The 56,533-nt window shown below is 72.0% G+C and carries 53 protein-coding genes, 1 tRNA gene and 1 pseudogene (2 of these 55 only partly in view); 40 read left to right on the top strand and 15 right to left on the bottom strand.

The features are described 5' to 3' along the window. The 3 genes in view from ACI2K4_RS25160 to ACI2K4_RS25150 are tightly spaced (at most 23 nt apart) and all read left to right on the top strand, a layout consistent with a single transcriptional unit that may run on beyond the window. A protein-coding gene (locus tag ACI2K4_RS25160; RefSeq protein ID WP_404514676.1) for a hypothetical protein crosses the window boundary here: on the top strand, positions 1-283 show its 3' portion. 194 nt of this gene lie to the left of the window's left edge; 283 of the gene's 477 nt are visible here — the last part of the coding sequence; the start codon falls outside the window, past its left edge; the stop codon is at positions 281-283. Beyond that, a complete protein-coding gene (locus ACI2K4_RS25155; protein ID WP_404514674.1) occupies positions 276-1,160 on the top strand; it encodes an alpha/beta fold hydrolase in 885 nt (294 codons plus the stop codon). Before ACI2K4_RS25160 ends, ACI2K4_RS25155 begins: the two co-directional genes overlap by 8 nt. A gap of 23 nt (positions 1,161-1,183) precedes the next feature. Further along, positions 1,184-1,963: a lysophospholipid acyltransferase family protein gene (locus ACI2K4_RS25150; protein WP_404514672.1), complete on the top strand. Its 780-nt coding sequence runs from the start codon at positions 1,184-1,186 to the stop codon at positions 1,961-1,963. A 76-nt stretch (positions 1,964-2,039) separates the two neighbouring features. Here ACI2K4_RS25150 and ACI2K4_RS25145 read toward each other — a convergent pair whose 3' ends face one another. Further along, entirely contained in the window at positions 2,040-2,462 is a 423-nt protein-coding gene (locus ACI2K4_RS25145) for a VOC family protein (RefSeq protein ID WP_404514670.1), read from the bottom strand. Between the two features lie 168 nt (positions 2,463-2,630). Between ACI2K4_RS25145 and ACI2K4_RS25140 the strand changes: the two genes are divergently transcribed. The 9 genes from ACI2K4_RS25140 to hpnH all read left to right on the top strand — a co-directional run bounded on the left by ACI2K4_RS25140 (position 2,631) and on the right by hpnH (position 13,758). After that, the gene (locus ACI2K4_RS25140; protein WP_404514668.1) at positions 2,631-4,007 is read left to right on the top strand and encodes a glycosyltransferase; all 1,377 of its coding nucleotides are present in this window, start codon (positions 2,631-2,633) and stop codon (positions 4,005-4,007) included. A gap of 30 nt (positions 4,008-4,037) precedes the next feature. After that, positions 4,038-4,880 carry a DMT family transporter gene (locus ACI2K4_RS25135; RefSeq protein WP_404514666.1) on the top strand — a complete coding sequence of 281 codons (843 nt, stop codon included), beginning with the start codon at positions 4,038-4,040 and terminating at the stop codon, positions 4,878-4,880. Between the two features lie 169 nt (positions 4,881-5,049). Continuing rightward, on the top strand, positions 5,050-6,291 hold the full coding sequence (locus ACI2K4_RS25130) for a squalene/phytoene synthase family protein (RefSeq protein ID WP_404514664.1): 1,242 nt from the start codon (positions 5,050-5,052) through the stop codon (positions 6,289-6,291). Then, positions 6,288-7,184 (top strand): phytoene/squalene synthase family protein, encoded by an 897-nt coding sequence (locus ACI2K4_RS25125; RefSeq protein ID WP_404514662.1) that lies wholly within the window; start codon positions 6,288-6,290, stop codon positions 7,182-7,184. The genes ACI2K4_RS25130 and ACI2K4_RS25125 overlap by 4 nt, the downstream gene beginning before the upstream one ends. Further along, positions 7,181-8,530: a hydroxysqualene dehydroxylase HpnE gene (hpnE, locus tag ACI2K4_RS25120; RefSeq protein ID WP_404514660.1), complete on the top strand. Its 1,350-nt coding sequence runs from the start codon at positions 7,181-7,183 to the stop codon at positions 8,528-8,530. The genes ACI2K4_RS25125 and hpnE overlap by 4 nt, the downstream gene beginning before the upstream one ends. Then, entirely contained in the window at positions 8,527-9,576 is a 1,050-nt protein-coding gene (locus ACI2K4_RS25115) for a polyprenyl synthetase family protein (RefSeq protein WP_404514658.1), read from the top strand. The genes hpnE and ACI2K4_RS25115 overlap by 4 nt, the downstream gene beginning before the upstream one ends. Continuing rightward, a complete protein-coding gene (gene shc / locus ACI2K4_RS25110) occupies positions 9,576-11,813 on the top strand; it encodes a squalene--hopene cyclase (RefSeq protein ID WP_404514656.1) in 2,238 nt (745 codons plus the stop codon). Before ACI2K4_RS25115 ends, shc begins: the two co-directional genes overlap by 1 nt. Continuing rightward, positions 11,810-12,754 (top strand): hypothetical protein, encoded by a 945-nt coding sequence (locus tag ACI2K4_RS25105; RefSeq protein ID WP_404514654.1) that lies wholly within the window; start codon positions 11,810-11,812, stop codon positions 12,752-12,754. The genes shc and ACI2K4_RS25105 overlap by 4 nt, the downstream gene beginning before the upstream one ends. After that, the gene (gene hpnH, locus ACI2K4_RS25100) at positions 12,751-13,758 is read left to right on the top strand and encodes an adenosyl-hopene transferase HpnH (RefSeq protein WP_404514652.1); all 1,008 of its coding nucleotides are present in this window, start codon (positions 12,751-12,753) and stop codon (positions 13,756-13,758) included. The genes ACI2K4_RS25105 and hpnH overlap by 4 nt, the downstream gene beginning before the upstream one ends. A gap of 8 nt (positions 13,759-13,766) precedes the next feature. Here the strand turns inward: hpnH and ACI2K4_RS25095 are convergent, their stop codons facing one another. Beyond that, a complete protein-coding gene (locus tag ACI2K4_RS25095; protein WP_404514650.1) occupies positions 13,767-14,528 on the bottom strand; it encodes an SDR family NAD(P)-dependent oxidoreductase in 762 nt (253 codons plus the stop codon). 262 nt (positions 14,529-14,790) lie between these two features. Here ACI2K4_RS25095 and ACI2K4_RS25090 point away from each other — a divergent pair, with 262 nt between their 5' ends. The 9 genes from ACI2K4_RS25090 (at position 14,791) to ACI2K4_RS25050 (ending at position 21,284) form a co-directional block, all read left to right on the top strand. Then, complete coding sequence (locus ACI2K4_RS25090) at positions 14,791-16,314, top strand: sensor histidine kinase (protein WP_404514647.1); 1,524 nt, start codon at positions 14,791-14,793, stop codon at positions 16,312-16,314. After that, positions 16,295-16,759, top strand: a complete 465-nt coding sequence (locus tag ACI2K4_RS25085) for a roadblock/LC7 domain-containing protein (RefSeq protein ID WP_404514645.1) — start codon at positions 16,295-16,297, stop codon at positions 16,757-16,759. The genes ACI2K4_RS25090 and ACI2K4_RS25085 overlap by 20 nt, the downstream gene beginning before the upstream one ends. Positions 16,760-16,863: 104 nt before the next feature. Continuing rightward, entirely contained in the window at positions 16,864-17,208 is a 345-nt protein-coding gene (locus ACI2K4_RS25080) for a DUF742 domain-containing protein (protein WP_404514643.1), read from the top strand. After that, positions 17,186-17,842 carry a GTP-binding protein gene (locus ACI2K4_RS25075; RefSeq protein ID WP_404514641.1) on the top strand — a complete coding sequence of 219 codons (657 nt, stop codon included), beginning with the start codon at positions 17,186-17,188 and terminating at the stop codon, positions 17,840-17,842. Before ACI2K4_RS25080 ends, ACI2K4_RS25075 begins: the two co-directional genes overlap by 23 nt. A 25-nt stretch (positions 17,843-17,867) precedes the next feature. After that, entirely contained in the window at positions 17,868-19,100 is a 1,233-nt protein-coding gene (locus ACI2K4_RS25070; protein WP_404514639.1) for a styrene monooxygenase/indole monooxygenase family protein, read from the top strand. Between the two features lie 67 nt (positions 19,101-19,167). Further along, positions 19,168-19,671, top strand: a complete 504-nt coding sequence (locus tag ACI2K4_RS25065; protein WP_404514637.1) for a DinB family protein — start codon at positions 19,168-19,170, stop codon at positions 19,669-19,671. A 75-nt stretch (positions 19,672-19,746) separates the two neighbouring features. Further along, a complete protein-coding gene (locus ACI2K4_RS25060) occupies positions 19,747-20,493 on the top strand; it encodes a DUF6817 domain-containing protein (protein ID WP_404514635.1) in 747 nt (248 codons plus the stop codon). Further along, positions 20,478-20,702, top strand: a complete 225-nt coding sequence (locus ACI2K4_RS25055; protein ID WP_404514633.1) for a hypothetical protein — start codon at positions 20,478-20,480, stop codon at positions 20,700-20,702. The genes ACI2K4_RS25060 and ACI2K4_RS25055 overlap by 16 nt, the downstream gene beginning before the upstream one ends. A 234-nt stretch (positions 20,703-20,936) precedes the next feature. Continuing rightward, a complete protein-coding gene (locus tag ACI2K4_RS25050) occupies positions 20,937-21,284 on the top strand; it encodes a hypothetical protein (RefSeq protein ID WP_404514631.1) in 348 nt (115 codons plus the stop codon). A gap of 139 nt (positions 21,285-21,423) precedes the next feature. On the opposite strand, the gene ACI2K4_RS25045 is transcribed toward ACI2K4_RS25050, so the two are convergent. After that, entirely contained in the window at positions 21,424-22,701 is a 1,278-nt protein-coding gene (locus ACI2K4_RS25045; protein ID WP_404514629.1) for an MFS transporter, read from the bottom strand. Between the two features lie 115 nt (positions 22,702-22,816). Here ACI2K4_RS25045 and ACI2K4_RS25040 point away from each other — a divergent pair, with 115 nt between their 5' ends. Together ACI2K4_RS25040 and ACI2K4_RS25035 are read left to right on the top strand one after the other, a co-directional pair. Next, positions 22,817-23,710: a LysR family transcriptional regulator gene (locus tag ACI2K4_RS25040; protein WP_404514627.1), complete on the top strand. Its 894-nt coding sequence runs from the start codon at positions 22,817-22,819 to the stop codon at positions 23,708-23,710. A 397-nt stretch (positions 23,711-24,107) separates the two neighbouring features. Beyond that, positions 24,108-24,737, top strand: coding sequence for a hypothetical protein (locus ACI2K4_RS25035; protein ID WP_404514784.1), 630 nt, complete (start codon positions 24,108-24,110; stop codon positions 24,735-24,737). Between the two features lie 95 nt (positions 24,738-24,832). Here ACI2K4_RS25035 and ACI2K4_RS25030 read toward each other — a convergent pair whose 3' ends face one another. After that, on the bottom strand, positions 24,833-25,525 hold the full coding sequence (locus ACI2K4_RS25030; protein ID WP_404514625.1) for an alpha/beta fold hydrolase: 693 nt from the start codon (positions 25,523-25,525) through the stop codon (positions 24,833-24,835). 55 nt (positions 25,526-25,580) lie between these two features. Beyond that, positions 25,581-26,246 carry a lysophospholipid acyltransferase family protein gene (locus ACI2K4_RS25025; protein WP_404514623.1) on the bottom strand — a complete coding sequence of 222 codons (666 nt, stop codon included), beginning with the start codon at positions 26,244-26,246 and terminating at the stop codon, positions 25,581-25,583. 101 nt (positions 26,247-26,347) lie between these two features. Between ACI2K4_RS25025 and ACI2K4_RS25020 the strand changes: the two genes are divergently transcribed. Further along, entirely contained in the window at positions 26,348-27,025 is a 678-nt protein-coding gene (locus ACI2K4_RS25020) for a TetR/AcrR family transcriptional regulator (RefSeq protein WP_404514621.1), read from the top strand. Between the two features lie 273 nt (positions 27,026-27,298). Next, positions 27,299-27,928, top strand: a complete 630-nt coding sequence (locus tag ACI2K4_RS25015) for a hypothetical protein (RefSeq protein WP_404514783.1) — start codon at positions 27,299-27,301, stop codon at positions 27,926-27,928. Between the two features lie 126 nt (positions 27,929-28,054). On the opposite strand, the gene treZ is transcribed toward ACI2K4_RS25015, so the two are convergent. The 5 genes from treZ to ACI2K4_RS24990 form a co-directional block, all read right to left on the bottom strand. Then, positions 28,055-29,806 carry a malto-oligosyltrehalose trehalohydrolase gene (gene treZ, locus ACI2K4_RS25010; RefSeq protein WP_404514619.1) on the bottom strand — a complete coding sequence of 584 codons (1,752 nt, stop codon included), beginning with the start codon at positions 29,804-29,806 and terminating at the stop codon, positions 28,055-28,057. Next, positions 29,803-32,169 (bottom strand): malto-oligosyltrehalose synthase, encoded by a 2,367-nt coding sequence (gene treY / locus ACI2K4_RS25005; RefSeq protein WP_404514617.1) that lies wholly within the window; start codon positions 32,167-32,169, stop codon positions 29,803-29,805. Before treY ends, treZ begins: the two co-directional genes overlap by 4 nt. Before the next feature lies 1 nt (position 32,170). Next, positions 32,171-34,288 carry a glycogen debranching protein GlgX gene (glgX, locus tag ACI2K4_RS25000; protein WP_404514615.1) on the bottom strand — a complete coding sequence of 706 codons (2,118 nt, stop codon included), beginning with the start codon at positions 34,286-34,288 and terminating at the stop codon, positions 32,171-32,173. A 144-nt stretch (positions 34,289-34,432) separates the two neighbouring features. Next, positions 34,433-35,671 carry an MFS transporter gene (locus tag ACI2K4_RS24995; protein ID WP_404514613.1) on the bottom strand — a complete coding sequence of 413 codons (1,239 nt, stop codon included), beginning with the start codon at positions 35,669-35,671 and terminating at the stop codon, positions 34,433-34,435. Positions 35,672-35,729: 58 nt separating this feature from the next. Next, positions 35,730-36,593 (bottom strand): hypothetical protein, encoded by an 864-nt coding sequence (locus ACI2K4_RS24990; protein WP_404514611.1) that lies wholly within the window; start codon positions 36,591-36,593, stop codon positions 35,730-35,732. A 354-nt stretch (positions 36,594-36,947) separates the two neighbouring features. Here ACI2K4_RS24990 and ACI2K4_RS24985 point away from each other — a divergent pair, with 354 nt between their 5' ends. From ACI2K4_RS24985 to ACI2K4_RS24960, 6 genes are all read left to right on the top strand, one after another. Then, the gene (locus ACI2K4_RS24985; RefSeq protein ID WP_404514609.1) at positions 36,948-38,996 is read left to right on the top strand and encodes a sigma-70 family RNA polymerase sigma factor; all 2,049 of its coding nucleotides are present in this window, start codon (positions 36,948-36,950) and stop codon (positions 38,994-38,996) included. Between the two features lie 75 nt (positions 38,997-39,071). Further along, positions 39,072-39,719 (top strand): DUF305 domain-containing protein, encoded by a 648-nt coding sequence (locus ACI2K4_RS24980; protein ID WP_404514607.1) that lies wholly within the window; start codon positions 39,072-39,074, stop codon positions 39,717-39,719. 129 nt (positions 39,720-39,848) lie between these two features. After that, complete coding sequence (locus tag ACI2K4_RS24975; protein WP_404514605.1) at positions 39,849-40,367, top strand: hypothetical protein; 519 nt, start codon at positions 39,849-39,851, stop codon at positions 40,365-40,367. A gap of 168 nt (positions 40,368-40,535) precedes the next feature. After that, positions 40,536-41,000, top strand: coding sequence for a MarR family winged helix-turn-helix transcriptional regulator (locus ACI2K4_RS24970; RefSeq protein ID WP_404514603.1), 465 nt, complete (start codon positions 40,536-40,538; stop codon positions 40,998-41,000). A gap of 138 nt (positions 41,001-41,138) precedes the next feature. After that, positions 41,139-41,411 (top strand): hypothetical protein, encoded by a 273-nt coding sequence (locus ACI2K4_RS24965; RefSeq protein ID WP_404514602.1) that lies wholly within the window; start codon positions 41,139-41,141, stop codon positions 41,409-41,411. A gap of 148 nt (positions 41,412-41,559) precedes the next feature. After that, complete coding sequence (locus tag ACI2K4_RS24960; RefSeq protein ID WP_404514600.1) at positions 41,560-42,390, top strand: FkbM family methyltransferase; 831 nt, start codon at positions 41,560-41,562, stop codon at positions 42,388-42,390. A gap of 52 nt (positions 42,391-42,442) precedes the next feature. Here the strand turns inward: ACI2K4_RS24960 and ACI2K4_RS24955 are convergent, their stop codons facing one another. Further along, on the bottom strand, positions 42,443-42,910 hold the full coding sequence (locus ACI2K4_RS24955; protein WP_404514598.1) for a MarR family winged helix-turn-helix transcriptional regulator: 468 nt from the start codon (positions 42,908-42,910) through the stop codon (positions 42,443-42,445). Between the two features lie 220 nt (positions 42,911-43,130). On the opposite strand from ACI2K4_RS24955, the gene ACI2K4_RS24950 reads away from it, so the two are divergent. Further along, positions 43,131-43,976 carry an NAD(P)H-binding protein gene (locus ACI2K4_RS24950; RefSeq protein WP_404514596.1) on the top strand — a complete coding sequence of 282 codons (846 nt, stop codon included), beginning with the start codon at positions 43,131-43,133 and terminating at the stop codon, positions 43,974-43,976. Positions 43,977-44,162: 186 nt separating this feature from the next. On the opposite strand, the gene ACI2K4_RS24945 is transcribed toward ACI2K4_RS24950, so the two are convergent. The 4 genes from ACI2K4_RS24945 to ACI2K4_RS24930 all read right to left on the bottom strand — a co-directional run bounded on the left by ACI2K4_RS24945 (position 44,163) and on the right by ACI2K4_RS24930 (position 46,940). Beyond that, positions 44,163-44,238: transfer RNA gene (locus ACI2K4_RS24945), tRNA-Arg, on the bottom strand. A gap of 91 nt (positions 44,239-44,329) precedes the next feature. Then, positions 44,330-44,797 (bottom strand): hypothetical protein, encoded by a 468-nt coding sequence (locus ACI2K4_RS24940; protein WP_404514594.1) that lies wholly within the window; start codon positions 44,795-44,797, stop codon positions 44,330-44,332. A 545-nt stretch (positions 44,798-45,342) separates the two neighbouring features. Beyond that, positions 45,343-45,594: a hypothetical protein gene (locus tag ACI2K4_RS24935; RefSeq protein WP_404514592.1), complete on the bottom strand. Its 252-nt coding sequence runs from the start codon at positions 45,592-45,594 to the stop codon at positions 45,343-45,345. A gap of 152 nt (positions 45,595-45,746) precedes the next feature. Further along, complete coding sequence (locus ACI2K4_RS24930; protein ID WP_404514590.1) at positions 45,747-46,940, bottom strand: alpha/beta hydrolase; 1,194 nt, start codon at positions 46,938-46,940, stop codon at positions 45,747-45,749. 173 nt (positions 46,941-47,113) lie between these two features. Between ACI2K4_RS24930 and ssb the strand changes: the two are divergent. The 8 genes and pseudogenes from ssb to ACI2K4_RS24890 all read left to right on the top strand — a co-directional run. After that, a pseudogene (gene ssb / locus ACI2K4_RS24925) lies at positions 47,114-47,552 on the top strand (single-stranded DNA-binding protein); the annotation flags it as partial. Between the two features lie 1,038 nt (positions 47,553-48,590). Further along, positions 48,591-49,601 (top strand): cobalamin biosynthesis protein, encoded by a 1,011-nt coding sequence (locus tag ACI2K4_RS24920; protein WP_404514782.1) that lies wholly within the window; start codon positions 48,591-48,593, stop codon positions 49,599-49,601. After that, the gene (locus tag ACI2K4_RS24915) at positions 49,598-51,301 is read left to right on the top strand and encodes a cobyric acid synthase (protein ID WP_404514588.1); all 1,704 of its coding nucleotides are present in this window, start codon (positions 49,598-49,600) and stop codon (positions 51,299-51,301) included. Before ACI2K4_RS24920 ends, ACI2K4_RS24915 begins: the two co-directional genes overlap by 4 nt. 87 nt (positions 51,302-51,388) lie before the next feature. Next, entirely contained in the window at positions 51,389-52,135 is a 747-nt protein-coding gene (locus tag ACI2K4_RS24910) for a uridine kinase (RefSeq protein WP_404514586.1), read from the top strand. 85 nt (positions 52,136-52,220) lie between these two features. Beyond that, positions 52,221-53,375 (top strand): M48 family metallopeptidase, encoded by a 1,155-nt coding sequence (locus tag ACI2K4_RS24905; RefSeq protein WP_404514584.1) that lies wholly within the window; start codon positions 52,221-52,223, stop codon positions 53,373-53,375. Between the two features lie 183 nt (positions 53,376-53,558). Then, positions 53,559-54,926 carry a dipeptidase gene (locus ACI2K4_RS24900; protein WP_404514582.1) on the top strand — a complete coding sequence of 456 codons (1,368 nt, stop codon included), beginning with the start codon at positions 53,559-53,561 and terminating at the stop codon, positions 54,924-54,926. A 165-nt stretch (positions 54,927-55,091) separates the two neighbouring features. Further along, on the top strand, positions 55,092-55,298 hold the full coding sequence (locus ACI2K4_RS24895) for a hypothetical protein (protein ID WP_404514580.1): 207 nt from the start codon (positions 55,092-55,094) through the stop codon (positions 55,296-55,298). Between the two features lie 42 nt (positions 55,299-55,340). Beyond that, positions 55,341-56,533, top strand: partial view of an ATP-dependent DNA ligase gene (locus ACI2K4_RS24890; RefSeq protein WP_404514578.1) — the 5' portion only. It continues 619 nt past the right edge of the window; 1,193 of the gene's 1,812 nt are visible here — the first part of the coding sequence; its start codon is at positions 55,341-55,343; its stop codon lies beyond the right edge, outside the window.

Here is a 56,533-nt window from a genome sequence, read left to right as displayed (position 1 = left end):
CATGAGGGTGGTCTCGACGCTCTACCCCGGAGACGGCCCGTTCGATCCGCCGCTCGACTGGTGGCGTGGCCCGCTCGGGCGGGCGGTGGCCTGGCGGGTCGGCCACCCCACCGCGCCCGCCGTGTCGTACGCGGTGGCCGGGGCGATGCTCGGCATCACCCGGCAGGGCGTACACGACCTGGTCAGTCGAGGTCGGCTGGCCCGCCACCCGGATGGCGGAGTGGTGCCCGGGTCGGTCCGCGACCGGCTGCACCAACTCGATCGGGAGGCCCGCCATGGGTGACCTGACGGTGGCCGGTGCCGGCGTCCCGATCGCGGTACGCGACCTCGGCGGCCCCGGCTCGCCGGTGAGCCCGGCACCAGCGGCGAGCCCGGCGCCGGTGCGGTCGGCGACAGCGGCGCCGGTGCTGCTGCTGCACGGCGCGGGCGGCGAACTCGCCCAGATGGAGGCGCTCGCCGAGGGACTGCGGCCGGATCACCGCGTGCTGAGCGTGGACCTGCGTGGCCACGGCCGTTCCGGCGACGGGCCGTGGACCATGGCGGCGGTCCTCGCCGACATCGACGCGGTGGTCGGCGAACTCGCCCTCGGGGCGCCCGCGATCGTCGGCTGGTCGCTCGGCGGGATGGTCGCGACCGAGTGGGCGCGGCGGCATCCCGAGTGTCCGGGCGCGGTGAGCCTGGACGGGGTGCCGGCACCCGTACGCCCGGAGCAGCTCGCCGGCATGGCGCCCGAGCGCGCGGACGCCGAGCTGACCCGGTTGCACGCCGCGTTCACCGCGATGACCGCGCCGGGTGCCGGTGGGCCAGCGCGTCCCGGCCCAGGGACGGTGGCGGACATTCGCCTGGCGATGAACTCGTTCGACCTGGCCCCGGCGCTGCGGGCGACCCGTTGCCCGCTGCTGCTGGTGCTGGCGACCGAGGACCTGCCGGTCCACGAGCCGTTCCGGGAGCTGTACGCGGCCTACCGGCTGGGCACCTCGGCGCGGGTCGCCGAGGCGGCCGGGGTCACCCCGTGGCTGCGGGTGGTCGAGCTGGCCGGAGCCGACCACGCCATGGTCGTCCGGCAACCGGCCCGGGTCGCGGCGCTGGTCAGGGCGTGGCTCGCCGACCCATCCGCCGAACGGCCGGGCGACCCGACCGGGCCGTGGGTTACCCGATGATGTGGTCCGGGTAACGTTTGACGATGCCAGAACTCGTGTACCCACCCGTCATCGCGACCGCCAAGACGCTGTTCCGCGTGCTCGACCTGCGGCTGCGGGTGGAGGGTGGGCACCATGTGCCCCGCTCCGGTGGCGCCGTGATGGCCAGCAACCACATCAGCTACCTGGATTTCATCTTCTGTGGATTCGGCGCCCAGCAGTCCCGCCGACTGGTCCGGTTCATGGCCAAGCAGGAGGTCTTCACCAACCGGTACGCCGGCCCGCTGATGCGCGGCATGCGGCACATCCCGGTCGACCGCCGCAACGGCGCCGGCTCGTACGCGACCGCGGTCAGCGCCCTGCGCGCGGGTGAGGTGGTCGGGGTGTTCCCGGAGGCGACGATCAGCCGCTCGTTCACCCTCAAGGGGACGAAGAGCGGGGTGGCCCGGATGGCCGACACGGCCGGCGTACCGGTGCTGCCGGTGGCGCTCTGGGGCACCCAGCGACTCTGGACCAAGGGCCGCCCGAAGACCCTGACCCGACGGCACACCCCGATCACCGTGCTGATCGGCGAGCCGCTGGCCCCGGCCGACTTCGGCACCTCGGGCGCGCTGATGGGGGAGCTGCGTCGACAGCTCACCACCCTGATCGACCGGGCCCAGCGGGAGTACCCGGACCAGCCGGACGGCCCGGAGGACACCTGGTGGCAGCCGGCCCACCTCGGCGGTTCGGCGCCCACCCCGGAGCAGGCGGCCGAACTCGACGGGGAGGCCCGCCCGGTCCGGCGGCCCAAGGCCGACCTGGTGGGCGAGGCCGAGCGCTGACCGCCGCCGAGGGGCACGGTGGGTCAGCAGGACGTGGCGCCGGTACGCGGCCGGGTCGGTCGGGCGCGGCTCCAGGTCAGTCCTGCGCGGCGGTACGCGGCTGGATCGCGGCGGTACGCGGCTCGATCAGGTCCCAGCGGTTGCCGTACAGGTCCTCGAAGACGGCGACGGAGCCGTACGGCTCGTGCCGGGGCGGCTCGACGAACCGTACCCCCGAGGCGGTCATCCGTCGGTGGTCCCGGTCGAAGTCGTCGGTGTTGAGGAAGAGTGCCACCCGCCCGCCGGTCTGGTCGCCCACCCGGGCGGCCTGTTCCGGGTTTCCGGCCCGGGCCAGCAGCAGCGCGGTCTCGGTCGATCCCGGTGGGGCGACCACCACCCAGCGGACGCCGCCGCCGCGTGGGGTGTCCTCGACCAGCGTGAAACCGACCCGGTCGACGTAGAAGGCGATCGCCTCGTCATAGTCGCGCACGACGAGGGTAACCAGTCCGAGATGGGGCATCCCACCATGATCGCCGCTGGTCCGACCGGCCCGGTCGCGGGGGCGGTCGGCTCCGGCCCGGCAGGCTCGGCGGCGGGGGCGACGGGCAGGTGACCCGCTCCGGGTGAGATATCCGGGCCGGATGCGGATTCCGAGGATTCTTCGTACCCGGACTGGGTAGATGGTCAAATGCGATTGATTCGCGGGTGGCGCGAGGCGCGCCCGGCGGCCAAGCCGCACGGCGGGGCGCCGAGGCCGGCGGCGTGGGACCCGTACGCGCGGGCGGGGATCCCGTCCGGGCGACGGCGGGTGGCGCCAGAGCGGCCGGCGCGAGTGTTGATCGTTTCGGCCAGTGCCGGCGCCGGGCACGAGGGGGCCAGTCGCGAGCTGGAGCAGCGGCTCCGGGCGCGGGGATTCCAGGTCGACTGCCGTGATTTGGCGGATATCTTCCCGTACGGGCTCGGCAAGCTGCTCCGTGGCACCTACCACGGGATGCTGAGCCGCTTTCCGTGGATCTACGGATCGTTGTTCGCCATCGGCTGTGGCTTCGCCGGTGCCGGTCCGATCACCCGGGCACTGCTGCGTCCGGTACGCCCGCAGGTCCGGAAGCTGGTCGGTCCGGAGACCCGGGCGGTCGTCTCGACCTACCCGATCGCCACCCAACTGCTCGGGCCGTTGCGGCGCAGGGGGCAGTTGGACGTACCCGTGATCACCTATCTGACCGACTTCGCGGTCAACCCGCTCTGGGTCTCGCCCGGCGTCGACGTCTACTGCGCGGCGCACCCGAGCACCCGGGCCCAGGCCGGCGCGCTCGGCGCGAGCGAGGTGCGGGTGGTCGGCCGGCTGGTCTCGGCGGGCTTCGGCCCCGGCACGGAGCAGGCTCGCCGGGACGCCCGGGAGCGTTTCGGCCTGCCGGCGCAGGGGCGGCTCGCGCTCCTGGTCGCCGGTTCCTGGGGGGTGGGCGAGGTGGCGAAGACCGCCGCCGAGATCGCCCGGACCGGGGTCGCCGTACCGGTGGTGGTCTGCGGGCACAACGAGGCGCTCTACCGCCGGCTGCGGCGCCAGCGCACGGCGTACGTCTTCGGCTGGGTCGACGACATGCCGGCGCTGCTGCGCGCCGCCGACGTACTGGTGGAGAACGCGGGCGGGCTGACCGCGCTGGAGGCGATGGCGAGCGGACTGCCGGTAGCCACCTACCGGCCGATCCCCGGCCACGGCCGGGCGAACGCGGTCACCATGGCGGAGGCCGGGATGGTCACCTGGGTACGTCACCCGGACGAACTGGGACCGGCCCTGCTGGCGCTGACCGAGGGCGTACGCGGGCGGCGCCAGCGCGAGGCGGGCCTGGCGCTGTTCCGCGCCGACCCGGCGGAGGTGATCGCCGACCTGGCCCGGGGTACGGGCGTGCGGCCGAATCCGGCGCCGAAGCCGTCGGCGCTGACCCAGGGTCGGCGAGGTCGCCGGGCCCGCCGGGCCGGCGTGCTGGTCTGCCTCGCGGTCGCCGCGCTCAACTGGTACGCACACCACCACGCCCAGCAGCCCACCCCGCCGGGACGGCGCCGGTGAGGCCGGGCCCGCGCCAAGCGGGCTGACCCGGTGCTGCTCCTCGCGGTCCTGTTGGGCCTCGCCTCGGCGCTGTTCTTCGCGTTCAGTTCCGCGCTCGAACAGCATGCCGCCAAGCAGGAGCAGCAGACCAGGGCCGGGGACCCGAGGTTACTGATCCGGCTGCTGCACCGGCCGCTCTGGCTCTTCGGCGGTATCCCGGACGCGATCGGCACCGGGTTGCAGGCGGTCGCCCTGCGCTTCGGGCCGCTGGCGCTGGTCGAACCGCTGCTGATGACCGGGCTGTTCATGGCGATCCCGCTGGAGGCGGCGCTGGAGAAGCGCCGGCCACACGCCAAGGACCTGATCCTCGCCGGGATCGCGATCATCGGACTGGCCGCCTTCCTGGTCGCCGCGAATCCACGGGCCGGCGTGGAGCAGCCGTCGACCCTGGCCTGGCTCGGCGTCGGCGCGGGGGCCGGTGGGCTGATCGCAATCTGCCTGCTCGCCGCCTGGCGGGCCCGGGACGCGCACCGGGGCACCCTGCTCGGCATCGCCACCGGGGTGCTGTACGCGGTCGCCGCGGCGCTGCTCAAGACCATCAGCGAGGACCTCACCAGTCGCCCCTGGACCCTGCTGGCCGACTGGCACCTGTACGCGCTGATCGTGGTCGGGGCGGCGGCGCTGGTTCTGAACCAGAACGCGTACCAGAGCGGGCCGATCGCCGCCCCGCTGACCGCGATCACGTTGCTCGACCCGTTCGGTGGAGTAGTCATCGGAGTAACCGCGTTCCACGAGACGCTCTCCACCGACGGCCCGCGCCTGCTGATCGAAATCGTCGGGGTGATTCTCATGATCGTCGGGATTTCGCTGGCCAGCACCACCCGGTCGAAGTAACCCGGCCCGCTCGGAACCTGAAACAGACTTCGCCGGCCTCACCGTCCAGGCGGGTGAAGTTGGGTACGCTCAGTCACGACTACTTAGCGCGAGTGATGGGTCACTGACATCTGGTGCGGCGGTCCGGCCGGCTCGCGTCGACAGGTGGACTCTGCGCGAGAGGCTGCATGTGCTCGAACTGACCGGCAACGTCTCCAGCCAGCCGCCCGGGGATCCAACCCAGCCGCCCGGGGATCCGACCCAGCCCTCCGGGGATCCGACCCAGGCGTCCGGGGACCCGGCCGCGCTGCGGCGGATTCCACAGACCGCGCTCTCCGGCGAGAACTTCCCGGTCGCCCTCCGGATCCTGCCCGGAGCCACCCGCCGACACCTGCTGGCGCTCTACGGTTACGCGCGCTACGTGGACGACCTGGGCGACGAGCCCGTCCAGCGCGCGCACCCCGGAACGGCCCCGGCCCCGGATGACGAGTCCGCCCAGCGCGCGCACCCCGGAACGGCCCCGGCCCTGCGCGACGGTCCTGGCCAGCCTCCCGCCGCTGAACCCGCGCTCGACCCGTTCAGCGAGCCCGCCACCGACCCGCCCGGCCGCCCACCGCGCGACCCGAGCAGCCAACCCGCGCTCGACCCGTTCGACGATCCCGCGACCGACCCGAGCAGCGACCCGGCCCGTGACCCGGGTAGCGCGCCGGCCCGCGACCCGGTCAACCCGGACCCCTTCGACGACCCACGGAGCCGGTCGGCGGTGCTGCGCCGGTTCGAGGACGAACTGCGGGCCGTCTACGACGGACGGCCGCCGACCCACCCGGTGCTGGTGGCGCTCGCCCCGACCATCGCCGACCGGCGGCTGCCGCTCGAGCCGCTGCGCCGGCTCATCGCGGCCAACCAGCGTGACCAGGTGGTGCACCGGTACGAGAGCTACGCCGACCTGGTCGACTACTGTCACCTCTCCGCCGACCCGGTCGGGGAACTGGTGCTGCACGTCTTCGAGGCCCAGTCGGCCCGGCGGATCGCCCTGTCCAACCACGTCTGTACCGCGCTCCAGGTGATCGAACACCTCCAGGACGTGGCCGAGGACTACTCCCGGGGCCGGATCTACCTACCCCGGGAGGACCTGGACCGGTACGGTGTCGCCCCGTCCGAACTGGCCGCGCCGTACGCGAGTCCGGGGTTGCGGGCGGTGATCCGGCTCCAGGCGGAACGGGCCGGCGCCGCCCTGGACGCCGGTGCGCCGCTGGTCGGCGACCTGCACGGCTGGGCCCGGCTGGCGGTCGCCGGATACCTCGCCGGTGGCCGGGCGGCGCTGGCCGCGCTCGCCCGGTCCGACCACGACCCGCTGGTCCGGGTGCCCCGACCGACTCGGGCCGGGACCGCGGGACAGTGGCTGCGGACCCTGATCGCGAGGCCGACATGACCGCCCAGGGCCGGTCCGCCGGGCTCTCCGAACTGGACCTGGCCTACCGGGAGTGCGAACGGATCACGCGTACCCAGGCGCGCAACTTCTCGTACGGCATCCGTCTGCTCCGGCCGGCGCGGCGCGGCGCGCTCTGCGCCGTCTACGCGGTCGCCCGGCGGATCGACGACATCGGCGACGGCGACCTGCCCGCCACGGCGAAGCTGGCCCGGCTGGACCAGGTACGGGCCGCGCTGCACCAACTCCCCGAGGCCGGTGGTGACCCGGTGCTGCTCGCCCTCGCCGACGCGGGTGGCCGGCTGCCGATCCCGATCGAGGCGCTGGACGAACTGGTCGACGGCTGCGTGGCCGACGTCCGGGGCAACAGCTACGACACCTTCGACGACCTGGTCGGCTACTGCCGGCAGGTGGCCGGCTCGATCGGTCGGCTCTCGCTCGGTGTCTTCGACCTCCGGCCTACCGTGCCGCGTACGGTCGCCAGCGATCTCGCCGACACGCTCGGCATCGGGCTCCAACTCACCAACATCCTGCGCGACATCGTCGAGGACCGGCAGGACGGCCGGGTCTACCTGCCCCGGGCCGACCTGGACCGGTTCGGCTGCACGCTCGACCCCGGTGTCGACGGCGGGCTCGCCGACCCGCCGGAGCGGCTCGCCGAACTCGTCCGGTGGCAGGCCCAGCGGGCCGAGCGCTACTACCGCACCGGGCTGCGGCTGCTGCCACTGCTGGACCGGCGCAGTGCCGCCTGCGTCGCCGCGATGGCCGGCATCTACCACCGGCTGCTGGCCCGGATCGTGGCCGACCCGCTGGCCGTCACCCGGCGCCGGGTCTCGCTGCCCGGCTGGCAGAAGGCGTACGTCGCGGCTCGGGCGATGACCCGGAGCAGTACGTGAACGGCGAGCGGGTCGTGGTCGTCGGGGGCGGCCTGGCCGGCATCACCGCCGCACTGCGCCTGGTCGACGCCGGGGTGGGGGTCACCCTGCTCGAAGCCCGGCCGGAGCTGGGTGGCGCCACCTACTCGTTCCGCCGGGGCGACCTGCTGGTCGACACCGGTCAGCACGTCTTCCTCCGCTGCTACCAGGAGTACCGGCAACTGCTCGACCGGCTCGGCACCACCGGAGACGCCCGGTTGCAGGACGTCTTCGCGGTGCCGATCCTGCGCGTCGGCGTACCGCCACACCTGCTCACCCGTACCCGGCGACTGCCGGCGCCGGCACACCTGCTGCCGGCCCTGATCAACTACCGGCCGCTGCGGGTCGGGCAGCGGATCGCCGCGATCCGGGGGGCGGCGGCGCTGCGCGGCGTCGACCCGGACGACCCGGCCAACGACGAGGTCAGCTTCGGTGACTGGCTGACCCGGCACGGGCAGGACGCGCCGACCGTACGCCGGTTGTGGGAGCTGATCTGCGTCGCGGCGCTGAACGCGCCCCCGCACCGGGCGTCGCTCGCGCTCGCCGCGCGGGTGTTCCGCACCGGCCTGCTGGACCGGGCCGACGCCGGTGACATCGGCCGTCCCACCGTGCCCCTGTCCGAACTGCACGGCGAGCCGGCGGCGGCGCTGTTGCGCCGCCACGGTGGCGAGGTCCGCACCGGGGTCAGGGTCCGTGGCATCACCCCGGACCGGGGCGGATTCCGGGTCGACACCGACCGGGTACGGATCACCGCCCCCGCCGTGGTGCTGGCCGTCCCGCACCCCCAGGCGACCCGGCTGGTGCCGGCCCAGGCGGCGCCGGACCGGGAGCGCTGGGCCGGGCTCGGCGCGGCACCCATCGTCAACGTGCACGTCCGCTACCGGCGGCGGGTCACCGACCTGGAGTTCGCCGCCGCCCTGGACAACCCGGTGCAGTGGGTCTTCGACCGGACCCCGGCCGGTGACACCGGCCAGTACCTGGTCACCTCGATCTCGGCGGCGGAACCGGTACTGCGGACGCCAGCCGCACAGTTGGGTCGCGACCAGCTCGCCGCGCTGGCCGATCTCTTCCCGGCGGCACGACGGACCCCGGTACGGGACGTCTTCGTGACCCGGGAGCCACGGGCGACCTTCCGGCAGGGGCCCGGCACCCGCCGGGACCGGCCCGCGTCGCGTACCCGGCTGCCCGGGTTGGCGCTGGCCGGCGCGTGGACCGACACCGGATGGCCGGACACGATGGAGGGCGCGGTACGCAGCGGCCGGCAGGCCGCCGACGTCGTGCTCGCCCATCTCGGGTCGAGATCGAGTACGACGGAGGCGCCGACATGACCATGACCTTGCCTGGCTTCCTGGCCGAGGTGGACACACTCGTGCAGCCCGAGATCCGGGCGGCGCTCGACCGGATCGACGAACGCACCCGGCTCACCGCCGGCTACCAGCTCGGCTACTGGGACGCCGACGGCCAGCCCACCACCCGGGGCGGTGGCAAGGGGCTGCGACCGGCCCTGGTGCTGCTCTCCGCGCGGGCCGCCGGCAAGACCGCCGAGGACGCGCTGCCCGGGGCGGTGGCGGTGGAACTCGTGCACAACTTCTCGCTGCTGCACGACGACGTGATCGACGGGGACGCGGAGCGGCGGCACCGGCCGACCGCGTGGGCGGCGTTCGGCGTCGGTCCGGCGATCCTGGCCGGTGACGCGATGCTCAGCCTCGCCGGGGACGTGCTCTCCGCGATGCCCGGCCACGGCGGCACCTGGGGGCTGCGCTACCTGAACGCGGCGGTCCGGCGGCTGATCGCCGGCCAGGCGGCCGACGTCGCCTTCGAGCACCGCGAGACGGTGACCCTGGACGAGTGCCTGACCATGGCCCGGGACAAGACCGCCGCGTTGCTCTCCTGCTCGGCCACCCTCGGCGCGGTGCTCTGCGGCGGCCCGCCGGCCCTCACCCTCGGCCTGGCCCTCTACGGCGACCGGCTCGGCCTCGCCTTCCAGCTCGTCGACGACCTGCTCGGCATCTGGGGCGAACCGGCGGTCACCGGCAAGCCGGTCCTGGCCGACCTGGTGGCGCGGAAGAAGTCGGTGCCGGTGGTCCGGGCGCTCACCGCCGGTGGCACCGCCAGCGAGCAGCTCCGCGAGCTGTACGCCACCCCGGGTGAACTCTCCGGCCCGGACCTGGCGCTGGCCGCCGCCCTGATCGAGGAGACCGGGGCCCGGGACTGGACCGAGAAGGAGGCCGACCGGCTGCTCACCGAGGCGCTCGCCGAGCTGGACCGGCTGACCGAGATCGGCGCGACCGGTGGCCCGGACGCGAACGCGCTGGCCACCGTACACCGGGAACTGGTGGAGATCGCCCGGTTCATGACCGGCCGGGACCATTGATGGCCACCGAGCCCGGGACCGGGCCGGCGGCCGGGTCACCGGCCGACCCGGTGGCCGATCCGTCGGTCGACCCGGTGGCTGGTTCGCGGCCGGACCGGGTGGCTGGTGCACGGCCGGACCCGGTGGCCGAGTCCCTGGTCGAGCCCGGCGTCGACGAGGTGGTCGAGCTCGGGGTGGCCCAGGCGGTCGACCTGGCGGTCGCGGAGGCGGTCGACTCGGCCGTGCTGCCGGACGCCACCGACCCCACCGACCTCGCCCCCGCACCGGCGACCGGCGACCGGCACCAGCGGGCGGTCGAGGCCCTGGACCGGGCCCGGCAGCACCTGCTCGCCAGCCAGCATCCCGGCGGCTGGTGGCAGGGTGAACTGGCCACGAACGTGACGATGGAGGCCGAGGACCTGCTGATGCGGCAGTTCCTCGGCATCCGTACCGAGGAGGAGACCGAGGCGACCGCCCGGTGGATCCGTGGCCAACAGCAGCCGGACGGGAGCTGGGCGAACTTCCACGGTGGACCCGGCGACCTCTCCACCACCATCGAGGCGTACGCGGCACTGCGGCTCGCCGGGGACCCGGTGGACGCCGAGCACCTGCGTACCGCCCGGGAGTTCGTGCTCGCCGGGGGTGGGATCGAGCAGAGCCGGGTCTTCACCCGGATCTGGCTGGCCCTGTTCGGGGAGTGGCCGTGGGACCGGGTGCCGGCGGTCCCGCCGGAGGTGGTGCTGCTCCCGTCCTGGATGCCGCTGAACATCTACGACTTCGCCTGCTGGGCCCGGCAGACCATCGTGCCGCTGTCGATCGTCCGCACCCTGCGTCCGGTACGCCCGCTCGGCTTCGCCCTGGACGAGCTGCGGACCGGCGTACGGCCGGTGCCGCCGACGTCGCTGCGCAGCCGGGCCGGCTGGTTCCACCGGCTGGACGGGGCGCTGCGCGGCTACGACCGGCACCCGCTGCGGGCGGTACGCCGCAACGCGTTGCGCCGGGCGGCCGAGTGGATCGTGGCCCGGCAGGAGGCGGACGGCTCCTGGGGCGGGATCCAACCGCCCTGGGTCTACTCGCTGATCGCGCTGCACCTGCTCGGTTACCCGCTCGACCACCCGGTGCTGAAGGCCGGGCTGGCCGGGCTGGACCGGTTCACCGTACGGGAGGAGAGCCCGGAGGGGGAGTTGCGCCGGTTGGAGGCGTGCCAGTCGCCGGTCTGGGACACCGCGCTGGCGGTGGTCGCCCTAGCCGACGCCGGCCTGCCGCCGGACCACCGGGCCCTGCGACGGGCGAACAGTTGGCTGCTCGACGAGGAGATCCGGGTCGGCGGCGACTGGCAGGTACGCCGTCCGGACCTGCCGCCGAGCGGCTGGGCGTTCGAGTTCGACAACGACGGTTACCCGGACACCGACGACACCGCCGAGGTGCTGCTGGCGTTGCGGCGCTCCGACGGCGACCCGCGTACGCCGGCCGCGCTGGAGCGGGGTGAGCAGTGGCTGCGTGGCATGCAGTCGCGGGACGGCGGCTGGGGCGCGTTCGACGCGGACAACACCCGTACGCTCGCCCGTGAGCTGCCGTTCTGCGACTTCGGCGAGGTGATCGACCCGCCCAGCGCGGACGTGACCGCACACGTGGTCGAGGCGCTCTGCGCGCGCGGTCCGTCCGACTCGGCCTCGGTCCGGCGCGGGGTGGCCTGGCTGCTGCGCGCCCAGGAGCGCGACGGTTCCTGGTTCGGCCGCTGGGGCGCCAACCACGTGTACGGCACCGGCGCCGTGGTGCCCGCGCTGGTCGCGGCGGGCCTGCCGACCGACGATCCGGTGCTGGTACGCGCGGTCGGTTGGCTGCACCGGGCCCAGAACCCGGACGGCGGCTGGGGCGAGGACATGCGCTCGTACCGGGACCGGTCCTGGCGCGGCCGGGGCGAGTCGACCGCGTCCCAGACCGCCTGGGCACTGCTGGCCCTGCACGCCACCGGCCACGGCGACGGTGAGCCGGCCCGGCGCGGCGTCGACTGGTTGGCCGCGACCCAGCGCGCGGACGGGAGCTGGGACGAGCCCCAGTACACCGGCACCGGGTTCCCGGGTGACTTCTACATCAACTACCACCTGTACCGGCTGGTCTTCCCGGTCACCGCACTCGGTCGAATCCTGACCGACACTCCCGACGGCACGAGCGCCGGTGCCGCTGCCGGTGCCGACGGCGACGTGGACGCGGGTGCGGATGTCGGCGTCGGCGCGGTCGCCGGGAGGCGCGGGTGACCGGACTCGGCGAACGGACCGAACCGGCCGGCGACTGGGTGCTCTTCGCCCCGATGCGGATGGAGGCCCGCGCACTGCGCCGTACCCTGCCGGCGGGCGTACCGCTGCGGCGTACCGGTCGCGGGTTGTCCCGGGCCACCCGGGCCGCCGCCGGCTACGGCGACACCTCCGCGCTCGCGGTCGCCGGCATCGCCGGTGGCCTGGACCCGGCGCTGCGTCCGGGCGACGTGGTGGTGGCCACCGAGGTACGCCGGGACGGCCGGACCGGTGACGAGCGGCTGCCCTGCCCGTCGGCGCCGATGCTCGCGGCGACGCTGCGTCGGCGGGGGCTCCGGGTCCACCTCGGGCCGGTGGTGAGCAGCGACCGGCTGGTCGACGGCGCCGACCGGGAACGGCTCGGCGCCACCGGCGCGCTCGCCGTCGACACCGAGTCGTCCGCGCTGCTCGCCGGTCCGGCGGAGCGGCCGACCGCGTGCGTACGGGTGATCGCCGACGTCTCGCCGGAACCGCTGTTCCGGGCCGCCACCCTGGGGCGGGTGGCCACCGCGCTGCGGGCCCTGGCCCGGGTCGGGCCGGGCCTCGCCGAGTGGGCCGAGGCGACCGCCGTGGAGCAGGTGGTGCTGGCCGCGCCCCGATCGTCGCGCGCCGACCTGGTGCTGGTGCTCGGCTCGGCCGACAGCTCCGACTCGATCCGGTTGGTCGAGGTGGCGCGGCGCGCCGGCACCCCGGCCCACCTGGTCGACGACGTCGGCGCGGTGGACCTGCGCTGGCTCGCCGGGGTCCGCGCGGTCGGTGTCACCGCGGGCACCTCGGCCCCACCGCACCTGGTGGAGCAGACGGTCGCGGCCCTCGTCGGACTGGGCGCGCGAGCCGTACGGGAACGCCCGACCAGTACGGAAGATGTGCACTTCACCCTGCCGAAGGAGATACGTCCGCGATGAGTATGCCGTTGCGTCAGAGCATCCGGGTCGGCCGCTACCTGATCGGTCAGAAGCTGCGCCGCAAGCAGTACTTCCCGCTGTTGGTGGAGTTGGAGCCACTGTTCGCCTGCAACCTCGCCTGCGCCGGCTGCGGCAAGATCCAGCACCCGGCCGACGTGCTCAAACGGCGGATGCCGGTGGAGCAGGCGGTCGGCGCGGTGGTGGAGTCCGGTGCGCCGATGGTCTCCATCGCCGGGGGCGAGCCGCTCATGCACCCACAGATCGACGTGATCGTCAACGAGTTGGTCAAGCGCCGCAAGTACGTCTTCCTCTGCACCAACGCGGCTCTGCTGATCAAGAAGCTGGACAAGTTCCGGCCGTCGCCGTACTTCTCGTTCGCGGTGCACATCGACGGGCTGAAGGATCGGCACGACGCCTCGGTCTGCAAGGAGGGCGTCTTCGACCAGGCGGTGGCGGCGGTGAAGGAGGCCAAGCGACGCGGCTTCCGGGTCACCAGCAACACCACGTTCTTCTCCACCGACACCCCGCAGACCGTGATCGAGGTGCTCGACTACCTCAACGACGACCTCGGGGTCGACCAGATGATGCTCTCCCCGGCGTACGCCTACGACAAGGCGCCGGACCAGGAGCACTTCCTCGGGGTGGAGGAGACCCGGTCGATGTTCCGCAAGGCGTTCGCGGACGGTCGGCGGCGCAGGTGGCGGCTGAACCACTCGCCGCTGTTCCTGGACTTCCTGGAGGGGAAGGTCGACTTCCCGTGCACCGCCTGGGCAATCCCGTCGTACTCGCTCTTCGGCTGGCAGCGCCCCTGCTACCTGATGAACGACGGTTACACCAAGACGTACAAGGAGCTGGTCGAGACCACCGACTGGTCGAGCTACGGTCGGGGCAAGGACCCCCGCTGCGCCAACTGCATGGCCCACTGCGGTTACGAGCCCACCGCCGTGCTGGCCACCATGAACTCCCTGACCCAGTCCATCCGGGCGCTGCGCTCGCAGAGCTGAGCGCCGGGTTAGCCCCAGCGGCCGGAGAGGTGGCGGTAGGTGCGGGGGAGGGTGGCGCGGATCGCCACCGGCAGGTAGAGCCAGCGGGGGAGGTACGCCTCGGGGCGGCCGGCGGACATCGCGGTGAGCAGCGCGGCCGAGGCTCGTTCGGCCGAGACCGGACGCGGTGAGCGACGGTCGTAGGGGCGACCCCGGCGTACGAAGAAGGGGGTGTCCACCACGGCCGGGACCAGTTCGGTGATGACGATCCCGCGACCGGCGGTCTCGTGTCGCAGACTGTCGGCGAACACGCTCAACCCCGCCTTGGTCGCCGAGTAGACGGCCTCGTCGCGTACGCCGAGCCGGCCGGCGATCGAGCCGACGAAGCCCAGGTGCCCCCGCCCACGCTCCAGCATCCCGGGCAGTACGGCCCGGGTGAGCAGGACGGGCGCGGTCAGGTTGAGCGCCACCATCCGGGCGATCTCGGGTTCGTCCATCCCGGTGAACGAGCCGGCCCAGCCCTGCCCCGCGTTGTTGACCAGTACGTCCACCCGCCCCGCCTCGGCCAGCACCCGTTCGGCCAACTCGGCGGCGCCGGCCGGCTCGGTGAGGTCGCCGATCACCGCCGTACCGCCGATCCGGTCGGCCAGTGCGGTGAGCTTGCCGGCGTCGCGTCCGCCCAGGAAGACGCGGGCGCCGGCACCGGCCAACTGGGCGGCCGCCGCCGCGCCGATGCCCGACGACCCACCGGTGACCAGCGCTGTCGCGCCGTCGAAGCGGAGAATTCCCATCCCGGTAGTGTCGCCGCTGCGGGCCGTGGAAGCCGGCAGACCGGACAAACTCGCCGGGCTGGTGTCGCCGATCGTCGATGGCCTGCCCCTAGGGGTATGCACCCCGGGTGGAGCGTCAACCCCTATTGCCGTGCCGGATCGGGGCTGATTAGCTACAGCGAGCTATGGCGAAATCCCCTCGAACCATAAATAAATGGTGTTCCCTGCGTGAGTTCATCACTGATCCGGAAGAACAGGATATGTGCTGCTCAAAGGCTTACCGATGAACCGGCCAGGTGGACTGCGACGTCGGGTGGCCCGCTGGGTGGACCCGACCGTGGACGCCACCTCCACCGCCGCCCAGGGCAACGGAGCCGTACCCTTCCGACCCGCCTCCGCCGGCCAGGCGCCGGCCCTGCCCGGCCCACCCGTCCAGCCCGGTCCCCCCGTCCTACCCGGCCCGCCCGGACCGGACGCGGTGGCGCTGGCCTGGCCGGCGCTCTGCGAGCAGTTCGCGCTGCGCATCCTGGCGGCGGCGTACCAGACCGGGGGGCAGCTCGCGGCGGTCGAGGCGGAGGAGCAGGACCCGGCTCGGCTGGCCCAGTTCTACCGGATCGACCACGCCAACACCCGGATCCGGCGCCAGGCGGAGAACCTGCTGGTGCTCGCGGGGCGACCGGTCGACGACGCCGGTCGCCAGGTCACCTCCCTGATCGACGTGGTACGGGCGGCGACCTCGGCGATCGAGCACTACCCCCGGGTACGCCTCGGCGTGATCGCCCACCTCGCCGTGGTCGACTTCGCGGCCGACGACGTGATCCGGGTGCTGACCGAGGTGCTGGACAACGCGACCCGGTTCTCCCCGCCCGCCGCACCGGTCACCGTCTCGGTCCACCTCACCGAGGTCGGAAGCGTGCTGGTACGGGTCGAGGACGTCGGTCTCGGGTTCAAGCCGGGGCAACTCGCCGACGTCAACGCCATGCTGGCCAGCACCGTGCCGCTGGCCGTGGCCGGACCCCGGGTCAACCGGCTGGGACTGCTGGTGGTCCAGCGACTGGCCGCCGCGCACCGGATCGGCGTACGGCTCACCGCCCGACCGGGCGGCGGCACCACGGCGACCGTACTGCTCCCCGCCGGTCTGCTCTGCGAGATCCCCACCTTCCAGGAGACCGCGCCCCCGCCGCCCGGCCAACTCCCGCCCGCGCCGCCGCCGTACGTGCCGGCCCCGGCCGCACCGCCGCCCCCGATACCCCCGTCTCCGGCGGCCGGGCCGCCTCAGGGACCCCCGTCCCCGGCCAGCGGGCCGCGCCCGAACGTGTCGCACCCGATGGCCCCCCACCAACCGCCCCGCCAGCCGGGTGCCGCCCACCAGGGCCAGCTCAACGGTGCTGGCCCGGCCAATGGTGGCCAGCTCAACGGTGGTGGCCCGCTCAATGGTGCTGGCCCGCTCGTCGGCGGTGGCCAGCACAACGGTGCTGGCCGGGCCAATGGTGGCCAGCTCAACGGTGGTGGCCAGGCCAGCGCTGGTGGCCCGCTCGTCGGTGGTGGTCCGGGCGGTGGCCGGATCGGTGTCGACCCGGCGGGCTCGGGCGGCGGGGCGACCCTGAACGGTCTGCCCCGACGCGAGCCGACCAGCCTGCGCGGTGAACCGCCCGCCCGCCCCGGCGTCGCCGACGGCGCTCCGACCGCCGGCTCGGACCAACTCGCCTGGCCGGACGAGACGCTCGACTTCGCGGCCGGGTTCCGCGACGGACGCCAACCGCACCCCAGCAACGAAGGATCCCGTGATGACCAGCCCTCGCAGTGACGTCTCCCGCCCGCCGGCCGGAGCCCACACCCACCAGGAGTTCGCCTGGCTGATCGGACGATTCGCCAACGAGACGGCGGGGGTGACCCACGCACTGCTAGTGAGTCTCGACGGACTCCAGCTTGTCGCCTCCGAGGCGGTGAACCGGGACCTCGGCGACCAGCTCGCCGCGCTCACCTCCGGCCTGATCAGCATGGCCGACCGCAGCGCCGGGCTGCTCAACCTCGGACTCTCCGAGTACCTCACCGTTCGCCTGCCGGGCGGGCACCTGCTCTTCATGCGGGTGGGCGACTCGGCCGGTCTCGCGGTCGCCGCCACCAGCGGCTGTGACCTGCGGGTGGTGGCCTACCAGATGACGAAGTTCGTGGGCGCCGTCGGCCACCTGCTCAGTCCACAGGTACGCGGCGACCTCCAGCGCCGGACCGCTGGCCAGGCGGCCGGCTGACTCGCGCCGCCCGTGCACCCGTACCTGGAGCGCTGTCCGGGGCCGACCCCTGGGAGCACCGATCCCGATCCTGTCCGCGCGCTGAAAAGGGAGCGAACGCCATCGTGGCCAACGCACATTGGAAGGTGCGGCCCTACGTGCTGACCGGCGGTCGTACCCGCACCCGGCAGCGCCTCTTCGTACACACCCTGATCTCGGTGCCGTACTACGATGCCCGGTTCGCCGCCGGCTTACCACCCGAGACCAGGACACTGTACGACCGGGCCAGGCGCACCACCTCGGTCGCCGAACTCTCCGCGTACTCCGGGATGCCGCTCGGGGTGACCCGCGTGGTCATCGACGACCTCGCCACCACCAACCGGTTGCAGATCCATCCGGAGACGTATTCCACCCCGTTCGACTCCCGGCTTCTGGAAAGACTCCGCGATGGCCTCCTACAACTCGCCTGAGCCGCCGACCGTGATCACCTCAGCCAAGATCGTCGTCGCCGGTGGATTCGGGGTGGGCAAGACCACCCTGGTCGGTTCGATCTCGGAGATCCCGCCGGTCAACACCGAGGCGTGGATGACCTCGGCCAGCGAGTCGGTGGACCGGCTCGATCCGGGCATCGACAAGGCCACCACCACCGTGGCGATGGACTTCGGCCGCCGGACCGTCGCCGAGGACCTCGTCCTCTACCTCTTCGGTACGCCGGGACAGGCGCGGTTCTGGCCGATGTGGGACGACCTCTGCCGTGGCGCGGTCGGCGCGCTGGTGCTGGTCGACACCCGCCGACTCGACGTGTCGTTCGCGGCGGTCAACTACTTCGAACAGGACAGCGACCTGCCGTTCGTGGTCTGCGTGAACCTCTTCGACGGTCAGCTCACCCACCACCTGGCCGAAGTACGCCGGGCGCTCGCGCTCGGACCGGGCGTGCCGGTGATCAGTTGCGACGCCCGCGACACCAGCTCGGTGGCACGTGCGCTGCTCACCGTGGTCGAGCACACGATGCGCCGTACCGGTGGCGCCCCTCCCGCCGGACGGCCCGGCGCCGGTGCCGTCGCCGCCGGTGTCACCCCCACCTCCGCGCCCGCCGGCCGGTAGTCCCTACCACCCCTGGGAGAAGACGATGCGCAAGATCCTGATCATCGGGGCCGGCCAGTCCGGCCTGCAACTCGGTCTGAGTCTGCTGGCCGAGGGTTACCAGGTGACGCTGATGTCGGCGCGCACCCCGGAGGAGATCCGTGGTGGCTGGGTGATGAGCACCCAGGCGATGTTCCACCAGGCATTGCAGACCGAGCGGGCGTACGGGCTGAATTTCTGGGACGGAGAGGCACCGGCGATCGCCGGACTGCACGTCTCGCTCTCCGCGCCACCCGGCCAGCGGGCCCTGAGCGTCATCGCCCCGCTCGACGACCCGGGGCAGAGCACCGACCAGCGGGTGAAGATGGCGGCCTGGCTGGAGCTGTTCGAGGAGCGCGGCGGCACCGTGCACTACCAGGGTGTCACCACCGCCGACCTGGACGGGCTCACCCGGCTCGGCCGTTACGACCTGACCGTGGTCGCCGCGGGCAAGAGTGACCTGGTGGGCGTCTTCGACCGGGACCCGGCCCGATCGCCGTACACCGTCCCGCAGCGCGCCCTGGCGGTGTCGTACGTGCACGGGCTGGCGCCCGACCCCAGGTTCCCGGCACCGAGTGTGGGCTTCAACGCCGTACCCGGGTTGGGAGAGTTGTTCGTCATCCCCGGTCTGACCCGCAGCGGACCCTGCGACATCCTGTTCTGGGAGGCGGTCCCGGGCGGCCCGGCGGACCGGTGGCAGGACCGGCTCGACCCGGCGGAGCAGCTCAAGCTCACCCTGGACCTGGCCCAGCACTACACCCCCTGGGTGTACGACCGCTGCGCCGAGGTGGAACTGACCGACGCGCGGGCGACCCTCTCCGGCCGGTACACCCCGACCGTTCGGCGCCCGGTCGCCGAACTGCCCTCCGGTGGCCTGATCCTGGGCATGGCCGACGTGGTCATCTCCAACGACCCGATCACCGGACAGGGCAGCAACACCGCCGCCAAGTGTGCCGCCGCCTACCTGGAGGCGATCGTCCGCCACGGCGACCAGCCGTTCGACCGAGCATGGATGGAGCGGACCTTCGAGGATTTCTGGGCGCGCGCCGGTTCCTCGGTCACCAACTGGACAAACGCGATGCTGGCGCCGCTACCCGAACACGTACAGCAGATCCTCGGCACCGCGGCGGCGAACCCGACGGTGGCCCGACGGTTCGCCAACGGTTTCTCCGATCCGTCCGATTTCGACGACTGGCTGATGGACCCCGGCAAGACCGCCACCTACCTCGCCTCCGTGTGAAAGGAAGGGCCCCTTGTTAACGCATAGCGTTAACAAGGGGCCCTTCCTTTCACTTACCGTGGCCGGTATGGAGACGATGCCGCTCACGCCGCCGTTCGGTCCGGAACTCGTGGTCACCGCCGGCGAACGGCAGGTGCTGGAGTCCTTTCTCGACTTCTACCGAAGAATTGTCGTGACCAAGCTGCACGACGTGCCGGACGCCGACGCCAAGCGCCGGCTCGTACCCTCCGAGACCACGCTCGCCGGGCTGCTGCGGCACCTTGCGGTGGCCGAGCGCAACTGGTTCCAGCACCATCTTGCCGGGCATCCCACGCCCGCCGCGGACGCCGACGGTGGCTGGTCGGTCGACCAGGGCACCATGGCCGAGCTGCTCGAACAGTATTCGCAGGAGTGTGCCCGGTCGCGGGAGACCGCCGCCGGTTACGCCCTCGACGACACCGGCACGCACGAGCAGATGGGCCCGGTGTCGCTGCGCTGGATCTACGTCCACATGATCGACGAGACCGCCCGGCACGCGGGTCACATCGACATCCTGCGGGAGCTGACCGACGGTTCGACCGGGGTGTGGTGACGGCGGCCGGTTGGCTGTGACACATTCTCCTCGCAGGGGGGCCACGGCGGACCGGACCGGTCTATAACTGGAGCCGTGGACGGGGACGCGCGGCTCTCGGCGGAGGAATTCCTGCGGGCCCGGGGGGCGGAGGAGATCGCCCATCCGGGCGGCACGCTCTACCACCATCTGTGCCGGGTCGCCGACCGGCTGGCCTCCTGGGGCGCGCCGTACGACATCCAACTGGCCGGGCTCTGTCACGCCACCTACGGCACGGACGGCTTCGACACCGCCCTGCTTGAACCGGCCGACCGCGACATGCTGGTGGCCGTGGTCGGCAGCGCCGCCGAGGCGCTGGTCTACCGCTACGGCAGTTGCGACCGGCGGGCCGTTTACCCACGGCTGGGTGAGCCGGGACCGGTGCCGTTCCCGGACCGGTTCACCGGTCACGTGGTCGAGCCCTCCGAGCTGGAGCTGCGGGCGTTCGTGGAGATCACCGTCGCGAACGAACTGGACGTACTGGCGCACAGCCCGGCCCTGGCCGCCCAGCACGGCGCCGCGCTGTCGCGCCTGTTCGGCCGACTGAGGTCCCGGATGTCGCCCGCCGCCTGGCAGTCCTGCCGGCGCCACTTCGACCGGACCGGCTGGGCCGGCGAGCCGACGGTCGCGGCCGTCGAGATCGACGTGTTCGACCATCTCGTGCTGACGGTGGCCGACGTCGAGCGCACCGTCGACTTCTACCAGCGGGCGTTGGGTATGCGGCCACTCAGTTTCGGGTCGGGACGAAGGGCGCTGGCCTTCGGTACGAGCAAGTCAACCTCCAGCAGGTGGGTGCGGAGCTGAGCCCGAGGGCTGCTCGGGCGACACCGGGCAGCGCCGACATCTGCCTGATCGCCAGCACGCCCCTGGTGGACGTGCTCGCCCACCTCGATCGAGAGGGTGTGCCGGTGGAGTCGGGACCGGTGTCGCGTACCGGAGCGATGGGGCCGATGAGCAGCATCTATCTGCGCGACCCGGACGGCAACCTGATCGAGGTCAGCAACTACCCGTGACGTCCGCAGGAGCGGCGACGGCGATGATGGAGTACGCGGCCGAGCAGGCCGACGCGTTCGCGGCGAACCGCCACCTCGATCCCGACCGGTGCGATCAGCTCCGCCCGCTCGATCTCGGTGCCGGCACCGGGGCCTGGGCCCGCGCCTCCGTGCGGGGTCGGGACGGCATCGTTCACCAATCTCCCGACGGAAAACGACCACGCGCGTCGCGTTTCACCCGCCTACTGTGGCCGGATGAAACGCAGACTACGCCGGATCCGTGTCGATGATGTCGACTACCGCTGGCTGATCCGCCAGGACGGCGCGGGTCACATCGAGATACGGGTGTGGGGCGGCGCCACCGGGCGCGGCAGCCGGCTGGATGTCCGGGTGGCATTCGACGACCCGTGGCTGAACTTCGGGATCATCCTCACCGCGCCACCCGAGCGGATCGCCGAGGTGCTGGTGCTGGAGCCGGTCACCCCGGCAATCGTCGAGCGAGTCGTCCGGGCCGGACTGGCCGAGGGTTGGCGGCCCGACGCGACGGCCGGTCCGCTGCGCTTCGCCCTTGATCGCGCTCGCGAGCGACTGGTCAGAAACTGAGACCGTCCGGTGCGTTGGCAGTTCCCTCGGCGTCGAGCACCAGAGGCAGGTCGGAGGCCGATCCGGCCGGACGACGCTGTCCGGTCGGACCACCTGTCCGGCCGGACCACGCTGTCCGGCCGGGCGAACTGGAGAGGGGTCAGCGCGGGTTGGTGGCCACCGGCCGGGCCGTGGTGGCCGGGCTTGGGTGGGCCAGCAGCCGGCGGGCGACGGCCAGCGCGCCGACCGCGACGAGTACGGCGAAGCCGAGCAGCGCGACCCGCGTACTGACCTGCTGCAACGCGATCCCGATCCCGATCACCGGTACGGACAGCGCGAGGTAACCGGCGAGGAAGAACCCGGCCAACGCCTCCGCCCGGCTCTCCGGGCTGGCAATGGTGACAACGGTGCCGAGGGTGCCCTTGAACATCGCGCCGGCCCCGGCACCGGTCAACACCCCGCCGGCCAGGAAGACGCCCAGGCTGGGTGTGGGCAGCCAGGCGGCGAGCACGAGCAGCCCCATGCCGAGCAGCAGGCCGACCATCCCGGTCGCGATACTGCGTCGGTTCGGCCAGTGCGGCGTGGTCAACTGGACCACCACGCCGGCGGCGAAGACGAGGAAGATCGCCGTGCCGGCGAGCGCCCGGGAGGGGTGGTGCAGGGTGCCGGCGAGGAACGTACCGGAGAGTCCGGCGAGCAGGCCGAGCCCGCTGAACGCGATGAACGCGCCGGCCAGCGCGGCGTAGAACCGGCTCCGGTCGGCCGCCGGCACCGAGATGCGCTGCGTCCGGTAGCGGGGACGCGGGTTCGGCAGTTCCCGGCTGTCGGGCGAGAGCAGTACGCCGGCCAGCGCCAGCGCCAGCACGACCAGCAGCACCGCGTACGGCAGCCGCAGCGGCTGGGGGGCGTACTCGGCGAGCAGGCCGGCGATCAGTGGCCCGAGGCCGAGACCGCCCAGATTGGCGGTGGAGGCGACAAGTTGGGCCCGCCGGGGCGAGGCGTCCGGCCGGTGCGCCCGGTGCAGTTCCGCCAACCAGGCGGTCGCGGTCGCCGTCACCACGCCGACCGAAAGGCCGCTGAGCACCCGTGCGACAAAGAGGCCGGGCAGTTCTGGCCAGATCAGGAAGACGCTGGCGCTGAGCGCGCTGACCGCGACCGCCGGGGCCAGCATCCGGCGCCGGCCGTGCCAGTCGGAGATGTGTCCGGCGGTGAAGACGGTCACCAGGATTCCGGCGGCGTAGGCCGCGTAGATCAGGGTCACGGTGAAGGTGGAGAAGTGATCCTGTTGCTGGTAGAGCGGGTACAGCGGAGACGGCAGGGTGCCGAGCGCCATCACCGCCAGGAAGGCGAGCGCAACCGCCCAGAAGCCTCGCCCGTGCGCCCGTGCCGAAGGGCGCACACTCGGTCGGCTGATGAGGTTCAAGCTGGTCGTGGTCATGTTTCGGAGCACCTGTCTAAAGCCGTTGGGTCAGCTCCGATGGTGATCCGGAAAGTCATCGCCAGCCACGAAGAAAACTTCTATCCATTATCTTGATCCGTGATAAACACGAGGGATGGAACTCCGCCACCTCGCCACCTTCACCGCCGTGGCCGAGGAGGGCAGCTTCACCAGGGCCGCCGAGCGGCTCCGAGTGGTCCAGTCCGCCGTTTCCGCCGCAGTCCGCAACCTGGAGCGGGAACTCGGCGTACCGCTCTTCGAACGGACCACGCACCGGGTCGAGCTGACCGATGCCGGCCGGCTCCTGCTGCCGGAGGCCCGGCGTACGCTCGCCGCGGCGGAGGGCGCCCGCGAGGTCGTCGACCAGCTCCGGGGTGGGCTTCGGGGGACCGTACGACTCGGCATGATGCAGTCCCAACGCGCCTCCTCGGTGAGCGTGGCCCGACTGCTCGCCACCTTCCGTGCCGAGCATCCCGGCGTCGACGTGGAACTTCGGGTCGGGGCGAGCGGTGAGCACGCGGCCGACCTGCGCAGCGGGCGACTCGACCTGGCGTACCTGGCGCTGCCCGCCGGGTCGGCGGCGGGGCTGACCCTCGTCCCGCTGGAGGCCGAGCCGATGCCACTGGTGTGCCCGCCCGAGCATCCGCTCGCCGATCGTAGTGAGGTCGAACTTGTCGACCTGGCCGACGAGGCGTTTGTCGACACACCGCTGGACTGGGGAAACCGGATCGCGACCGATCGGGCGTTCGCCGCCGCAGAGGTCCGGCGGACCGTCCGTTACGAGGTCGGTGACCTGGGCAGCGTCCTCGACTTCGTGCAGTACCGGCTGGCTGTCGCCATCATGCCGGCGGGCAGGATCGGCGCCGAGTCCGATCTACGCCGGATCCCGATACGAAACCACGCGCCGATCTTCCGGACCTCGATCGCGGCCTCGGCCGAACGCCGGCTGGGCGCCCCCGCCCGTGCCCTGCTCGCGACCGCCCAGCGACAGGGCGGCGCCCCACTCTGAGTCCCCGTCCCCAACCACCCCAACCTCCCCCAATCGCCCCCACCCCCAACCGCCCCGGTGCGTCGATCATGAGGTTATCGCCCTCTTGATCATGTTCGGGCTGCGACAACCTCATGATCAACGGGGTGGGGGCGGGGCGGACCGGCGGGTGGTGGGCGGAATGTTCCGTTTGCGAGGTTTTCGGGCTTGATCGACTTGGGTTGGGGTCATGATCGGCGGAATGTTGGCTGGCCGGGGGTCGTTATACATCGCGTACGACCGGAGCAGCGCCGGAGGCAGTTTCCCCCGCCTCATAGAGCCTGTGGCCTCGTACTTTTTCCCGGGTTGTAGTGCCCACCCCCCTTTTGGGTGCTCCTCGGAACCCCCGAATGGAAGGTGAACCATCGTGAAGACGACCATGACCCGATGGCTCCCGGCTGTCGCGGAGACCTCGTTCGTTCGTAGGACCGCCCTGGGTGTTGCCGGCCTCGCCTTCGTCGGCGGCGCCGTCGCCGGACCGGCGTCGCATGCGTTCGCGTCCCCGGCGGAGCAGACCGCCCCGGCCATGACCACCGTCGCCGCCGTGAGCGCCGACAGCAAGCCGGCCATGGGCAAGCTGGTGCCGCACGGCACCCAAGGCGCCCAGTCGCACATCACCCTGAGCAAGGATCAGCTTGCCAACGCCAAGGCCATCACGGACACGGCCAGGAAGCTCGGCATGGGTGAGCGTGGCGCCGTCATCGCCGTCGCCACCTCGATGCAGGAGTCGAAGCTGGAGAACCTGGGTCACCTCGGTGACATGAACGACCACGACTCCCTGGGTCTGTTCCAGCAGCGTCCGAGTTCTGGTTGGGGTTCGCCTGAGCAGATCACCGACCCGGTGTACGCCTCGACGGCGTTCCTGAAGGGTCTGAAGCAGGTTGACGGTTGGCAGGACATGCCGCTGACCGATGCCGCGCAGAAGGTTCAGGTGTCGGCGTTCCCGGACGCGTACGCGCAGTGGGAGGACCAGGCCGCGCACATCGTGCAGGACGTCTGGACCAAGTAAGCACCACAGCACAGCGACACGAGCAAGCACCACCGTTGGTTGACAGAACGAGAGCCGGGCACCCGAGCAGGGTGCCCGGCTTTTCTGTGCCGATTTTACGAGTCCGCCGTACGTAGAAAGGCGCGGACCTCGGCGGCGAATTCGGCGGGTCGGGTGGCGTGGATGTGGTGCCCGGCCGCGATGGTGACCAGCCGACCGGCCGGCAGGTGGTTGGCCATCGCCGCAATCTCGTCCTGCGGCAGGTGACTGGTGGTGCCGCCAGCGACGACCAGGGTTGGCGCCGTGATCCGCCGTACTGCCGCACGCCACGTCGGTTCGGCCGCGTTGAGTTGCCGGATCACGGCGGGACGTACGGCCCAGTCGTAGGGGAGCGGTCCGTCGGGGCGCTGCGGAACGCTCAGGCCCAACGGCACCGGCGGTGGTGTCTCCTCCAGGACCAGTGCCCCGACCCGGTCCGGGTACGTCGCCGCGAAGAGGTACGCCACCACACCGCCGAGCGAGTGCCCGACGAGCGTGACTCGGCCCAACCCCAACTCGTCGAGGAAGCCGAGCAGGTCGTCCCGCATCAGCTCGATCGAATAGTGGCCGGGCTGGTCGCTGAGACCGTGCCCACGCAGGTCGGGCGCGTACACCCGCCACCCGTCGGCGAACCCGGTCAGCAGATCGTGCCAGGTCGACCCGTCACCCGCGCCGCCGTGCAACAGCACCATCGGTGGGGCGGCGGGGTCCCCGGCGACCCGATAACCCAGGCGTACGTCGCCGACGTCGAGCAGGTGTTGGTCGGTCACGCCGGCAGGGTAGCCCTCGTCCCTCCCGGCGGCCACACCCTGTTCCCACCCCTGGCTACACCTTGCTCGGGTCGTTGTAGCTGGCGGCGTACTCCTGTCCGGAGAGCGCACCGATGGCCCGTACGATCTCGTCGGTGACCCGGCGGCGGTCGGACGCGGAGGTCGCCTCACCGTGCTCCGGGCCGAAATGCAGCGGGGCGCCGAACCGGATGGTCACCCGGCTGATCCCGGGGAGTCGGTTGCCGACCGGCTGGATGCGGTCGGTCCCCTCCAGCGCGACCGGCACCACCGGTACGCGAGCGGTCAGTGCGAGCCAACCCACCCCGGTACGACCCCGGTAGAGCCGGCCGTCGACCGAGCGGGTGCCCTCGGGATAGATGCCGAAGGCGTCCCCCGAGGCGAGCACCTCCAGCGCCGCGTCGAGTGACGCCTGCGCGGCCCGGTTGGCTCCGCGTTGCACCGGCACCGAGCCGATCGCCTCGAAGAACCAGCGCACCACCCGCCCCCGCAGACCCTTGCCCTGGAAGTACTCCGCCTTGGTCAGGAAGACGACGCGTCGGGGTGCCATCAGCGGGATGACGATGCTGTCGAAGAACGACAGGTGGTTGCTGGCCAGGATCACCGCACCCCGCATCGGTACGTTCGACCGGCCCTCGATGACGGGGCGGTAGATGATCCGGACCAGCGGGATCAGCAGGGCTCTGACGATCGGGTAGAGCACTCTGCTCTCCTCGGGGAGTTCGGGGGTGGGCCTGGTGTCAGGGACTATAGCGTCCGAACGGTCGGACGCTATGAGGGTCGATCCTGGTTATAGTGATCGTCGTGAGCCCGCGCCGTTCGAGCACCGAAGCCGGTCAGACCCGGGCCGCGATCCTGGCGCGTGGTGTCGAGGTTGCCTCGGTCGAAGGTCTGGAGGGACTCACCATCGGCCGGCTGGCTGCCGATCTCGGCCTGAGCAAGTCCGGTCTGCTGGGCCACTTCGGCTCGAAGGAAGCTCTCCAGTTGGCGGTTGTCGACGCTGCCGCCGAACGTTTCTTCCGGGAGACCGCTACGGACGAGGTCGGGATCAGCCCCGGGCTGCCCCGCCTGCGCGCGATGTGTGAGGCGTGGATCTCCCACGTGGAGCGCGAGGTGTTTCCCGGCGGCTGCTTCTTCACCGCCGCCGCGAGCGAGTACGACGACCGGAACGGTCCCGTGCGCGACGCGGTCGCCGGGCTCGTCGGGCTCTGGGAACGTGACCTGCGCCTGCACGTACGCCTTGCGGTCGCGGACGGGGATCTGCCGGCCGGAACCGACCCGGATCAGGTGGTGTTCGAACTCGTCGGCCACATGTTGGCCTTGAACCACGCCCTGCGTCTGCACCGCGACCCTGGCGCGACGTTTCGGGCCCGCCGAGCCATCGACAGCCGCCTGGCGTCACCCCGGGCGTCGTTGCCGACAAATCGGGCGATGAGCCCAGTCGTGACATCCGGCGACCATCGGGCGACTTCACCCGCTTAGTTACCCCTCCTCCGAATGGGCCGGCGCCAGGTGGCGTGACCGTTCCGTTTGCGAGGTTTTTGGGCTTGATCAACTTGGGTTGGGGTCATGATCGGCGGAATGTTGGCTGGCCGGGGGTCGTTATACATCGCGTACGACCGGAGCAGCGCCGAGGCGTCCCCCGCCTCATAGAGCCTGTGGCCTCGTACTTCTTCCCGAGTGACGCACCTGTGTCCCCCACGTGTGTGCGCCTCGGAACCCCCGAATGGAAGGTGAACCATCGTGAAGACGACCATGACCCGATGGCTCCCGGCTGTCGCAGAGACCTCGTTCGTTCGTAGGACCGCCCTGGGTGTTGCCGGCCTCGCCTTTGTCGGCGGCGCCGTCGCCGGACCGGCGAGCCACGCGTTCGCGTCCCCGGCGGAGCAGACCGCCCCGGCCATGACCACCGTCGCCGCCGTGAGCGCCGACAGCAAGCCGGCCATGGACAAGCTGGTGCCGCACGGCACCCAAGGCGCCCAGTCGCACATCACCCTGAGTAAGGATCAGCTTGCCAACGCCAAGGCCATCACGGACACGGCGAAGAAGCTGGGCATGGGTGAGCGTGGCGCCGTGATCGCGGTCGCCACCTCGATGCAGGAGTCGAAGTTGGAGAACCTGGGTCACCTGGGTGACATGAACGACCACGACTCGCTGGGTCTGTTCCAGCAGCGCCCCAGCTCCGGTTGGGGTTCGCCTGAGCAGATCACCGACCCGGTGTATGCGTCGACGGCGTTCCTGAAGGGTCTGAAGCAGGTTGACGGTTGGCAGGACATGCCGCTGACCGATGCCGCGCAGAAGGTTCAGGTGTCGGCGTTCCCGGATGCGTACGCGCAGTGGGAGGACCAGGCCGCGCACATCGTGCAGGACGTCTGGACCAAGTAAGCAACGTACAAGAGCCGGGTCCCGGAGACGGGGCCCGGCTTTTGGCTGCGCTGATCCGGCAACCTGATCTCGTGATCCGGCAACCTGATCTCGTCGTCCGGGACGCGCAGAGCGAGCACGGGCGGATCAGACCGCGACGATGACTGCGGACTCCGCAGGTAGTTCGACCCCGTTGCGGGTGACGATCGCGCCGGGACCGGTGGCGAGCAGCACTGTGCGTACGACGCTGGCGAGGTCGATTCGTTGCGGCTTGCCGGCCAGGTTGGCCGCCACCACGCAGTTGCCCCGGCGGACAACCAGGAACTGGTCGCCGTACCGGACGTCGATCCGGTCCAGCCGAGGGTCGGAGAGGTCCGGGCGGCTGCGGCGCAGGGCGATCAGTCGCCGGTAGAAGTCGAGCATCTCCCGGTGCTCGGGTTTCTCCAACTCGGCCCAGTCGAGCCGGGAACGGGCGAACGTCTGCGGGTCCTGCGGATCCGGCACAATCCCCTCCGGCCAGCCGTGCGCGGCGAACTCGCGTCGCCGCCCGGCCGCCACGGCGGCGGCGAGTTCCGGTTCCGGGTGGCTGGTGAAGAACTGCCACGGGGTGCTGGCCGCCCACTCCTCGCCCATGAAGAGCATCGGCGTGAACGGTGCGGTGAGCAGCAGCGTCGCGCCGACCCGTTGCAGGGCGGGGGAGAGGGACGCCGACATCCGGTCGCCGGTGGCCCGGTTGCCGATCTGGTCGTGGTTCTGCAGGTACGCGACAAAGCGGTGACCGGGCACCCGGTGCCGGTCGACCGGGCGGCCGTGGCCCCGCCCCCGGAAACCGGACCGGCCACCGGTGTGGAAGAACGCCCCGGCCAGTACGTCGGCCAGTGACTCCAGCGAGCCGAAGTCGGCGTAGTAGCCCTGCTCCTCGCCGGTGAGCAGGGTGTGCAGGGCGTGGTGGGCGTCGTCGTTCCACTGCGCGTGCAGCCCGAACCCACCCGCCTCCCTCGGCGTGATCAGCCGGGGGTCGTTCAGGTCCGACTCGGCGATCAGCGACAGCGGCCGGCCGAGGTGGGTGGAGAGCGCCTCCACCTCGGTCGCCAACTCCTCCAGCAGCGGGATCGCGCGCTGGTCGCGCAACGCGTGTACGGCGTCCAACCGCAACCCGTCGAGGTGGTAGTCGCGCAGCCAGGTCAGCACGCTGTCGACGATGTAGCGGCGTACCTCGTCGGAGTGGGGGCCGTCGAGGTTGACCGAACGCCCCCAGGTGTTGCTGGTCTCGGCCAGGTACGGACCGAACAGTGGTGCGTACGCCCCCGAGGGGCCGAAATGGTTGTAGACGACATCGAGGATCACCCCCAGGCCACGCGCGTGGGCGGCGTCGACCAGCCGTTTCAGCCCGTCCGGCCCACCGTAGCCGTGGTGCGGGGCGAACCAGCAGACGCCGTCGTAGCCCCAGTTGTGGTCGCCGTTGAAGGCGTTCACCGGCAGTAGCTCGATCAGGTCGACACCGAGTTCGACCAGGTGGTCGAGCTTGTCGACGGCGGAGTCGAAGGTGCCCTCCGGGGTGAAGGTGCCGACGTGCAGTTCGTACAGCACACCGCCGGGCAGTTGCCGGCCGGTCCAGTGCTGGTCGTGCCAGGCGTACGCGGAGTGGTCGTAGACCCGGCTGGCCCCGTGCACCCCGTCGGGCTGCCACGCCGACCGTGGGTCGGGCAGCGCCAGGTCGCCGTCGTCGAGCAGGTACGCGTAGTCGGTGCCCGGCCCGGCGTCCGGTACGTCGACGCTCCACCAGCCGTCGGCTCCGGCCGTCATCTCGTGGTCGGTCGCGGTTTCCCCGGCACCGGTTCCGACCAGGCGAAGACGTACCCGGGATGCTGCCGGTGCCCAGACCGTGAACTCGGTCATGATGCCTCCACGGGCGTGCTTCGGGTGAGCAGTGCCACCGGGTAGTCGGCCAGCAGTTCGGCCAGGAGGACCCGCTCGTCACTGTAGACGCGGCCGGTGAACAGCTCGGTCACTTCGTTAACGCCGAGTGACAGCCAGGTGCCGCCCCACCCGCCGCGCCGGGCCAGGCCCAGCGGCAGCCGGGTGGCGACCGCCAGCACCCCGCCCCGGTCGAAGGCAACCACGTGCTCGGCGGCCGGTCCGTGGACCGGCACCGGACGGTAACCGGTGAAGAGTTCCGGCCGGTCCCGACGCAGCCGCAGGGTCCGGGAGACCACCAGCAGCTTCGCCGCGCCGGACGCGTCGACCGGCGGACGCCAGCCGGCGTCGAGCCGGTCCAGCAGGTCCCGGCGTACGTCGAAGTCGACCGGGCGGCGGTTGTCCGGGTCGACCAGCGAGTTGTCCCACAACTCGGTGCCCTGGTAGGTGTCCGGAACCCCGGGCATGGCGAGCTGCACCAGCTTCTGCCCGAGCGAGTTGGACCAGCCGGCCGGGGTGATCCGGTCGACGAAGTCGGTGATCTCGGCGTGCAGTTTCTCGTCGTCGTACATCCGGTCGACCAGCGCGTGCAGGTCGTGCTCGAACGCCGGATCCGGGTCGGACCAGGTGGTGTACGTCGCCGCCTCCCGGGCCGCCTTCTCGGCGTACGCGTGCAACCGGTCCCGTTCGATCGGCCAGGCACCGACCGTGGTCTGCCAGAGCAGGTGCGCGAGCGCCGGATCGGCCAGCGGTACGCGGGCCGCCCAGTCGCGTACCCGCCGGGCCCAGACGTCGGGCAGTTCGGCGAGTACGGCCAGCCGGGCCCGTACGTCCTCGCCGCGTTTGGTGTCGTGCGTGCCGAGCGTGGTCATCCCGGTCGGCCAGCGTTCCTGCCGCGCGGTCGCGGCGGCGTGGAACTCGGCCGGCGGTACGCCGAACCTGGCCGGGCTGCCGCCGACCTCGTTGAGCGCGACGAAGCGGCTCCACCGGTAGTAGGCGGTGTCCTCCACCCCCTTCGCCATCACCGCGCCGGTGAGCTGCGGGAACCGTTGGGCCAGCTCGTCGTCGGGATCGCGCAGCCGGGCGGTGACCGTGTCCAGGATGCCGGTCAGGTCGGGCCGCCGCCGTCCCGCCTCCGATCGGGCCATCGCCAGGTGCCGGGTCCCGTGCGGCGGGTAGCCCCGGTAGACCGGGAAGCAGGCGACGAGTTCGGCCAGCGCCGCGCGGGCCGACTCCGGTGCCACCTCCGGCACCAGCCGGGCCAGCCGGTTCAGTTCGGCCGCGAGGAGCCGGGTGACCACCGTCCGCTTGCAGTGGTGCGTCAGCGAGGGCCAGGAGGTCGGCCGACCGGTGAGCGTGGTGTCCAGGACGGTGAAGTCGCCGGCCGCCGAACGGTCGACAAAGAGCCCGCAGACCTCGGCGAGGGCGTCGTAGCCGGTGGTGCCGTCGACCGGCCAGTCCGGCAACTCCTCGCCGTACTCCAGGATCTTCTCGACCACCAGCCAGGTCTCCGGCGCCGCGGCCCGGAGCCGGGCCAGGTAGCCGGCCGGGTCGCGGAGCCCGTCCGGGTGGTCGACCCGGATGCCGTCCACCTCACCGGCCGCCACCCAGCGCAGCACCTCGCCATGGGTGGCGTCGAAGACCGCCGGGTCCTCGACCCGCAGCCCGGCCAGGTCGGAGACGGCGAAGAAGCGCCGGTAGCCCAGCTCGGTGTCGCCGCGTCGCCAGGAGACCAACTCGTAGTGCTGCCGGTCGTGCACCTCGCGCGGGCTGCCACCGGCGGTGCCGTCGGCGACCGGGTAGCGGTGCTCGTGGTAGCGCAACTCCCCGTCGGCGAGCTTGAGATCGTCGAGCGGGTCCGGAGCGCCGGTCTCGCCGGGCTGGCCGCCGTCGGGCTGGCCGCTGTCGGGCCGCTGCGCGTCGTCGGCGAGGACCGGGAGCAGCAGCCGGGGCCGCGACCAGTCGATGTCGAACCAGTCCGCGTACGCCGAGGCGCGTCCCCGCCGCAGCACGTCCCACCAGGCCGGATTCGCCGCCGGCAGGGCGACCCCGGTGTGGTTCGGCACGATGTCCACGACCAGGCCCAGGTTGACCTCGCGCAGGGCCTGGACCAGCCGCCGCCGGCCGGGTTCGCCGCCGAGTTCCGGGTTGACCGAGCGCGGGTCGACCACGTCGTAGCCGTGCGCCGAACCCGGGGTGGCGGTCAGCAGCGGCGCGCTGTAGAGATGACTGACGCCGAGCCGGGCCAGGTAACCGGCGAGGCCGGCGGTCGCGTCGAGATCGAAGCCGGGGCGGACCTGCACCCGGTAGGTGGCCCTGACCCGTGGGTTCGCACCGGTGGGCATGTCACACCATCCTCTCCAGCGCCACCAGCGAACGGTCCGGCACCCGTACGGTCGCGCCGGTGTCGACCACCAGCGGTTCGTCCGGGTCGGGCTCGGCGGTGCCGATCACACGTTCCCACTTCTGACCGAACTCGGCGCCGGGCAGGGTGAAGTCCAGCGCCGCGTCGTGCGCGTTGAACAGCAGCAGGAACGAACTGTCCCGATGCCGCTGACCGTACTGGCCGCGTTCGCGGATTCCGTCGCCGTTGACAAAGAGCGCGACGGCGCGGCCGAAGTCGTTGCCCCAGTCCTCGCCGGTCATCTCCCGCCCGTCCGGGGTGTACCAGGCGAGGTCGGGCAGGGGAGCGCCGGCGGTCCGGGTGCTCACCGGCAGGCCGGTGAAGAAGCGACGCCGGTGGAACACCTGGTGCCGGGCGCGGAAGGCGGTCAGCGTACGGACGAAGTCCAGCAGCTCCTCGTCGACGTTCTCCCAGTCCACCCAGGCCAGCTCGTTGTCCTGGCAGTAGGCGTTGTTGTTGCCGTGCTGGCTGCGACCCAGCTCGTCGCCGTGGCCGATCATCGGGACGCCCTGCGAGAGCATCAGCGTGGCGAGGAAGTTGCGTCGTTGCCGGGCCCGCAGGGCGAGTACGTCCGGGTCGTCGGTCGGCCCCTCGACGCCGCAGTTCCAGGACCGGTTGTGTCCCTCTCCGTCCCGGTTCTCCTCACCGTTGGCCTCGTTGTGCTTGTCGTCGTACGACACCAGGTCGGTCAGGGTGAAGCCGTCGTGGCAGGTGACGAAGTTGATGCTGTGGAACGGCCGGCGCCCGTCGTCCTGGTAGAGGTCGGCGGAGCCGGAGATCCGGGAGGCGAACTCGGAGAGGGTGGCCGGCTCGCCGCGCCAGAAGTCGCGCACGGTGTCCCGGTACTTGCCGTTCCACTCGGTCCAGACCGGCGGGAAGTTGCCCACCTGGTAGCCACCGGGGCCGACGTCCCACGGCTCGGCGATCAGCTTCACCTGGCTGACCACCGGGTCCTGCTGCACCACCTCGAAGAAGGTGGAGAGGCGGTCGACGTCGTAGAACTCCCGGGCCAGGGTCGCGGCGAGGTCGAACCGGAACCCGTCGACGTGCATCTCCCGCACCCAGTACCGCAACGAGTCCATGATCAGTTGCAGTGAGTGTGGGCTGCGTACGTTCAGGCTGTTGCCGGTCCCGGTGTAGTCGACGTAGTGCCGGCGGTCGGACTCGGAGAGCCGGTAGTAGGACGGGTTGTCCACGCCCTTGAACGACAGCGTCGGGCCGAGATGGTTCCCCTCGGCGGTGTGGTTGTAGACCACGTCGAGGATCACCTCGATGCCGGCCGCGTGCAGCGCCCGGACCATCGCCCGGAACTCCTGCACCTGCTGGCCGAGTCGACCCAGGGCCGAGTAACCGTGGTGCGGGGCGAAGAAGCCGATGGTGTTGTAACCCCAGTAGTTGCGCAGCCCCAGGTCGGCCAGGCGATGATCGTGTACGAACTCGTGCACCGGCATCAGCTCGATCGCGGTCACGCCGAGCCGGGTCAGGTGCTCGATGATCGCCGGGTGGGCGATCGCCGCGTACGTGCCGCGCAGCTCCTCCGGGATCGCCGGGTGCCGCCGGGTCAGCCCGCGTACGTGCGCCTCGTAGATCACGGAGTGGTGGTACGGCGTACGGGGCGGCTTGTCGTTTCCCCAGTCGAAGTACGGGTTCACCACCACCGCCTTCGGCACGAACGGCGCCGAGTCGGTCTCCGACATCCGGTCCGGATCGGCCAGCTCGTAGTCGTAGACCGCCGGGTCCCAGACCACCTCGCCGTCGACCGCCTTCGCGTACGGGTCGAGCAGCAGCTTGTGCGGGTTGCAGCGGAGCCCCTCCGACGGGTCGTACGGCCCGTGCACCCGGAACCCGTACCGCTGTCCCGGCTGCACCCCCGGCAGGTACGCGTGCCAGACGTACGCGTCGACCTCCGGCAACCGGATCCGGCGCTCGCCGCCGAGGTCCCACTCGTCGAAGAGGCAGAGCTCGACCGACTCGGCGACCTCGGAGAAGATCGCGAAGTTGGTTCCCGTCCCGTCGTACGTCGCCCCCAGTGGGTACCGTTCCCCCGGCCAGACCTGCATGGTGCTCCTTCGCCCTGGTCGCCAGCCCCGGGCCGGGTAGCCCGACGCGCACGCGCTTATTGCCCACCCCCCACCCCCACCAACCCCTCCGGGGGGTAAGGAAGGGCCCCTTGTTATCGCTTTTTGTAGAGGAAGGGGCCCTTCCTAACACTCGGACGGGGCGGCGCGCAGGGTGTTGGGGAGCTTGGCGGGTGGGGGTGGGTCCAGGCGGGCGCTGGTCAGCAGCCAGCCACCGGCCAGTAGCGTGCCGAGCGCGGACGTACCGAGCGGAATCCGGTAGTCGACCACGGCCAGCAGCCCGGCCCCGGCCAGCAGGGCGATCGAGGTGGGCGCGAAGACCAGCGAGGTGGCGGTGGCGGCGACCCGCCCGAGCAGGGCGTGCGGCGTACGTCGCTGCACCGCGGTCATCGCCGCGACCACCGTCCACGGCAGACCGGCTCCCATCAGCACGGCGCTCACCAGCACGGCAGGTGACCAGGGCAGACAACGCAGTGCCGTACCGGCGGCGAAGAGCAGCGCGCCCCAGCCGGCGAGGAACGGTTCGCCGTACCGGTCGAGGAGTCGGCCGGCGAGCAGGCCGCCGGCGATCGAACCGATCCCGTGTACGGAGGTGATCACCCCGGCGAAGGTGGCCGGCTGGTGCAGGCCGTCGCGGACCACCGCGTACAGCACCGCCGAGCCGAGCCCGGACATCAGCATGGTGACCGAGGCGACCAGCACGACGGCGCGCAGTGGCCGATGGCCGAGGAGGAAGTCGACGCCGTCGCGGGATCGTCCGACGGGGCGGGGTTCCGGGACGACATGCCCGTCCCCGGCGAGCGAAGCTGTCGTACGGATGGCGGCGTAGAGGGCGGCGGCGGTGCCGAGCAGGGCGGCGCTGAGCAGGGCGACCGCCGGGCCGCCGAGCCAGCTGAACAGTGCGGCGCCGACCAGCGGGGCGACCAGCTTGGTGCCCTCCTGCGCGCTCATCCGTAGGCCGTTGAGACCGCCTAGTTGGTCGTCCGGCAGCGCTGCCGGCAGGACTGCCGCCTCCGCGGCGTCCAGCAGTACGTAGCTGACGCCGTAGCCGAGCAGCACCGTGTAGAGCAGCCAGAGCTGGTCGGCGGAGCGAACCGCGAAGAGCAGGAGCAGCAGTCCGGCCATGGCCAGGCTGGTCCCGACCAGCAGTGGCTGGCGCGGCAGCCGGTCGACCAGCACGCCGAGCGCCGGTCCGAGCAGGCTGGGTGCGAACACACAGGCGGCGGCGAGGGCGGCCAGGCTGGTGGAGCCGGTCAGGTCGAGCGCCCAGAGCCCGGCGGCGAGCGACATCGCCGTGCCGCCGAAGCCGGCGACCAGGGAGACCCCGACGAAGAGGAGTGCGTTCCGGTCCCGGAGCAGTCGCACCGGCCACCTCCAGAGTTGAGCCGAGTTGGCTCAATCTTGGGGATGGTCTCGACCGGTGTCAAGCCGTGGTGGATCCGCCACCGGAGTCGGAGTCGGGGTCGGGGTCGGGGTCGGGTTCCGGGCGGGCGGTGTCGGCGGCGCGGCGCAGGCGGTGCAGTGCCGCCCGAAGCGGTCGCGGCACCGCGTCGGGCAGCATCCCGCCACGCATTGCCTCGCCACGCATTGCCTCGCCACGCATTGCCCCGCCAGGCATTGCCTCGCCACGCATCGTCCCGCTGGGTAGCGCTCCGTCGGGGGTTGTTCCGCTGGGCGTGGTTCCGCCAGGCGGGGTTCCGCCGGGTGGCCTTCTGTCGGGTGGCCTTCTGTCGGGTGGCGACGCCATCGCGTCCAGATCCGCCAGTGCCTGGACGACGAGTGCGTAGAGCGCGCCGGGAGCGGCGGTCGAGGCGGCCTCGATGCTGGTCCGGGCCAACTCGGCGCGCGGGTGCCGGGTGTCCCACTCCGGATCGGCGTCGAGGTGCCGGTTCGCCGCCTCGGCTGCCGCCCTGAGTCGGCGGATGGCGGTGCCGTACGTGATGTCAACGGACTGTTGACGCTGGCGGGTCTCGCGTACCCGGCCCGGGTCGCGCCCGCTGTCGCCGCGTAGCCGCAGCCAGCGCTGCTCGGCCGCCTGACGGGAGGTCAGGCCCAGCGCGGTGGCGATCCGGGCCCAACTCGTCCGCCCGTCCCGGGCCGACTCGATCAGCGTGCGCTCGATCCGGTCCAGATCCGCGCGTACCCCGTCGAGGAGCGCGAGCGCGGCCAGCACCTGCTCGGGCGTGGAGTCGGAGGCGGCGGCGACGGCCGCCGCCGCCCGATGGTCACGCAGCGACCGGGCCCGTGGCTCGTCCGTCTGCCCCTCGGCAAAATCGGTCTGCCCCATGGCAAAAATGGTCCCGTCGGCGCACAACGGTGTCAACGAATCGTTGTCGCCTGCTCCGTATCGCCGGGCGACGAGGTGGGCCGGTGTCGGTTGACAGGCCCGTGACCGGCTGCCTAGCCTGCGCCGGCAGGTCGGACTCGTGCCGCCACCGGGGGCGACCCGGGGCTGAGCTGCCCGAACCCGGCCGGCGAGGGCGAGGTTGTGGAGTTTCCGTAATCCGCCGGGCGGGTCCCAGTCTCCTGACAGGGAGAGGCCGAACAAATCCGGCCTTCGGCGCCTGACGCTCTGACGTACCGCCACGATTCCGGCGGAAAGCCGCACGAGCGAAGAGAATTCGAAGGGGAGTGAGACGCCATGTCCGGAGCCGGACGGGGCGTACCCGAGGTTGGGATAGTCATCGCGGCCCAGCGGGGCAACCAGCACGCGCTCGAAGAACTGGTGGCGAACTCCCTCCCACTCGTCTACAACATCGTCGGGCGCGCTCTGCGCGGGCACACCGACGTCGACGACGTGGTCCAGGAAACCCTGGTACGGGTGGTGCGGCACCTGACCGACCTGCGCGACCCCGAGGCGTTCCGGCCCTGGTTGGTCGCGATCACGATCCGGCAGATCCGCGACTGGGAACAGCATCGACGTACCGCGCTGATCCGCGACGCCGGGGTCGACGCGATCCACGAGGTGCCCGACCCGGCGGCCGACTTCGCCGAGGTGACGATTCTCCGGCTCGGTCTCACCGACCAGCGCCGTGAGGTCGCCGAGGCGACCCGCTGGCTGGACCCGGACGACCAGGAACTGCTCGCCCTCTGGTGGTTGGAGGAGACCGGCGAACTCGGTCGCGCCGACCTGGCCGCCGCGCTCGGCCTCAGCGTCAGCCACGCGGCGGTGCGGATCCACCGGATGAAGGAGCAGATCCAGACCGCGCGTACGGTCGTCCGTGCGCTGCGTGGTCGGCCCGGCTGCCCCGACCTGCGGAACATGACCTCCGGTTGGAACGGCACGCCAACCCCGCTCTGGCGCAAGCGCCTGGCCCGGCACGTACGCGACTGCGGCATCTGCGGTCGCTACCGCGAGGACTTCCTCCCGATCGACCGGCTGCTCGCCGGGCTGCCGCTGCTCCCCTTGCCGGCGGGCTTCGGCGACCAGGCGATCACCGCGGCCGTGTACGCGAACCCGGCCGCGCCGCACGCCGCCACCGCCTACCACCAGTCCGACGCCTACCACCAGTCCGATGCCACGTACTACCAGCCTGATGCCACGTACCACCAGGCTGACGGGGCGTACCAGGCCGCTGGGGCGCAGCAGGCGACCACCCCGGCCGGCGGTTCGACCTGGACCCCCGGGCCGGAGGCCGCGCCGCCGGACGGGGCGGGCTGGCTGGGCAACCTGTTCACCGGCGGCGCCAAGAAGGTGCTGATCCCGCTCACCGCCGCCGCCGCAGTAGCCACGCTGGTGGCCGGGGCGCTGGTGGTGACCAAGCTGACCGGACCGACGCCCCCTCCCGCCGCCGCGCCCCCGCCGGTTGACGCCGCGCTGGCACCGGCCGAGGCCAGTCAGTCCCCGTCCGCCACCCCCACTCCCACGCCGTCGGCCAGCCCGAGCCCGTCGCAGAAGGCCACCCCGAGCGCCAAGCCGAGCAGTCGGGCGCCCGCCGCCGGACCGGCTGTCACGTCCGCCAAGAAGGGCGTCGGGGTCTGGAGCTTCAACGGGGTGAGTCAGGCCCTGGCCAACTCGAAGGCGAGTTGGTACTACACCTGGAGCACCCAGCACTCCGGCATCAACACCCCGAGCGGGGCGACGTTCGTACCGATGATCTGGGGTTCGCAGAGCGTCACCGCGACCGAGTTGGCCCGTGCCAAGGCCGCCGGGCCGTACCTGCTCGGCTTCAACGAGCCGGACCTGCGGGAGCAGTCGAACATGACGCCGGAGCAGGCGCTGGACCTCTGGCCGCAGCTCGTCGCCACCGGCAACACGCTGGGCAGCCCGGCGGTCGCCTGGGGTGGCGCCGACCCGGGTGGCTGGCTGGACCGCTTCATGGCCGGGGCGAAGTCACGCGGACTGCGGGTCGACTTCATCGCCCTGCACTGGTACGGCGGCGACTTCAACACCAGCAACGCGGTGAACCAGCTCAAGCAGTACCTGACGGCCGTCTACAACCGCTACAAGGTGCCGATCTGGCTGACCGAGTTCGCGCTGATGAACTTCGCCGCCGGTGCCCAGCGGTTCCCGACCCAGGAGCAGCAGGCGGCCTTCCTGACGGCCGCCACGAAGATGCTCGGTGGTCTCTCCTTCCTGCACCGGTACGCATGGTTCGGCCTGCCGGCGACCGACAAGGACCAGTCCGGGCTGTTCCGGACCGGGACCGAGGCGACCGCTGTCGGACGCGCGTTCCAGGCCGCCGGCTGACCCCACGGCACAAAGCGAGCGGTACGGGCCAGAGGCGCGCGGTACGGCAGGATGCGGGGTGGGGAAGGTGGCGGGATGAGCGGAGTCGAGCCCGACCGTGGCAGCGGGATGACCGCCTCGTCGACCGGGAAACGCGGCTGGCGTCTCGTCGGCGTGGTGGCGATTCTGGTCACGACCGCGCTGACCGTGTCGCTGGCGCAGGGTTGGTTGCACGGTGGCACCCGGGCGAAGGCGGTCCAGCCGGCAGCGAGCCCGACCGTGGCGCCGGTCGTACTCAGCGGGACGGACGTCGCGTTCGTTCAACTGATGATCCCGATGGACGACCGTGCGCTGGTCTTCTTCTCCTACCTCGACACCGCCGAGGGCGTGACCCCGGCCCTACGCGAACTGGCCGGCCGCCTCGCCCGGAGCCACCGGGCGGAGGTGGCCGACCTGCGCTCGTTGCTGAACGAGGGCGGCGTGGCCGAGGAGAACATCCACGAGGGGCACCAGATGCCCGGAATGATCACGGAACTGCGGCTGGACGACCTCAAGGCCGCGCCGGCCGGCGAGTTCGGCCGCCGCGCGGTCACCCTCATCCAGGAACATCTGGCCCAGGGCGCGTCGCTGTCGCGTTCGGAGCAGAAGTTCGGCGGCAGCGAACGGGCCAAGGCGCTCGCCGCCGCCCTCGAACAGGCGCGCAACGAGGAACTTGCCCTGCTGAAGGCGGTGCCGCAGGGTTGACCCGGCCAGCGATTCGGCCGGCGACACACCGGTGGTTCCGACCCCGGCCCTACCGCGTCGTTCGCACACCTGTCGGGTAACTTCGTTCCCTGGCCCTGGCAGCACCGTCCGACAGGAGAAGTTATCCGCATGGGTAGAAAGACCGTTCACGTCTCCGATTTCAGCGGCAAGGTCCTCCACTCCGACGACGAGGTCGTACGCGTCGTGGTCCTGGAACACCCGGACCTGGTGGCCGGACCCGTGCAGTTGGAGGCCAGGCCGGTCGAGGTGGAGGGCATCGACGACGCGTCGCTGGACGTCGCGATCGTGGAGATCTACGACAGCCTCGGGGGTGGCGAGCCGCGAAGGGTGGTGCTCACCGCCAACGAGTTCGACGCGCTGGCCACGGACGTACCGATGGCCCAGTTGCTGAAGACCGCGGAGCGGATCAAGCCGACGAAGACGGCCAAGCGTGCCGCCAACGACCGGCTCGACTACGCCACCCTCGAACACGCGGGCAAGCCGCACCGGGGCAAGACCACCGAGGAGGAGGCGCAGCTCGTCCGGGAGAATCTTGACGAGATCAACAAGCGCCTCGCCGACGAGGGTGTCCGGCAGATCGACCCGGCCGACCCCGAGCACGCGGCCCGGTACGGCTTCCCGGCCTGACCGTACCCGCGTACGTTGTGCCGCTGACCGGGTCTCGTACCCGGTCAGCGGTCTTTCTGCGGTGGCCCGGCCGGCCAGGGGTAGCCTTCGTCCCGGTATGGCGGGTACGGCGGCTGCGGGTCACCCGGCCGGTCGGGTCGGGCCTGGACGAGTGGGCGGGAGACGGCGATGGGCGACGGGGAGAGCGTGGTCGACCCGCTCGCGCTGGAGCGGCAGGTGTGTTTTGCCCTCTCGGTCGCCTCTCGTAACGTGGTCGCGCTCTACCGGCCGCTGTTGGAGCCGATGGGGCTGACCCATCCGCAGTACCTGGTGATGCTGGCGCTGTGGCAGACGACGCCGCTCTCGGTCAAGGCGCTGAGCCGGCTGTTGCAACTCGACCCGGGCACGCTCTCCCCGCTGCTCAAGCGGCTGGAGTCGAACGGGTTGATCCGCCGGCACCGGGACGCCCAGGACGAGCGGGTCCTGGCCGTGGTGCTGACCGAGTCGGGGCAGGCCCTGCGGGCACGGGCGGAGCGGATCCCCGGTGCGGTGCTGGAGCGTCTCGGGATGGACCTCGACGAGTTGCAGAAGCTGCACGCCTCGCTCTCCCGGCTGATCGAGGCGACCCGGAACGTCGAGCCGGCCGGGGCCTGACCGGCCGCTCCCGTGGCCCCGCTCCGCCGCTCGCGCCCCGGGTCGGCCGGAGGCATCCCGGACTGTTGCCAGGCAGGCGATTGGTGTACAAACGATTGGTACACCAAGCATGTGTCGGGCGAGAGGGATGGGGACGACATGGGCGAGTCACGGTCGAAGCGTTCGTTTCCCGTACGGCTGGCCGGTCGGGACCGGATGTTCGACTTCCTGTTCAAGATCCTCGGGCCGCCGACCGTGGAGAACGCCGTCCAGGGCACCAGCGCGGAGGCGCGGGAAGGCTGGCAGCGGGACCTCGCGGCTCGCAAGCGGTACAGCGCTGAGCAGCGGGCGAAGAAGGCCGAACGTCGCCGTGGCGGCAACCCCTCGACCGGCTTTCTCGCGCCGTCCGAACCACCGAACCCGCTCGACTGAACGGATCGGATCCGGGACCCGTTGAGGCCCAGCCTCCGCTCGTCCCACTGCACCGCGTCACCTCCGGGTCGCCTGCATCGTTGCGGTGAGGACGCCGCACTCCGTGCCCGTACGTGAGACCGAGGCGCGTGAGCAGGGGAGGCTCGGCTTGGCAACCTTCCGTTCGGTGCTGCGACAGGCGCTGCACAAGTCAGGGGGGCAACGGGTCAGGATCGTCGCCCAACGGACCGTGCTGCGCGCCCGCTCCGGCGCGTTCCGTAACGAGATCGGCGTGCTCATGCACGCCGACCCGGCCGACATCCGGGGCGTACTGCTCGCGATGTACAACGGGAACCTCGACCGGAGCGCGGTCGCGACCTGGCGCCGGCTCGCCACCGAACTGCGGCCGACGGTGGCCCTGGACATCGGCGCCAACTACGGCGAGGTGGCCTTCTCCACCCGTTACCACGACGGGCTGCGCGCGCTGCACCTGGTGGAACCGAATCCCGTGGTGATCCGCATGCTCCGCGAGACGCTCCGGCACAACGGCGCGGACTACCCCGACATCGTGCTGCACGAGGGGGCCGCGAGTGACACCGCCGGGGTCGCCCGGCTCAACTTCCACAAACACTCGGGGGTCTCCTCGCTCCGCCTGCGCAGTGACCGGGGCGTCTCGGTGGACTGCTTCCGGTTGGACGAGCGGGTCACCCTCGCGCCCGACGACACGTTGCTGTTCAAAATCGACGTGGAGGGGCACGAACTGGCCGCGCTGGAGGGCATGAGCGGCCTGCTCCACGGCCGCCGTGTCGCCGGGATCTGCGAGGTGATGCACGCGGACGAGGAACTGGTGGACTACCTCTGCCGGAACTTCGCCGTCAGTGTGATCCGGGGCGGGGTGGAACACGAGGTCGACGCGCCCGGGTTGCGGGAGACCCTGGCCCGGGCCAGGGCCACCGGTTGGGCGGGCCTGAGCAAGGACGTCGTGCTCCGGTCCCGCTGACCGGCGCCACCGCCCCGGCACTGCCCCGGCACCGCCCCCCGCACCGCCCGGCTCACCCCTCGGTGTCCTGGCCGCTCGCCGGCAGGGTCGCCACGCTGCGGCGCAGCGCGGCCGTGAACGACTGGTACCCGTCCGGCCCGAGGGTGTCGGAGAGGTTCTGCTCGATCAGGCCCACCAGGCCGTCGGAGATTTCCATGAAGCTGAGTCCCCGTTCGGTGGGGATGATCAGCTTTGCCCGCCGGTCGGCCGGGTCCGGGGTACGCCGGACGTAGCCCAGCCGCTCCAGCTCGTCCAGAATCGCACCCATTGTCTGCTTGTTGCGCCCGGCCAGTCGGGCCAGCTCGCCGGGGCGGGTGCCCTCCGCGTCCAGGTACGCGAGCACCGCACCGTGCCGGGGTCGGACGTCCCCGAACCCCTGGGCCGAGGCCCGGGTGAAGATCTCGCGCTGGATCCGCGCGGAGAGCTGTACGGCCAGGATGCCGAGATCGGGCTCCTGCTCCTTACGTGTGCTGCGTTTCATAAATCAGTCCAATCATTGGACGGTCACGTTTTTGGACTATATCGTGGTCGTCGGCACCACCGCCCGGTCCTGCTGACAGTAGGGCCGACCAGCGGAGGCGCGGCGAGCCACCCGTGACTCATCGGTCACCGGTCGACCCGGCGCGGCACGGTGTCGTACCGCAGCCGGTCGCGGGACGGCCGCGGTGGGATCACCACCCGCACGACCCAGGGAGAGAGTCATGACCATTCTGATCACCGGATCGACCGGCATGGTGTCGGGCGAGGTGCTGCGTCAGGTCGCCGGCAAGGCGCCGGTGCGTGCCCTCGTACGGGACAAGTCGCGCGCACCCGAACTGGACGGCGTCGAGTACGTCGTCGGCGACCTGAACGACGCCTCCACGCTGGCGCCGGCCTTCGACGGCGTGAGCACGCTGTGGCTGCTGACGCCGATGGGGCCGCTGGCGCCGAGCCAGAGCATGCACGCGGTCCGGGCCGCCCAGGAGGCCGGGGTCGGGCACATCGTCCGGCTCTCCGCGATCGGTGCGGCACACGACGCACCGACCCGCAACGGCCGGCTGCACGCACTCTCCGACGTTGAACTGCAGCACTCCGGCATCCCCTGGACGATCGTGCGGCCGAGCCATTTCATGCAGAACCTGCTCGGGACCGTGGCCGGGGAGCACCTCTTCGGGCTCTTGGGCGAGTCGCGGGTCGGCGCGGTCGACGTGGCGGACATCGGTGCGGTCGGGACCGAGATTCTCCTCGCGCCGCAGCGCCACGAGGGCAAGATCTACACGCTCACCGGCCCGGAGAGCTTCTCGCTGGACCAGGCGGCGGAGGAGATCACGCGTACGGCCGGTCGGTCGGTCCGGTACCTGCCGCAGAGCCCCGAGCAGACGCTCGACAACCTGCTCCAGGCGGGACTCGACGCGTGGACGGCGGAGGTGCTCACCGAGTACCGGGTTGCCTACGGTTCGGGGTGGGGCGACTTCACCAACGACCACGTTGCCAGCGTTGTCGGCCGCCCGGCGCGCAGCTTCGCGGAGTTCGTCCGCGATCATCGCGAACAGTTCGCCAACGCGTAACCCGATCATGGTCGCGGCGGGGCCGTCGGATGTGATTTCGACGATGGGTCCCGCCGCGTCCCGTACCCCGCACTCGCCGCCCGCCGCGGTCGGCGAGTGCGTTCCCGACCTGTCCCCGGGCCCTCGCGGGCGACCGTTGAGCGAGTCGCGTCCGCCTCGATGGACCGCGACTGACCTGCGATTTCCTGGTGCGCCCGGTAGGGATCGAACCTACGACCTTGGGATTAGAAGTCCCCTGCTCTATCCGCTGAGCTACGAGCGCCTGCTGTGGTGCGCGAGAAGGTTACCCGCGTCGCCGGAGCGTGTTTCCGGCTGGACGGGGGTCGCCGGCCCGGCCAGCACATACTAGGTTTTCACGGGTGCAGGTGACGAGCACCGAGTTTTTGCCGCTGCTGGTGTCGACCGTCGACGAGCAGCTCGGCGGGGACCACGTGCTCGACGAGTTCTCCGACGACATAGGTATCGCCTACTCCTTCGGCCCACCGTACGGTGAGCGCCTGGTGACGTGGGCGGACCTGGAGCGGAGCGGAGTCGGGCGGCGGGCGCTGCGGCGTACCGCGATGGAGAACCTGGATCTGGCGATGAACCGGTTGCGGATCTCCGGACAGCCACCGGCGTTGATGCTCTCCTTCGACGGCCTGGAGTCCAGCGTGCTGCTGGTCGACGAGTTCTGGGACGACCTGCAGCAGTCCGTCCCCGGTGAGCTGGTCATCGGCGTCCCGGCCCGGGACGTGGTGATCGTCACTGGTTCGCAGTCGCGCCCCGGTCGGGAGAAGGCTCGCCGTGCGGTGGACCGGGTCTTCTTCGCCGGCGATCCGCACCCGCTCAGCCGGGATCTGCTGGTGTGGCGGCAGGGAATGTGGCTGCCGTTCTACCCGGCTGCGCCGACGGCGACACCGTCGGCCGGTCCGGTCCCGGGCCGTCGTCCGGCACAACAAGCATCCCGTCCGCCGTACCAATCTCGGGCGCAGCGCCCCGCCCGCCCGGCCGACCCGTCCCGCCCGGCGGAGGTCTCCCGGTCGGTGGAGGATCGGCCCGAGTCGTCCCGCCCGGCGGAGGTCTCCCGCTTGGTGGAGGACCGCTCCGAGCCGTCGCGGTCGGCGGATCGGTCTGAGCTGTCGCGGTCGGCGGAAGACCGGCCGGGGTCGGGGCGGCGGTTGCGGTCGGTGGAGGACCCGCCGGTGTCGGCGCGGCCGTCATGGACGTCGTCGGACGAGGGGGCCGGGTCGGAGGCGGGATCGTCGTACCCGCCACCGCGGCGTCCGTCGTACCGGGCGCCGACGACAACCGGGTACGACCCATCGTCTTACGAGCCACCGTCGTACGACTTGCCGTCCTACGACCCGCTCGCGTACGAGTCATCCTCCTACGACCCGCCGTCGTACGAGTCGCCGTCATACGAGCAGTCGTCGTACGAGTCACCGGCGTACGAGCCGTCCGGGGGTGAGTCGTCGACGTACAACCTGCCACTCGGTCCCGAGCCGTTTGGTTCCGAGCCGTTCGGGCCCGAGCCGTTCGGGCCGAGGCCGGAGCCGTCGTACGAGTCGGAGCCGGAGCCGTCGTACCGGGTCGAGTCGTACCGGTCCAGGGCGGGGAGGACGGGGCAGTCGTCGTACAAGTCGTCGGCGGATCGAGCCGACCAGCGGGACGATCAGCATCGGGTCCCGGAGCGACCGGAACGTCGGACCTGGGCGGAGAGTGCGGAGCGTTCGGGCCGCGCGGACAGTGTCGAACCTCCGGGTCGTTCGGAACGTCCGGGCCGTGCGGAGGCTACGGAACGTCCGAGCCGGGTTGAGCGTTCCGGCCGTGCTGAACGTCCGGAGCGTTCGAGTCGGGCGGAGCGTCAGGGTCGAGCCGAGCGTTCGCCGCGAGGGGAGGGTTCGGAACGTCCGGTTCGTGGGGAGCGTCCGGATCGCCCAATGCGAGTGGTGCGGCCGGAGCCGGCCGAGCGACCCGAGCCGGAGTCAACGGAATCCGGTCCGGTGGTGCAGTGGTCGGAATCGCCGCAGCCGGGGGAGTTTGAGCGACGAAGGCGCCGACCCAACGATCCAACTCGCTGAAGACCCGCTGCCGAACGCTCGGGCCGGAGAGTGTCAGGTCGTGCAGGCCGCCGTCGAATCGGACCAGGGTTACGTGTCGTCCGAGCGCCGGTGCCCAGCGTGCCATGTCGGCGACGTTGAGTACGGAGTCCGCGAGGGTCGCCGATTCCTGCCACGCCGAGCGGCGGTAGCTCCGGGTGGAGGAGGCGAGCAGGACGGGTACGGATATGTCCAGTCCGCGCTGTACCCGCCGTTGGGCGCGACGGATCGCGGCCAGCCAACCCGCCCGGACCGGGAAACCGGCGAGCGGCTTCCAGGACAGGTCGTAACTCCACTCACCGCGGTGCTCGACGTGCAGGGTCTGGCCGTACACGGTGGAGAGGGTGATCGGGACGACCAGGTACGGCAGCCGCCGGGCGAGTTGACCGACGGCCGCCGCGAGCGGGCGACGGGCCAGCCAGGGCGCGTTCAGGTCGAAGAACGGGCTGTTGAGGAAAAGTCCGTCGACGATTCCCGCGTCCCGCCGCGCGTGCGCCCAGAGCGCCGCGAGTAGCCCACCGGTCGAATGCCCGTTGACCAGGAGGGTGTGGTGGCCGTCCTGGTCACGGATGATGCCGGCGGCGGCGTCGAGCTCGGGGAAGTACTCGTCTAGCTCCCGGCAGAAGTTGGGCGTCTGGTGCGGGAGCAGGCTGCGGCCGCACTTACGTAGGTCGAGCGCGTAGAAGTCCCAGCCGCGCTCGACGAAGAAGTCGGCCAGATGGGCCTGGAAGAAGTAGTCGGCGAAGCCGTGCAGGTAGAGCACGGCACGACCGGTCGGTCGTTCGGCACGTCGACTGACCAGGGTGGCCAACACCGGGCCTTCGTCGTCGTGCCCGAGATCGATCGTCTGGCATTCGTAGGGCCCGCCGAGCAGATCCGGTTCCACGGGTCGACGTTATCGCGCTCTAGCACATTCGCGCTTGATCAGGTCTTTGTCCACAGGGCTTCGGCTTCGTCCACAGCCGGGCTCGGAGCGGTGGCGCCGCTGGCGGTCGACGGAACACGCTCGTCGTCGAGTCGACTCGACGTGTGCAGGCTCGGAGAAGCTATGGAGGGAAGATGTTCGATACCTACGTGACCGTGGTGGGGAACGTGCTCACCGCCCCGGAGTGGCGACGTACCACCCAGAGCGGAACGCTGGTGACCAACTTCAAGGTCGCCTCAACCTCCCGTCGTCTGGACCGCGAGAGCGGGCGCTGGGTCGACGGCAACAGCCTGCGGGTTCGGGTGAACTGTTGGCGCAAGCTCGCCGAGGGCGTCGCCTCCTCGGTGATGACCGGCGACCCGGTGGTCGTGGTCGGCCGGATGTACACCCGTGACTGGGTCGACGACGCCGGCAACCACCGCACCATGTACGAGATGGAGGCCGTCGCCGTCGGCCACGACCTCTCGCGCGGGCGGGGCCAGTTCGCCCGTAACCGTCCCACCACGACGACCAGTTCGGTCGAGGACGCCGAGGCCGATTACCGGGTGCACGGCGAGGCCACCGAACCGGTCTCCGTCGGGCAGGCCCCGGCCCGGCCCGACGGCCAGGGGGCGGAGGACGACCGCGGGCGCGTGCCGGTCCCGATCGCACCCGCACCCGGCTACGCGCCCGTCGCTGGTCTCGTTCCCGGAACCGGTCACGTTCCCGGAACCGGTCACGTTCCCGGAACCGGTCACGTTCCCGGAACCGGTCACGTTCCCGGAACCGGTCACGTCACCGACGGGGGTCACCTGCCCGGAGCCGGTCACCTGCCCGTTCCCGATTACCCGCCCATGCTCGGATCGCCGGACGACGAGCAGACCTCGCGGACGTTCCTGACCCTCCGCGACGAATTGCCCGGCCTGCCGCCGCACGCCGGGTTCGCTCCCGTCGCGGACCGGACCGCCGCCACAGGGCAGGCGGCTGGTGCGGAGCGGACGACCGTCGCAGGGCGGGCCGGCGTCGCAGGGCGAGCCGCTCTCGCGGAGCGGGCAGAACTCGCTGACGGGCTGATCGGCGGGTCGACCGGTGAGGATCTGGCGGATCGGACGGAGCCGTCGGTTTGGCCGGCGGCGGCCGTACCGCGGTCGCTGGACGCGCCGGGGCCGGCGGTCGGTCGCGACGTGGTGGACGAGCCGGATTCGGCGGTTGGCCGGGGGCCGGTGGACCAGCCGGAGCCGGTGGACGAGCCGGAGTCGGTGGGCGAGCCGGAGTCGACCGAGCGGGCGGGGAAGAAGGAGCCCGTGGGGCCGGACGACGACGAGTTTTCCGGAGGCGGGCCGGTGGCGGGGCCGGGTGGCGGGGCCGCACCGGCGGGTCGCGGCCGGCGTGGGCGGAGCAGGGTGCCCGTACCGGCCTGACCGGTCGGGGCGATCGGCTCGTGCGAGCCACCATGGCCCATGAGCGGCGCGACGGGCGGTGGGGTGGCGGGCACCGTACGACCGCCCGCCTCCCCGCCGTGCCGGCCGTCTGGCTAGGCTGCCGCCGGGGGTGATCGGCGTGCGACCGGAGACGATCATTGGTCGGGCCGGGCGACGGGGCGCGGGGAGCGCGGCGCGGTCGCGGGCCGGGATGAACGAGGCGTGGCTGGAGAGCGGCACGGCCAACGCGGTCGGGCTGGCCGCAGGCTACGCGCTCGACGCGATCTTCGGTGACCCGCGACGGCTGCATCCGGTGGCTGGATTCGGACAGGCCGCATCCGCGCTGGAGGCCCGGCTCTACCGACCGACCCGGTCGGCCGGTGTCGGGTACGCGGCGTTGGCGGTGGGCGTACCCGTGCTGGTCGCGGTGGCCGCCACGACGGCCACCCGGCACCGGCCGCTGGCCCGGGCGGCGTTGGTCGCGGCCGGCACCTGGACCGTGCTCGGCGGGCGGACCCTGCGGCACGAGGCGACGCTGATGGGCCGGGCACTGCGTCAGGGTGACCTGCCGGCGGCCCGGGGCCGGTTGGGCCACCTCTGTGGGCGGGACCCGTCAATGCTCGACGAGCCCGAACTGGCCCGCGCCACGGTCGAGTCGGTGGCCGAGAACACCTCCGACGCGGTGGTCGCGCCCCTGCTCTGGGGGGCGGTGGCGGGACTGCCCGGCCTGGTCGGTTACCGCGCGGCGAACACCCTGGACGCGATGGTCGGGCACCGGTCGCCACGGTACGCCCGCTTCGGCACCGCGGCCGCCCGCCTCGACGACTTGCTCAACCTGGTGCCGTCCCGGCTGACCGCGTTGCTCACCATCGCATCCGCCCCGTCCGTACGCGGGGACCGTGACCGGGCCTGGCGGATCTGGCGTCGGGACCGGAACGATCATCCCAGCCCCAACGCGGGACAGTGCGAGTCGGCCATGGCGGGCGCCCTCGGGGTACGGCTCGGTGGCCGCAACGTCTACTTCGGGCGCTCGGAGGTACGTCCCTTCCTCGGTGACGGACCTCGTCCGGAGGCGCGTCACATCCGCCGGGCCGCTCGGCTCTCCGGCACGGTCGGGCTGGGCGCGCTCGGCGTCGCGGTGACGTACACCCTGACCGCCCGACCCCGACGGGCGCTGCTCGGCGCGGTGGCCCGGCTGGTCCGCGCACGGGGGCGCGGATGAGCGGGGGACTGCTCGTCGCCGGCACCACGTCGGACGCGGGCAAGAGCGTGCTGACCGCCGGCATCTGCCGGTGGCTGCTCCGGCGCGGTGTCCGGGTGGCTCCGTTCAAGGCGCAGAACATGTCCAACAACTCGGCGGTGGTGATCGGCCCGGACGGGCGGGGTGGTGAGATCGGACGAGCCCAGGCGATGCAGGCAGCGGCCTGCGGACTCGCCCCCGACCTGCGCTTCAACCCGGTGCTGCTCAAGCCCGGCAGCGACCTGTCCAGCCAGGTCGTGCTGCTCGGCGAGGCGCTGCGCGAGCCGACCTCGCTCTCCGGATCGTTGTCCGGGTCGAGAATTGGACCGGGGATCGGACCGGAGACCGGGTCGGCAATCGGGTCGGGGACCGGGTCGAGCGGTGGGGCGGGGAGCGGACCGGCGACGGGCGCCGTACCGGGTCAGCGGACCCGGGCCACGTCGATCACCGCGACCAACTTCCGGGAACTGCGTCCCCGGCTGGCCCGGACCGCCTTCGCCGCCCTGGCCGAACTGCGCGCCGAGTACGACGTGGTTGTCTGCGAGGGCGCCGGGAGTCCGGCCGAGATCAACCTGCGGGACACCGACTACGTCAACATGGGCCTGGCCCGGCACGCCACACTCCCCACCATCGTGGTCGCGGACATCGACCGGGGTGGCGTCTTCGCGTCGCTCTTCGGCACCGTCGCCCTGCTCGACCCGGCCGACCAGGCACTCGTCGCCGGGTTCGTGATCAACAAGTTCCGGGGTGATCTCGGGCTGCTCCAGCCCGGAATCGACATGCTCGCCCGGGTCACCGGCCGGCCGACGTACGGGGTGCTGCCCTGGGACCGCGACCTGTGGCTGGACGCCGAGGACTCACTCGCGTACGACCGGCTGCTCGGTCGGCCGGCGCCACCGCGCGGCACCGAATGGCTGGACGTGGCCGTGGTCCGGTTGCCCCGCATCTCCAACGCGACCGATCTGGAGGCGCTCGCCACCGAGCCGGGCGTACGGGTCCGGCTCACCGTCGAGCCGAGCGAACTCGCCGCAGCCGACCTGGTGGTGCTCCCCGGGACCAAGTCCACGGTGGATGACCTGGCCTGGCTGCGCCGTACCGGCCTGGCCGACGCGGTGCTCGCGCACGCCCGGGCCGGCCGACCGCTGCTCGGCATCTGCGGCGGGTTCCAGATGCTCGCCCGGAGCATCCACGACGAGGTCGAGAGCGGGCGCGGCACGGTGGAGGCGCTCGGCCTGCTGCCGACGGAGATCGCCTTCGACCCGCGCAAGACGGTGACCCGCTCGGTCGGCTCCGCCTACGGAACGCTCCCGGTGCACGGCTACGAGATCCACCACGGGTACGTCTCCCACGCCGACCCGGACCTGCCGCCCCTGCTGACGTACGCAGACGGGCGGGCGGAGGGGGCGAGTCACGGCGCGGTCCTCGGCACCCACTGGCACGGGGCCTTCGAGTCCGACGGGTTCCGCCGCCGGTTCCTGAGCGAGGTGGCCCGGCTGGCCGGTCGGCACGGCTTCCGGATCGCACCGGACACCTCCTTCGCCGCCGCCCGGGAACGCACCCTGGACCTGCTCGGCGACATGGTCGAGGAACACCTGGACACCGAGGCACTGTGGCGGCTGGTCGAGGTCGGCCCGCCGGGCGGTCTTCCCTTCATCCCGCCCGGTGCGCCACCGACCACCTGATTCATCCGGATACGCCCTGGACCGCTGGCGCCTCCGAACGGTGTTGTCCCCGTCCGACCGGGCGGGTGCTGGCGGTAACGTGCCGGGGTGGCCGAGTGGGTGGAGTCGTTTCCGGAACTCGCCCGGCGGATCGTGGACCGTCCGGCGCGGCTCGGGCGTACCCGACTGGTGGCGGTCGACGGGCCCAGCGGGTCCGGCAAGACCGTCTTCGCGGAGCGCCTCGCCGCCGCGCTGACCGTGCTCACCGCCCTCCCGGACCGGGCCGCCCTCCCGGACCGGGCCGCCCTCCCGGACCGGGCCGCCCTCCCGGACCAGGCTGCCTTCACGGACCAGCCTGTCGGGGTGACGGCGGGGCGGGAGGCGGTGGGGCGGGTGCCGGTGGTGCATACGGACGACCTGCTCGCCGGCTGGGCGGACCAGATCAGCTTCTGGTCGAGGCTGGAGGAGTGGGTGCTGACCCCGTTGCGCTCGGGGCTGCCGGGGCGCTACCGCCGCTACGACTGGAACCGGGGGCAGTTCGATCCGGAATGGGTGCCGGTGCCGGCGGCACCGGTGGTGGTGCTCGAAGGGGTGAGTAGCAGCCGGCTCGGGATCGCCCCGGAGTTGACGTTCGCTGTCTTCGTGACCGCGCCGCCCCGGCTGCGGCTGGACCGGGTGCTGTCCCGGGACGGGGCGGAGACGTTGCCGTACCTGACGCGATGGCGACAGGGTGAGCGCCGGCACTTCGGCGCGGACGCCACCGCCGACCGGGCGGATCTTGTGGTCGACGGCGCGCCCGATGGGTACCGGACTCCCGTCGTCGACCCGGAAATCCACTACGTTCGATTGGCCTGAGTGGCATGTCCGGCCCATGGACGGCGGCGGATCGCTACGGCACCATCGCAGGGTAGGCCGACGGAACGTCGACGGGGAGTGCGCCATGACAACAGCCGGTGAGGGTGCGCCGACCGCCCGGGCCCGGAGCCGGGTGGTGTTGACCGGGATCAGTTCGCGGGCTTGGGAGCATCCCGCCGATCGGGGCGCCCTGACCGCGCTCCGCGAGCTGCGCGGTTTCGACGAGGTGGTCCGGTCGTTCGTCGGAATGTGGAACGAGCGCGGTTTCCGCCTCTCCCACCTGGCCACCGGGATCCGGGTCGACCACCGCCAGTATCCCGGGGTCTACCAGCGCTTCACCGAGGCGGCCAGCACGCTCGACCTGGTCGAGCTGCCCGAGCTGTACGTCACCCAGTCGCCCTGGCTCAACGCCGAGGCGATCGGGCTGGACCGCCCGTTTGTCACCCTCAGCTCCGCCTGCGTGCAGCAGCTCGACGACGACGAACTGCGCTGCCTGCTCGGCCACGAACTCGGGCACATCGGCAGCGGGCACGCGGTCTACAAGACCATCCTGTCCATCCTGACCCGGTGGGCGGCCAGCCTGAGCTGGCTGCCGGTCGGCGCGATCGCGCTGCGCGGGATCATCGCGGCGATGCTCGAATGGTGGCGCAAGGCCGAACTCTCCGGTGACCGGGCCGGGCTGCTCGCCGGACAGGATCCGGCCGCCGCGCTGCGCCTGCTGATGAAGATGGCCGGCGGTGGGGACCTGTCGCAGGTCGATACCACCGCCTTCCTGGAACAGGCGGCCGAGTACGACGGCGGTGGCGACCTGCGGGACAGCTTCCACAAGATCAGGATGACGGCGTGGAGCACGCACCCGGTGCCGGTGGCCCGGGCGTCCCAGTTGCGGCACTGGGTCGACCAGGGCGGCTACGGGCAGGTGCTGGCGGGGGAGTACCCCCGGCGGGCGGACGACCGGGCCGCCTCGGTGACCGAGGAGGTCCGGGCGGCGGCGGCCTCCTACCGGGAGGCGTTCGGCCGGAGTCAGGATCCGCTGGTCGGCCTGCTGCGTCGGCTCGGTGACGGCGCGACCGATCTCGGCGACTGGGCCGGTGGCAGTGCTGATCGGGCCCGCTCCTGGATGGGTGCCGCCGGCGAGGCCGCCACCCGCGCCGCCACCCGTTCCCGCCGCCCCACCCCCACCCCCACCCCCACCCCCGACGACCACCCCACCCCCGACCCGACCACCCCCACCCCCTGACCCCCTCCCCCCACCCCCTGACCCCCCCCACCCCCTCGCCGATCTAGGGCAAATCGCCGCGGGACAGTGATCAACTCAGGTGGATCCGCCCTAGATCGCCGAGGGGTGGGGTGGGAGGAGGGGGTGGGGCGGGGTGGGCGGTCGGGGGGCGAGGGGCGGTAGGGCGGGCCTACGATGCCGGTCATGACCAGACCGATCTTCACCGAGGCCGGCTTGCGGGCCGCGATCGAGCGGGAACTGCCGGGCGTCCAGGCCGACCTCGAGCGTCTCGTCCGGATTCCCGGCATCGCGTTCGACGGCTTCGACCACTCACACGTGGAGCGTTCCGCCGAGGCCGTCGCCGAACTGTTGCGTGGCTGCTCGCTCGACGTACGCATCGTGCGCTCCGGCGGGCAGCCGGCGGTCATCGGCCGGCGGGCCGCGCCGCCCGGGGCTCCGACGGTGCTGCTCTACGCCCATCATGACGTCCAGCCCGTCGGTGACCGCACCCTCTGGGAGAGCGACCCGTTCGAGCCGGTGGAGCGCGACGGCCGTCTCTACGGGCGGGGCGCGGCCGACGACAAGGCTGGCATCATGGCGCACGTCGCCGCGCTGCGCGCGTTCGGCGACGACCTGCCGGTCGGGGTGGTCCTGTTCATCGAGGGCGAGGAGGAGTTCGGCTCGGACTCGCTGGAGCGGCTGCTCCGGGAGCACCGCGACGAGATCGCCTCGGACGTGATCGTGATCGCCGACTCGGGCAACTGGGACATCGGCGTACCGGCGCTGACCACCTCGTTGCGCGGCATCGTGAACTGCTTCGTCGAGATCCGTACGCTCGACCACGCGGTGCACAGCGGCATGTTCGGCGGGGCGGTGCCGGACGCGCTGACCGCCCTGACCCGGCTGCTCGCCACGCTGCACGACGACGCCGGTGACGTGGCCGTGGACGGACTGGTCAGCAAGGGCGGCGCGACCGTCGACTACCCGGAGGACCGGCTCCGGCACGAGTCCGGGCTGCTGGACAACGTCTCGTTCATCGGCACCGGCCGGCTCACCGACCGGATCTGGACCAAGCCCGCGCTCGCCATCCTGGCCATCGACGCGCCTCCCACCGCCGGTGCGCCGAACGCCCTGGTCCCGGCCGCCAAGGCCAAGATCAGCGTACGGCTGGCGCCCGGCGACGACCCGAAGCGGGCGTACGCCGCCCTTCGGGCGCACCTGGAGAAGCACGCCCCGTGGGGTACGACGGCGGTCGTCACGATCGAACACGACGGTGACCCGTGCGTGATCGACGCCTCGGGACCGTACTTCGACGCGGCCCGGGGCGCCTTCGAGGCGGCCTGGGACGGGGTCCGCCCGGTCGACATCGGGGTGGGCGGCTCGATCCCGTTCATCGCGACCTTCCAGGAGATGTTCCCGCAGGCGGCGGTCCTGGTGACCGGGGTGGAGGACCCGTACGCGCGGGCGCACGGGCCGAACGAGAGCCTGCACCTCGGCGAGTTCGCCCGGGTCTGCCTCGCCGAGACCCTGCTGCTGGCGAAGGTCGCGGAGGTGGCCGCCGAGGCGGCGTGAGTGTCCACCGGGACGACACCGGGGCCGCGGTCGGCATCCTCCTGACCGCGGCCCCGGTTTCCATCGCGGGTGTGGTTCGGCCGGGGTGGAGGAAGTCGCGACTCGCGCCGACACGATGGGCGAAGTTCGTGCGTACGTCCCGACTCGTGCAGTAAGGTTTCGAACATGAGTACGAACGAGGCGATTACGCGGCTCGACGCCGCTGTCAGTGCTCTGGGGGACGTCAACGTCTCCGCGTGGTCCGAGGAGACATTGAAGGACCAGCTCGGCGAGCTTTCCAGCGTTCTCTGCGCGCTCGACGCGCTGCTCTCCCGGGTCGCCGACGAGGTGCGGGCCCGGGGGTTGCGGATCGAGGAGCCGATCTCCGCATAGCTTCACCAGCGTTTTGTCGGCGGTGGCTGTCAGGATGGGGACGTGCGGTTCCTCGACCTGGCGGCCACCTCGGCCGCCGTCAGCGCCACCTCCGGCCGGCGGGCCAAGGTCGAGCTGCTGGCCGCCGCGCTCCGGGGCCTCGCCCCGGACGAGATAACGGCGGGCTCCGCCTACCTCGCCGGCGAGCTGCGTCAGCGGCAGACCGGCGTGGGCTACGCCAGCCTGCGTGACCTGCCGCCACCGGCGGAGCAGCCGGTGCTGACCGTGGCCGACGTGGATACCGCGATAGACCGGATCGCCGCCGTCTCCGGGGCCGGCTCCCAGGCCCGCCGCCGCGACCTTCTCGGCCGGCTCTTCGCCGCCGCCACGGTCGACGAGCAGCGACTGCTGATCGGGCTGTTCAACGGCGAGCTGCGCCAGGGTGCACAGGCGGGGCTGCTGGCCGACGCCATCGCCCGCGCCGCCGAGGTGCCGCTGCCGGCCGTACGCCGTGCTCTGCTGCTCGCCGGGGACCTGAAGGCGGTCGCCACGACGGCGCTGACCGGCGGCGCCGCGGCGCTCGGTGAGATCACCCTGCGGGTCGGCCGTCCACTCGCCCCGATGCTCGCGCAGAGCGCGCCCACGGTGGACGAGGCCCTGACCGCCACCGGCACGCCGGCCGTGGTGGACGTCAAGCTCGACGGTATCCGGATCCAGGTGCACCGCTCGGGGGGCGAGATCGCCGTCTTCACCCGCAGCCTCGACGAGATCACCTCCCGGGTGCCCGAGGTGGTCGCCGCCGTCCGCGCGCTGCCCGCCCGCGAACTCGTGCTCGACGGCGAGGCGATCGCACTCGACGCCACCGGCCGTCCCCGGCCGTTCCAGGAGACGGCGGCCAGGGCGGCTACCCGGGGCACGGCTGCCCGGGGCACGGCTGCCCGGGGCACGGCTGCCCGGGGCACGACCGGCCGGCGGGCGGCCGGACCGAGTCCCACCGCCGGCCTCTCCACCGAGGTCACCGCCGAGCAGTCGGAGACCGAGCCGGTCCGCTCCTTCGGCGCCGCGCCGGTCGGTCCGGCCACCCCGGCACACCCGGGCACCGGACGGGAGGCGCCCACCCCGGCCGGGCCGGCACCGGCCCAGTTGCCGGCCCCGGAGCGTCCCGCCCCGGCCGCCCCGGCGGTCCGGGCCGCCGCCGAGAGCGTCGGCGCCAGCGTGCTCACCCCGTACTTCTTCGACCTGCTGCACCTCGACGG

It is taken from the genome of Micromonospora sp. NPDC050397 (assembly GCF_044901685.1).
Taxonomy (GTDB): domain Bacteria; phylum Actinomycetota; class Actinomycetes; order Mycobacteriales; family Micromonosporaceae; genus Micromonospora_G.
Note: the sequence above shows the minus strand (reverse complement) of the source record. Positions and strands in the feature narration are given on the sequence as shown.

Coding starts and splice junctions, on each gene's coding strand:
- ACI2K4_RS25125 (WP_404514662.1), top strand. CDS start 6,288: ATGACCGCCCAGGGCCGGTCCGCCGGGCTCTCCGAACTGGACCTGGCC.
- ACI2K4_RS25050 (WP_404514631.1), top strand. CDS start 20,937: ATGAAACGCAGACTACGCCGGATCCGTGTCGATGATGTCGACTACCGC.
- ACI2K4_RS25075 (WP_404514641.1), top strand. CDS start 17,186: ATGGCCTCCTACAACTCGCCTGAGCCGCCGACCGTGATCACCTCAGCC.
- ACI2K4_RS25040 (WP_404514627.1), top strand. CDS start 22,817: ATGGAACTCCGCCACCTCGCCACCTTCACCGCCGTGGCCGAGGAGGGC.
- ACI2K4_RS25035 (WP_404514784.1), top strand. CDS start 24,108: ATGACCCGATGGCTCCCGGCTGTCGCGGAGACCTCGTTCGTTCGTAGG.
- ACI2K4_RS24975 (WP_404514605.1), top strand. CDS start 39,849: ATGGGTAGAAAGACCGTTCACGTCTCCGATTTCAGCGGCAAGGTCCTC.
- ACI2K4_RS24970 (WP_404514603.1), top strand. CDS start 40,536: ATGGGCGACGGGGAGAGCGTGGTCGACCCGCTCGCGCTGGAGCGGCAG.
- ACI2K4_RS24895 (WP_404514580.1), top strand. CDS start 55,092: ATGAGTACGAACGAGGCGATTACGCGGCTCGACGCCGCTGTCAGTGCT.
- ACI2K4_RS24985 (WP_404514609.1), top strand. CDS start 36,948: ATGTCCGGAGCCGGACGGGGCGTACCCGAGGTTGGGATAGTCATCGCG.
- ACI2K4_RS25015 (WP_404514783.1), top strand. CDS start 27,299: ATGACCCGATGGCTCCCGGCTGTCGCAGAGACCTCGTTCGTTCGTAGG.
- hpnH (WP_404514652.1), top strand. CDS start 12,751: ATGAGTATGCCGTTGCGTCAGAGCATCCGGGTCGGCCGCTACCTGATC.
- ACI2K4_RS25155 (WP_404514674.1), top strand. CDS start 276: ATGGGTGACCTGACGGTGGCCGGTGCCGGCGTCCCGATCGCGGTACGC.
- ACI2K4_RS24955 (WP_404514598.1), bottom strand. CDS start 42,910: ATGAAACGCAGCACACGTAAGGAGCAGGAGCCCGATCTCGGCATCCTG.
- ACI2K4_RS25145 (WP_404514670.1), bottom strand. CDS start 2,462: ATGCCCCATCTCGGACTGGTTACCCTCGTCGTGCGCGACTATGACGAG.
- ACI2K4_RS24915 (WP_404514588.1), top strand. CDS start 49,598: ATGAGCGGGGGACTGCTCGTCGCCGGCACCACGTCGGACGCGGGCAAG.
- ACI2K4_RS24905 (WP_404514584.1), top strand. CDS start 52,221: ATGACAACAGCCGGTGAGGGTGCGCCGACCGCCCGGGCCCGGAGCCGG.
- ACI2K4_RS25045 (WP_404514629.1), bottom strand. CDS start 22,701: ATGACCACGACCAGCTTGAACCTCATCAGCCGACCGAGTGTGCGCCCT.
- ACI2K4_RS25115 (WP_404514658.1), top strand. CDS start 8,527: ATGACCATGACCTTGCCTGGCTTCCTGGCCGAGGTGGACACACTCGTG.
- treZ (WP_404514619.1), bottom strand. CDS start 29,806: ATGACCGAGTTCACGGTCTGGGCACCGGCAGCATCCCGGGTACGTCTT.
- glgX (WP_404514615.1), bottom strand. CDS start 34,288: ATGCAGGTCTGGCCGGGGGAACGGTACCCACTGGGGGCGACGTACGAC.
- ACI2K4_RS25065 (WP_404514637.1), top strand. CDS start 19,168: ATGGAGACGATGCCGCTCACGCCGCCGTTCGGTCCGGAACTCGTGGTC.
- treY (WP_404514617.1), bottom strand. CDS start 32,169: ATGCCCACCGGTGCGAACCCACGGGTCAGGGCCACCTACCGGGTGCAG.
- ACI2K4_RS25150 (WP_404514672.1), top strand. CDS start 1,184: ATGCCAGAACTCGTGTACCCACCCGTCATCGCGACCGCCAAGACGCTG.
- ACI2K4_RS25140 (WP_404514668.1), top strand. CDS start 2,631: ATGCGATTGATTCGCGGGTGGCGCGAGGCGCGCCCGGCGGCCAAGCCG.
- ACI2K4_RS25070 (WP_404514639.1), top strand. CDS start 17,868: ATGCGCAAGATCCTGATCATCGGGGCCGGCCAGTCCGGCCTGCAACTC.
- ACI2K4_RS24920 (WP_404514782.1), top strand. CDS start 48,591: ATGAACGAGGCGTGGCTGGAGAGCGGCACGGCCAACGCGGTCGGGCTG.
- ACI2K4_RS24980 (WP_404514607.1), top strand. CDS start 39,072: ATGAGCGGAGTCGAGCCCGACCGTGGCAGCGGGATGACCGCCTCGTCG.
- ACI2K4_RS25095 (WP_404514650.1), bottom strand. CDS start 14,528: ATGGGAATTCTCCGCTTCGACGGCGCGACAGCGCTGGTCACCGGTGGG.
- ACI2K4_RS24965 (WP_404514602.1), top strand. CDS start 41,139: ATGGGCGAGTCACGGTCGAAGCGTTCGTTTCCCGTACGGCTGGCCGGT.
- ACI2K4_RS24990 (WP_404514611.1), bottom strand. CDS start 36,593: ATGGGGCAGACCGATTTTGCCGAGGGGCAGACGGACGAGCCACGGGCC.
- ACI2K4_RS24900 (WP_404514582.1), top strand. CDS start 53,559: ATGACCAGACCGATCTTCACCGAGGCCGGCTTGCGGGCCGCGATCGAG.
- ACI2K4_RS25090 (WP_404514647.1), top strand. CDS start 14,791: ATGAACCGGCCAGGTGGACTGCGACGTCGGGTGGCCCGCTGGGTGGAC.
- ACI2K4_RS25085 (WP_404514645.1), top strand. CDS start 16,295: ATGACCAGCCCTCGCAGTGACGTCTCCCGCCCGCCGGCCGGAGCCCAC.
- shc (WP_404514656.1), top strand. CDS start 9,576: ATGGCCACCGAGCCCGGGACCGGGCCGGCGGCCGGGTCACCGGCCGAC.
- ACI2K4_RS24950 (WP_404514596.1), top strand. CDS start 43,131: ATGACCATTCTGATCACCGGATCGACCGGCATGGTGTCGGGCGAGGTG.